The sequence below is a fragment of the Streptomyces sp. NPDC041784 genome, assembly GCF_055591025.1.
The window spans coordinates 126,861-184,531 of sequence record NZ_JBVJAB010000008.1 but is presented as its reverse complement, the minus strand read 5'-3'; the positions used below and the strand labels follow the sequence as shown (position 1 = coordinate 184,531).

Here is a 57,671-nt window from a genome sequence, read left to right as displayed (position 1 = left end):
GCCCGTGCACCGCCCACCCCACCTGCGCCTCACCCACGCCCCGCCCGCACCCTCGCGCCCCCACTCCACGCCCACGTCCCGCGCCCCGCGCCCCGCCCTCACCTCCCCACGCGCACACGACGCCCACATGCCCTCATGCGTGACCCCCTCCACCCACCTCACCCACCTGGCCTCCCCACCTCACGTCACCCCGCCTCGCCCACCTCACCCAGGCGAATTCCCGCCGCCCTCCCCACCCCCGCACCCCCCACCCTCCCGTCCGATCCCCCGAATGCACCCCTCTCACCAGCCACTTCACGCCTCTCACCCCGTCAAACCCCCTCCGCGAGCCCGCCTCCTCCCGCGCTCGCCCCACAAGAAATTCCTGTCCGAATCATTGACGCTCCCTCAACCCCCTCGTACCTTGTGCCAGCAAGCGCTTTCTTGAAACGATTCATGCAATCAGCGACGACGCTGCGGGGAGGGCCCGACTGTGGGAACCAGCAGGAATGTTGAGAGGCGAACGATCCTGAAGGTGGCCGGGGCGACGGCGGCCACGCTCGGGCTGGCCGCGACCACGGGGTGCGGGGGCGACAGCGGTTCCGGGGACGGGACGGTGACGATCCGTTACGCCTGGTGGGGAGCCGAGGAGCGGGCGAAGCGGATCAACGAGTCCATCGCGCTCTTCGAGAAGAAGTACCCGAAGATCAAGGTGAAGACGGACTTTCAGGACTACGTCGCATTCTGGGAGAAGTTCCAGACGCAGGCGGCCGGCGGAAATCCCCCGGACGTATTCCAGAACGCCGTCGGATTTCTTCGGAAGTACGACAGGAGGGGCATCCTCCTCGACCTCAAGTCCCAGGTGGACGCGGGCAATCTGAGCCTGGACAACTTCCGCGAGGGCGTCACCAAGGTCGGCGAGGTCGACGGCAAGCAGCTCGGCATCCCGGTCGGCTCCAACACCATGGCGCTGGTCATCGACAAGAAGGCCTTCGCGAAGGCCGGCGTCGAGGCCGCCCCGGGCTGGACCTGGGACGACTACTTCAAGGCGCTCAAGACCATCCACGACAAGACGAAGGTCCCGGGGGACACCGGCTACTTCAGCATCATGTACCTCTACGACCTGTACCTCCGCCAGAACGGAAAGGCGTTCTTCACCGAGGAGGGACTCGGCTTCGACAAGGCCGATCTGACGGAGTGGTGGCAGGACGGGTACAACCTCACCAAGGCCGGGGTCATCACCGACCCGAAGATCGTCGCCCAGGACCGCCCCAAGTCCTCGCTCTCCGCCGGCCACGCCGCCGCGGAGTTCACCTGGGACAACTTCACCGTCCGCTACACCGCCGAGGGCGACAGCGAGTACGGCCTCGCCCCGATCCCCACCATGGACGGCAAGGACACCGGTCAGTACCTCGCCTCCCTGATGCTCAGCGCCTCCGCGCGCACCTCGCACCCCAAGGAGGTCGCCCAGTTCATCGACTTCATGGTCCACGACCCCGAGGTCGGCAAGATCATGGGCTACGACCGGGGCATCCTCGCCAGCACCGAGCAGTACGAGGCGTTCACGCCGACCGACGCGGTGGCCAAGGAGATCGCCCAGTACGAGGAGGACACCGCGAAGTCCGGCGTCCTCGGCGCGATCACCCCGCACCCGTCCGGCGCCGACACCGTCGAGGCCGCCTTCCTGCGCATCGGCGGTGACATGAGCCTGGGCAAGGTCAAGGTCTCCGACGCGGTGAAGCAGTTCTTCGACGAGTCCGACGCCGCTTTCCAGGCGTGATGCCTGACGTCTGATGCCTGATGGGGAACCAACTGTGACGCTCGTCAAGGAATCTCCGCCCGCCACCCGCAAGGCCCGTTCCGCAGCCCCCGCCGCCGGTCGGCGGCGGGGGCGCCGGGAGAACCTCGCCGGTTATCTCTTCATGTCCCCGTGGATCGCCGGCTTCGTGCTGCTGACCGCGGGCCCCATGGCCGCCTCCCTCTATTTCGCCTTCACCGACTACAACCTCTTCAACAGCCCCCGCTGGATCGGCCTCGACAACTTCACCAAGATGTTCGACGATCCCCGCTGGCAGAAGTCGGTGGAGGTGACGGCGAAGTACGTCGTCATCGGCACCCCGCTGAAACTGCTGCTGGCCTTCGGCGTCGCCCTGCTGCTCGCCCAGAGCCGCCGCGGCCAGGCCTTCTACCGGGCCGCCTTCTACGCCCCCTCGCTGATCGGCGCGAGCGTCTCGGTCGCCTTCGTCTGGCGGTCGCTGTTCTCCGACGACGCCGTCGTCGATCGCACGCTGTCGGTCTTCGGTGTCCATGTCGGCGGCTGGGTCGGCAACCCCGACTGGATCCTCTACTGCCTGGTAGCGCTCACCGTCTGGCAGTTCGGCGCGCCCATGGTCATCTTCCTGGCCGGCCTCAAACAAGTGCCGAGGGAGCTGTACGAGGCGGCCGAGATGGACGGCGCCGGGCCGCTGCGCCGGTTCTGGAGCATCACGCTCCCGATGATTTCCCCGGTGCTCTTCTTCAACGTACTGCTGGAGACCATCCACTCCTTCCAGATCTTCGGCTCGGCCTACGTCGTCTCCAACACCTACTGCGGCCCGGCCGACGCCACGCTCGTCTACACCTGCTACCTGTACCAGCAGGGCTTCAAGAACGCGCAGATGGGCTTCGCCTCGGCGATGGCCTGGATGCTGCTGCTGGCCGTGGCCCTGGTGACGGCCGTCCTCTTCTGGTCGCAGAAGAAGTGGGTGCACTACGAGGAGGACGCCCGATGAGCGCCACCACGTCCACCACCGTCACCCCCGCGGACCGCAAGGCGCTCGGCGGCCTCGGGCGCAAGCGCGCCGGCTCGCTCGCCTGGCACCTCGGCTCGCTGCTGGTCCTCGCGGTCGTGCTCTACCCGGTCCTGTGGGTCATCGGCGCCTCGTTCAAGCCGAGCAAGGACATCATCAACAGCCTCGACCTGTTTCCGACCAGCCCCATCCTCGACAACTTCAAGGGCCTGGCCGACGGCATCGCCGACATCACGATCTGGACGTTCTTCCAGAACTCCCTGTTCTACGCGCTCGGCTCGGTCGCCGGCATCCTGGTCTCCTGCTCGCTGACCGCGTACGCCTTCGCCAAGATCAGGTTCGCGGGCCGGAACCTGCTCTTCTCGCTGATGATCGGCACCCTGCTGCTGCCGTACCACGTGCTGCTCATCCCGCAGTACGTGATGTTCCAGAAGCTGGAGCTGATCAACACCTACATCCCGCTGCTGATCGGGAAGTACCTCGCCACCGAGGCGTTCTTCGTCTTCCTCATGGTGCAGTTCATGCGCAACCTGCCCCGGGAACTGGACGAGGCGGCGCGCATCGACGGGTGCGGCCATCTGCGGATCTACTGGTCGATCGTGCTGCCGCTGTGCCGGCCGGCGCTCATCACCAGCGCGATCTTCACCTTCATCAACGCCTGGAACGACTTCATGGGCCCGCTGATCTACCTCAACGAGCCCGGCAAGTACACCGTCTCCCTGGGCCTGACGATGTTCCGTGACTCCGACGGCGTAGCCGCCAACTACGGCGGACTGATCGCCATGTCGCTGGTGGCGCTGCTTCCGGTGCTGCTGTTCTTCCTCGCCTTCCAGCGGTACCTCATCGACGGTATGGCGACCTCCGGACTGAAGGGCTGAGGCGGTTCCTCCATGGCCGACGTGCGTGTGAAACCCCGGACCCGTAAGGAATCCGTCCTCGCCGAACGCTTCGGGGTGTTCGCCGAGTGTCTGCTCACCGGGGTCTGGATCGCGGTGGCCTCGCTCGGCGTGGTCACTTATCCGGCCGCCTTCGCCGCCGGCGCCCGGCATCTGCGCCGACGCACGGGGCATGAGGGCGGGGGATGGCGGGAGTTCGTCGCCGACTTCCGCCGCGCCGTGCGCGGCGGGTGGGTCGTCGGGCTCGCCGGGTGGGCGGCGCTGGCCGCGGTCTGGGTGGACGTCCAGGCCGCGCGGGCCGGGATCCCCGGCGGGCCGCTGGTCGGGGCCGTCGGACTCCTCACGCTGATCGGTCTCGCGGTCGCCGGGCTGCGCGCGGCGGCGGTCTGGACGCCCGGCGACTCCTGGCGCTCCCTGCTCGCGCAGGCGGGCCGCCGTACCGTGCTCGACCCTGCCGGATCGTTCCTGCTCATCGCCGGGCCGGCCGTGGTGGTCCTGTCCGGCTGGGTGATCGCACCGCTCGCGGTCCCCGTGCTCGGCGCCGTCGCGGCGGCGGCCGTGGCCGTGGAGGAGCGCCACCGGCACCGCTGAGCCGCGGTGCCCGCACCCGAGGTCGGCGCCCCGGGCGCCGCACCTCACTCTGTCATGCCCCTGCCCATCCCGGACCACCATCCCGGACCACCACCCCCTCCGTATCCCGCACGGAAAGGACAAGGCCATGTCCCCCATTCCTCGCAGGTCCCTCCTCAAGGCGGCCGCCGTCGCCGGTGCCGCCGCCCAGTTCAGCTGGGCGCTGGGCGCGAAGAACGCCGAAGCCGCGCCGAGAGCCGGGGCGGCGGACGCCGATCCGGTGACCCTGGACTGGCTGGAGGACGGCGGTCTGGGCGCCGCCCCCGGCTCCACCCTCGGCGTGCCCTGGCCCATGGGCACCTACCAGGAGGACCAGACCTTCGCGCTGACGGACGCCGACGGCACGGACGTGCCCGTGCAGTCCTGGCCGATCGCCTACTGGCCGGACGGCTCGCTGAAGTGGACCGCCCACGCGGTCAGCTCGGGGACCGGCAAGCTGACCCTCGCCGCCGGCACCCCCGCCGCCCCCTCCCGGAAGGTCACCGTCCACAAGAGCGGCGGCACCGTCGACGTCTCCACCGGAGTCATCACGGTGAAGATCGGCAAGGACGGCGCCTCGCTCATCAAGTCGGTCGAGCGCGGTGCGACGGAGATCGCCAGGAACGGCCGGCTCGTCCTGATCCGCCAGCCCGAGATCGAGGACGAGGACCAGGGCACGGTCAAGACGGAACGTTTCGAGGGCGCCATCGGCGAGGTCACCGTCGAGCAGGAGGGACCCGTCCGCGCGGTCGTCCGCATCGACGGCAAGCACCGCAAGGGCAGCCGCAGCTGGCTCCCCTTCTCGATCCGCCTCTACTTCTACGCGGGCGCCGACTCCTTCCGCATGGTCCACACGATCACCTACGACGGCACGCAGGAGCCCGGCAAGGCGAGCGGCGACTTCGTCCGCGGCCTCGGCGTCCGCTTCACCGTCCCGATGCGCGACGAGTCCTACGACCGCCACGTCCGTATCGGCGGCGAGGGTACCGGTCTGCTGCGCGAGGCGGTCAAGGGCATCACCGGACTGCGCCGTGACCCGGGCGCGGCGGTGCAGGCCGCCCAGTACGCGGGCCGCAAGTTGCCCGACCCGTCCACCTGGGACCAGCGGGTCACCACCCGCCTGCAGTACATCCCCGAGTGGGGCGACTACACCCTCTCCCAGCTCTCCGCCGACGGCTTCACCCTCCGCAAACGCACCAAGAGGGGCTACGGCTGGATCGGCGCGGGCGGCGGCAAGCGGGCCTCCGGCTTCGGGTACGTCGGCGGCGTGAGCGGCGGATTCTCCTTCGGCCTCAGGGACTTCTGGGAGAAGCACCCCTCCCAGCTCGACATCCGCGACGCGCACACCGACGCGGCCGAGGTCACCCTCTGGCTCTGGTCGCCCGAGGCCCAGCCCATGGACCTGCGCTTCTACCACGACGGCATGGGCCAGGACACGTTCCCCGAGCAGCTCGAAGGCCTCAACATCACCTACGAGGACTACGAGCCCGGCTTCGGCACCCCCTACGGCATCGCCCGGACCTCCGAACTCCTCTTCTGGGCCAACGAGTCGACGCCCACGCCGGAGACGCTCGCCGAACAGGTCGAGGCCGTCCGGGTGCTGCCGCAGCTCGCCGCCCCGCCCAAGCAGCTCATCAAGGCGAAGGTGTTCGGCCCGGGGCTGTACGCCGAGCCGGACCGCTCCACCCCCGCCAAGGCGAAGATCGAGGACCACCTCGACTTCCTCTTCACCTACTACAAGGACCAGGTGGAGCAGCGCCGCTGGTACGGCTTCTGGGACTACGGCGACATCATGCACACCTACGACACCGTCCGGCACCAGTGGCGGTACGACATCGGCGGCTACGCCTGGGACAACTCCGAGCTGTCCCCGGACCTCTGGCTCTGGTTCGCCTACCTGCGCTCCGGCCGCGCGGACATCTTCCGCTTCGCCGAGGCGATGACCCGCCACACCGGCGAGGTGGACGTCTACCACATCGGGCAGTGGGCGGGCCTGGGCACGCGGCACGGCGTCCAGCACTACGCCGACAGCGCCAAGCAGCAGCGCATCGCCAACACCACCTACCGCCGCTACTACTACTTCCTCACCGCCGACGAACGCGTCGGCGACCTCATGCACGCCAACGTCGACTCCGACGAGACGTTCCTCGTCCTCGACCCGATCCGCAAGATCCGCACCGAGCCGTACACCCCCGACCGGCACGCCCTGTCGATCGGCTTCGGCACCGACTGGAGCGGCCTGGTGTCGGCCTGGCTGACGGAGTGGGAGCGCAAGGGCCCCAAGTGGGAGAAGGCCAAGGCGCGCGTGCTGTCGACCATGGAGACGATCGCCGCCCAGCCGAACGGCTTCGTGCAGGGCAGCGGTCTGTACGACCTGGACACCGGCAGGTTCGCCGTCGCCACGACACCCGTCGTCGGCGTCTCCCATCTGTCCGCCGTCTTCGGCCTCAACGAACTGTGCGCCGAACTCATCCACCTGGTGGACATGCCGGCCTTCGACGAGGCGTACTACGACTACTGCCGTTACTTCAACGCCACCAAGGCCGAGCAGGCCGCACGCTACGGATCCAACTTCGGCACCCTGCTGCTCTTCCAGGGCCACTCCCGCCTCGACGCCTACGCCGCCGTACAGACCGGCGACGCGGCGCTCGCCAAGCGGGCGTGGACGAAGTTCTACAGCTCCGACGGCTACCTGGAGTCCTCGCCGTGGCGGACGGAGCCGCTGAGCGGCCCCGCCACCCTGGTCGCGGGCAGCGAGGCCACCTGGGTGTCCACCAACGACACCGCGCTCTACGGCCTCGCCGCCATCGAGAACCTGGCCCTCCTCGGCGACAGGATGCCGTCGTAGCCCCGCCCAGCGGTTAGCCCATCCTCCCCAGGACCTCCCGCACCCGCCGGACGTCCCGCAGCCGCTGCTCGTACGTCGCCCCGAGGGCGAGCAGCAGCAGTCCGGCGAGGGCGGGAGGCACCCAGCGGGGGAGCGCGTCGGCCACCTGGACGAGATACGGGGCGAGTTCGTGCAGCGCGTCCAGGACCAGCACCGAGCCGCCCAGCACCAGCGGCGCCCGGAGCCGGTGCCGGGCGCCCAGCAGGGTGACCAGCAGCGCCGCCGCGCCGAGCAGCAGGGGACGGGTCCACTCCGGGTCGTACCAGGCGGCGGCGAGGCTCGGCAGCAGGGTGGCGGCGAGTCCGGGGCCGTACGCCGTCCACGACGACGCCTGTGGGTCGCGGCGCCGGCGCAGGGCTCCGACGAGCAGCGCCGGGACCGTGACCGGCAGGGTGTACGCCTCCGGGACGCCGACCCGCCAGTCCGCCAGCCGCACCCATGTGGCCAGCACGAAGAGCACGGCGGCCGCGTACCCGACGGCACGGCGGTCCGGTCGTACGGCCGTGCCCGCCGCGATCACCCCGCACAGGGCCAGCACCAGCGCGAGCAGCTGCGGGTCGAGGACGGCCAGGCCGATGGCGACGAGGCCCGCGACGGCGCCCGCCGCCTCCACCGCGAGGGTGGCGGCGGGGTCGGTGATCCGGGGCGCGAGCAGGGCGGCGGCCGCGGGGACCACGAGCACCAGCAGCGCGATGTGCTCCGGCCGCCAGCCGGCGGCGGCGCCGACGGCGCAGGCCAGGGCGGTGGCATAGCCGAGCGAGGCGGCCGCCGTCACCGGGGTGTGGCGGCCCAGCCGGGCGGCCGCCGCGAACAGGGCCGTCAGCGACGCGAGGACCGCGAGGGTCGCGGGCTCGGCGGCCAGGGAGACGAAGGCCAGGCTGAGCGAGGTCGCCAGAGCCAGCCCCAGGGCCGTCCGGGTCGTGAACGCCAGCAGCCCCAGCACCGCCAGACCGTGCACCGACAGGCCCACCGCGTACGGCAGTTCCAGCGCGGTGGGCAGCACGACGACCGCCGCCCACGCCAGGGGCAGCGCGTGCCGCCGCCATTCCGTGGCACCGACCGCCAGGACGGCGGCGACCACGACGAGGACCAGCGGAGCGGTGCCCGCGTACGGCGGCCAGAAGGCGTCGAGCGTCGCCGCGGCGCGGGCGTCCGCCGGCGCTCCCGACCACACCGAGCCCACCCGGGCCGACGGACCGAGCAGGGTGACGCCCACGGCGGGCAGCGTCCACACCACGGCCCCCGCCTGTACGGCGGCGGAGGCCACGGCCAGACCCCGGCGCACCGGATCCGGGCCGCGGGCCGCGGCGAGCAGCGCGATCCCGCAGGCCAGACACGCCGGCACGAGCCACGCGCCGGGCACCGTCACCCGCAGGACACCACCGGCTCCGGCGACCACGAGGAGGCCGCCGGCCGCCGCCGTCCCCAGAGCGAGCCCGGGGCGCGGGCCGTACCGGGCCGCGGCCACGGCGATCGCCGCCGCGAGGGCGAAGAGCCCCGCCGCGCGGGCGGCGGCGCCCGGACCGGACGCGTCCAGGGCGAGCACACCCGCCGCCAGGACACCCCAGGCGCCCGCGCCGAACGCGCACACCACGGCGACCAGTCGGACGGGCCGCGCGGACACCCGCAGCGCGACCGCCACGTCGAACGCGGCCGTCAGCAGCACCCCGACCGCGGTCACGTGCAACCCGCCGCCGGCCGCCGCCACCCAGAGCGGCATCGGGAGTTGGGCGACCAGCAGGGCGGCCGGCCGGGGCAGCCGCAGCGCGCCGAGCGCCGTGCCGTACGCCGTCCAGAGCACCGCCAGCACGGTCGCGCACCCGGCCAGGTACGTCGTGCCGTCCGCCGCCCGGAATGCCGCCTCGTGCAGCGCGAACGCGTCCAGCACGGTCAGCGCGAGGCCGAGGCCCGCGACCGCCTCGGCGGTCGAGCGCAGCTCGCGCCGCAGCAGCGCCACGGGCGCGCCGAGCACGGCCAGGGTGACCGCGCCCAGCACCACCGAGCGGCCCACGATGCCCAGGTGACCCCAGCTGACCAGCGTGAACACCATCGCCGCGACGGTGAGCAGGATGCCGCCGAGCAGCAGCAGAACGTTCTGCACGCCGGGCGCGGTGGCCTCGGGCCGGGGCGCCGCGGGCGGCGGTGGAGCGGCCGCGGCCAGGGGCCGTACCGGCTGCAGCGTGGTGACCAGCCAGGCGCGGCGGGCCAGCAACTGGGCCCGGCGGGCGTCCAGTCGGCGCAGCTCGGTGTCGAGGAGCCGCAGCTCCTCGGCCGGGGGCGGAAAGTGCGTCATGCCTGAAGTGTGGTCCGCGTCACGCCGTATGCCATGGGTACGGGTACTCAGTACGTACTCAAATGCCGCTCGGCGCACCCCCGTACGGGCACACTCTGCGCATGGACTGGACCCATTACCGCTTCCGCAGCCTGTGGGCCCTGCCCGCGCCGCCCTCTGCCGTGTACCCGGTCCTGGAGCGGGCCGAGGACTATCCGCGCTGGTGGCGCCAGGTGCGCGAGGTGACGCGGATCGACGGCACGACCGGCGTCGTCCGCATCCGCTCGCTCCTGCCGTACGACATCACGTTCACCGCCCGTGAGGTGTGGCGCGATCCGGTGGCCGGGGTGCTGGAGATCCGGATGTCCGGCGACGTCGACGGCTGGGCGCGCTGGACGCTCACCGCCGGCGGCCCCGGCACGCTCGCCCGCTACGAGCAGGTCGTCGACGTGAACAAGCCGCTGCTCAGGAGGTTCGCCGTGCCCGGGCGGCCGGTGTTTCGCGCGAACCACCGGCTGATGATGCGGTCCGGACGGCGCGGACTGGCCGCCTACCTGCAAGCGGTTTGAAGGAAGCGTGCGGGGACCTGTATTGTTCAGTGCGTTCCCGGGCGATTAGCTCAGTGGAAGAGCGCTTCGTTCACACCGAAGAGGTCACTGGTTCGAACCCAGTATCGCCCACCGGGAGAGAACCGGTCCGCGTCACGCGGGCCGGTTCTTCTGTGTTGTCCGGGCGCGTTCTCCGTTCAGGCGGCCTCCGACAGCTCCGGCCGCAGCGGCCATGACGTGTCCACCGTCTCCGGGTTGCCGCTGTGCGCGAACCACGCCTGGAGCCCCCGGGCCTGCGCCGCGTGCCATGCCGCCTGGAGGGTGTGCAGTTCGGCGGGGGACAGCCGCTCCAGACGGGCCGCGAACCGCCGGCCCACCGCGCGCACGACCTCCAGGGCGGCCAGCGCGTCCGCCGCCGCGTCATGCGCGTCGGACAGCGCAACGCCGTAGTGCGCGCACAGGTCGGTGAGCGTGCGACGGCCCTTGCGGTAGCGGTCCAGATGCTTGTCCAGCACCCGCGGGTCCAGCACCCGCAGCGGGGCCGGCTCCAGCCAGTGGCCCAGCGACGAGGCGCGGTGGCGGCGCAGCTCGCGGTCGAGCAGCGTCAGGTCGAACGGCGCGTTCATCACCACCAACGGCCGTCCCGCCGCCGCCTGTTCGGCCAGCAGCTCGGCTATCTCGAACATCACCGGCGACGGCCAGCGGCCGTTGCGCTGAAGATGCTCCTCCGTCAGCCCGTGCACCGCCGTCGCCTCGGCGGGCACCGGCACGCCCGGGTTCACCAGCCAGCGGCTCACCCTGGGTCGGACGCCCGGGGCGTCCTGGACGACGAGCGCGGCCGACACGATCCGGTCGGCCTCCACGTCGACGCCCGTCGTCTCCGTGTCGAAGGCGGCCAGCGGGCCCTCGTACCAGTTCGACATACCAACACAACCCCTCGTTCACCCACGGCAGCTGACGCACCGTCTTCTGCCCGTTTGGTGATACCCGGGCTGTTTGCGCCGTACGCCGACAGGACACAACAGGAGTACGGGTCTTTGCAGTTCAGCGGCCCGCAGCGGGATTCACTCGGTATTCACTCGGCCCGGTTCTGGGCATCTCTCTTGGCTGGGAAGGCTGTTCGTCATGGCGATAGCGCAGCCCGAGCGGGGCGGGCTGCTGCCCGAGCGCACGGGCCCCCATCGCGGCACACTCGCCACCACCGCCTGCATGGAGACCTTGCAGGTGGGCTACTTGCACGCGGTGGCGGCGGCGGCCGGCTGCTCGTTGTCCCAGCCGTTCCCGGACAACGGCATCGACTGGCACGTCAGCCACAGCGCCCCCGGGCACACCGTGGACGACGAGGTCACCATCAAGGTGCAGCTCAAGGCGACCTACCAGATCCCGCCCGACCCGCCGGGCCGGTCCTTCTCCTTCACGCTCGACAACGACCACCTGCGCAAGCTCGCCCGCACCCCGGTCTCGGTGCACAAGATCCTGGTGGTGATGATCGTCCCCCGGTCGCAGGACCAGTGGCTGCGGGCCGGCCACGACCGCCTCGACCTGCGGCACTGCTGTTACTGGGTCAATCTCGCGGGCCACCCCGTCACCGGGCGGACCCGGACCACCGTGCGGATACCGACCGCGCGCATCTTCGACGACCGGGCGCTGTGCGAGATCATGACGCGGGTCGGGACGGGAGGCAGACCATGACCCACCGCCCCCTCGACGGGTCCGTTCGGCCGGTACGGCCGCACCCCGAGGCTCACTGGAACCGTCCCCCCGAGGCCGGCGAGGTCGACCCCGCCGTGCTCGGCGCCCTGCTGCGCCGCCACGGCTGGCAGCGGCGCGGCGGCGCCCCCGGACGCTACGGCCGCTGGACCCCGCCCGGACCGGGCGCCGTCGGCACCAGCCTGCTCGTCCCGGAGAGCCGGGCCTTCCCCGACAGCGACGACCTGCTCGGCGAGGCGCTCCAGGCCCTGGCCCGCAGCGCCGCGCCGTCCGCGCGCGAGGTGCTGGTCGGGCTCGCCGTGCCCAGCGACGAGATCCGCTGGTGGCGGGACGTGCCGGACGGGCCCGCCGGCGCCGCGCCCTGGACCGTCGAGGAACAGCTGCGCGGCGCCGCCCGCCAGATGCTCCTCGCCGGCGCCCTCGCCACCCGCGCGCGGGCCGGCTACTACGGCGCCCGGCACCGCCGCGCGGCCACCGCGCTCCTCGACCACGTCCTCGTCGGCCCCGAGGCCGACGGCCGCCGCCTCACCGCCTTTGTGCCCGCCGACCCGGGCCGTGCCCTCGCCGTACGCCTCCACCAGGCCCTCTACGCGGTCCGCGAGGCCATCGACTACCAGCGGGCCACCGGCGGCATGGACGCCTTCGACGGCGCCGTGGAGGCGGGCGCCAGCCGCGAGCTGACCGAGGCGCTCGTCGCCCTCGTCCGGGGCACCGAGGGCGCCCGGATCGCCGTCGAGTGGGCCCCCGCGGCCGGTGTCCCGGCGGACTGCGCGGCGGACGCCGAGCCCATCGAGTTCTCGCCCGGCGACCTGCCCGCGCTGCGCGAGGCCGGCGCCCGCTATCTGCGCGAGGAACCCTCCGTGTCCGTGCGGATCACCGGCGCGGTGGTCCGGCTGCGCAGGCCAGGACCGCGCGGCGAGGGGAGCGTACGGCTGCGGGTGCTGGCCGGCGCCGACATCCCGTACGTCCGGGTCACCCTCGACGAGGAGGACTACCGCATCGCCGGACAGGCCCACCTGGTCGGGCTGCCGGTGCGGGTGCAGGGGCGGCTGGAGAGCCGGGGCGGTTTCCGCAGGCTCGGCGGCGCCTGTGGGGTCGCCCCCGTGCAGGTGGACGACGCGGAGCGGGACCGGCTGATGAAGTCGTTGCAGGAGAACCTCGACTTCTTCGAGGAGGCCTGCGGCGGGGAGGAGCGCGGGGACTGATTTCGCGGTCGGCGGGTGCGGGTCGGTACGATCCCCTATTGCGCGCGCTCACAGTACGGCGCCGCACCCACCAGCAGTCAGGAGAGACCGGTGTCAGACGTCCGTGTGATCATCCAACGCGATTCCGAGCGGGAAGAGCGCACGGTGACGACGGGCACTACGGCCGCCGACCTCTTCGCCGGCGAGCGCTCGGTCATCGCCGCGCGCGTCGGCGGCGAGCTTCGGGACCTGTCGTACGTGCTCTCCGACGGCGAGGAGGTCGAGGGCGTCGACATCACGTCGGAGGACGGCCTCAACATCCTGCGCCACTCCACCGCGCACGTGATGGCCCAGGCCGTGCAGGAGCTCTTCCCCGAGGCCAAGCTGGGCATCGGCCCGCCGGTCAAGGACGGCTTCTACTACGACTTCGACGTCGAGAAGCCGTTCACGCCCGAGGATCTCAAGGCCGTCGAGAAGAAGATGCAGGAGATCCAGAAGCGGGGGCAGAAGTTCGCCCGCCGTGTGGTGACGGACGAGGACGCCCGCGAGGAGTTGGCCGACGAGCCCTACAAGCTGGAACTGATCGGCATCAAGGGCTCCGCGTCCTCCGACGACGGCGCGGACGTCGAGGTCGGCGCCGGCGAGCTGACGATCTACGACAACCTCGACGCCAAGACCGGCGAGCTGTGCTGGAAGGACCTCTGCCGCGGTCCCCACCTGCCCTCCACCCGCCTGATCCCGGCGTTCAAGCTGATGCGCAACGCGGCCGCCTACTGGCGCGGCAGCGAGAAGAACCCCATGCTCCAGCGCATCTACGGCACCGCCTGGCCGTCCAAGGACGAGCTGAAGGCGTACCTCGACTTCCTCGCCGAGGCCGAGAAGCGCGACCACCGCAAGCTGGGCTCCGAGCTGGACCTGTTCTCCATCCCCGAGCAGATCGGCTCCGGCCTCGCCGTCTTCCACCCCAAGGGCGGCATCGTCCGCCGCGTGATGGAGGACTACTCGCGCCGCCGCCACGAGGAGGAGGGCTACGAGTTCGTCTACACCCCGCACGCGACGAAGGGGAAGCTCTTCGAGACGTCCGGGCACCTGGACTGGTACGCCGACGGCATGTACCCGCCCATGCAGCTCGACGAGGGCGTGGACTACTACCTCAAGCCCATGAACTGCCCGATGCACAACCTGATCTTCGACGCGCGCGGCCGCTCCTACCGCGAACTGCCGCTGCGCCTCTTCGAGTTCGGGACCGTGTACCGGTACGAGAAGTCGGGCGTCGTGCACGGCCTCACCCGCGCGCGGGGCTTCACGCAGGACGACGCGCACATCTACTGCACCCGTGAGCAGATGTCGGAGGAGCTCGACAAGACGCTCACCTTCGTTCTCGGCCTGCTGCGGGACTACGGTCTGACCGACTTCTACCTGGAGCTGTCGACCAAGGACCCGGAGAAGTTCGTCGGCTCCGACGAGGTCTGGGAGGAGGCGACGGAGACCCTGCGGCAGGTCGCCGAGAAGCAGGGCCTCCCGCTCGTGCCCGACCCGGGCGGCGCCGCGTTCTACGGTCCGAAGATCTCCGTCCAGACCAAGGACGCCATCGGCCGCACCTGGCAGATGTCGACCATCCAGCTCGACTTCAACCTGCCCGAGCGCTTCGACCTGGAGTACACCGGCCCGGACGGCGCCAAGCAGCGCCCGGTCATGATCCACCGCGCGCTGTTCGGCTCCATCGAGCGGTTCTTCGCGGTGCTCTTGGAGCACTACGCGGGCGCCTTCCCGGCGTGGCTGGCCCCGGTCCAGGCGATCGGCATCCCGATCGGCGACGGGCACGTGGAGTACCTGGAGAAGTTCGCCGCGGCGGCGAAGAAGCAGGGGCTGCGGGTCGAGGTGGACTCCTCCTCCGACCGGATGCAGAAGAAGATCCGCAACGCCCAGAAGCAGAAGGTGCCCTTCATGGTCATCGCGGGCGACGAGGACATGTCGAACGGCTCGGTGTCCTTCCGCTACCGCGACGGCTCGCAGGAGAACGGCATCCCGTTCGACGAGGCCATCGCGAAGATCGCGAAGGTGGTCGAGGAGCGGTCGCAGGTCTGAGGCCGTGCGGTGACAGGTCTGACGTCGTGAGGTGAAGGGCCCCGGGGGACTCACATCCCCCGGGGCCCTTCCTTTTCGTCGCTCTCCAGGGCGAACACCTGGATCAGCCACGACGAGAACGAGCCGGTGACCGCACCCAGCAGCGCCACCCCGCACGCCATCATGCCGACCGCGATCAGCCGGCCCCCCGTGGTGACCGGGGTGACATCGCCGTAGCCGACCGTGGTGAGCGTCTCGCAGGTCCACCACAGGGCGTCCCCGAACGTCGTGATCGTCGCGCCCGGCGCCCCGCGCTCCTGGCTGAAGACGGCGAGCGCGCCCGCGAAGCCGAGCAGCCCCGTCGACACCCCGGCGTACGTGATCACGCGCGCGTGCAGGGACAGCCGGGGCTGTCCGTGCCGGCGCTGTACGGCCTCGTAGAGCTTGACGATCCGCAACGGGCGCAGCAGGGGCAGCAGCACGACCAGGCCGTCCAGCCAGTGGCTGGGCACGAAGCGCAGCCGCTGTCCGCTGAGCCGCCAGCGGACCGCGTAGTCCACGGCGAACAGCACCCACGCCGTGAGCATCACGGAGAAGAAGAAGTCCTGCCAGGCGTCAGGGGCGTCCTGGGCGAGGATGCGCAGGGCGTACCCCGCGAGGAAGGCGAGCGAGGCCACGGCGAGGGGGATCTCGGTGCGATCCTCCCAGCGGGCCTGACGGCTGTCTTCGTGCATCGGTCCAGCTTGGACCGCGCGACTTCGGGCGCAACCCCGGCGACACGCCGCGAACGGGCGAAGCCATATGCTGCCTTGCATGACGAGTGAGCCGGAGCAGCAGATCGGAGTGGGGACGCAGGACGCGTTCCAGCGCCTGTGGACGCCCCACCGGATGGCCTACATCCAGGGTGAGAACAAGCCGACCGGCCCGGGGGCCGACGACGGATGCCCGTTCTGCTCGATCCCGGCGAAATCCGACGAGGACGGGCTGATCGTCCGGCGCGGGGAGCATGTGTACGCGGTGCTGAACCTGTACCCGTACAACGGCGGCCACCTGATGACCGTCCCCTACCGGCACGTCGCCGACTACACCGACCTGACCGGGCCGGAGACCGTCGAGCTGGCCGAGCTGACCAAGCAGGCGATGACGGCCCTGCGCGGCGCGTCCGGTGCGCACGGCTTCAACATCGGCATGAACCAGGGCAGCGTGGCCGGCGCCGGCATCGCCGCCCACCTCCACCAGCACATCGTGCCCCGCTGGGGCGGCGACACGAACTTCATGCCGGTGGTGGGCCACACGCGCGTGCTGCCGCAGCTCCTGGCGGACACCCGCAAGATGCTGGCGGAGGCCTGGCCGACGACCGCCTGAAGGCTGTCCGACGGCTCTTCTGTGGCCGGGTCCGGCACCACCAGCCCGTCCGGCGTCCGAGGACGAGGCCCGTTCAGGGCCGAAGCGGGGGTCTGGGGGCGGCAGCCCCCAGGGAGAGGCCACCCCAGACCCACCCGCACGACAATCCGCCCGACCGCCGGAGGCCTACGCGTCGTAGGAGTCGGCCTTCTTCGGCGATACGTCCTGCACCGCCCCGCTCAGCGCGGACGCGCGGGAGCTGAACTTGTCGACGTCTACGTCGTGCTCCTTGAGCACCCTGATCGCGGCCCGGTGCACCGCCCGCAGCACCGGCGTGGCCGCGCGCAGCGCGTCGTCGGCCATGAAGCGGTGCCGCCAGGGCTGGTCGGCCCAGGCGTGCCGCAGGCCGAAGGGCTCGGGCAGCCCGATGGAGCCGCCGAGCCACTTCAGCACCGGCGGGTACCAGCTGATCGTGGCCCGCGCTGCGAGCCGGACCACCTCGTCGGTGGTGACCAGCGGAAGCTTGATCGTCCGGGTCTCCCAGAAGCGGACGGTCTTGGCGACCTCCTTGGTGGGGGCCTCGGGCTTGCTGCTGAACAGGCCGTTGACCGGGCCCAGGGCGTGTCCGGTGACCTCGATGCGCAGGGTCTCCTTCAGCACGGTCACGGTGATCATCAGGGTGAGGATCAGATCGCCGTTCCACAGGTGCGGCCACTGCACGCCCAGGTAGTGCCGGTCGCCGCCGTCGAACTGCTGGTTGTTGCAGATGTCCTCGACGGCCCTGGGCTTGACCTGGTACGCCTCCACGTCGGTGCCCTCGGGCCTGGCCACCGCCTTGGCGTTCTCGCCCACGTGCGTGACGACCCAGTGCCGTACCGACGGGGCGGGGAAGCCGCCGGTCTTCAGCCGCTGCCGGTGCAGCACGCTCAGCTCGTCGTGGATCGCCCGGATGACCGTCCAGCTGCGGAACTCGTGAATGCCCTTGACCGGGTCGAGCGGCACCAGCTCCTCCGCGAGGTGCCAGGAGCCCCAGCGCGTGCCCATGCCGAGGACGCCCTTGGGGCCGGCGTAGAAGACCGAGTTGGACTGCTGCTCGGCGCTGAGCCGGGCCAGGGACTGGCGCAGCTGCTCGGCCGCGGCCTGGTCGGGGCTGGTCGGCACCGCCTCGGGGACCTTCGCGCCGACACTGCCGCCGGACAGCAGACCGTCCCAGCGCTCGCGCAGGTCCTTCGCGGTGCTCTCGCAGACCCGCTTGGCCAGGAACCAGCCGGCCACGGGGGCGACGATGCAGCCGCGCGCGTACCACCCCGCCAGACCGGTGAACGGCATCTTGACCAGGAAGAGCACGGCGAGCGCGCCCACGGCGACCAGCAGACCGGTGCCCAGCCCGGAGATCCGCTTGTTGTCCGTCTTCCCCATGGTGGCCCGGAGCTGGAAGACGAGCAACCAGACCAGCAGACCCGGCAGGAAGAGCACGCCGCACAGCAGCATGAGGCCGGTCAGCTTCTTGTCGCGCTCGCGGCGGATGCGGCTGGCCGCGAGGCAGTGCTCGACGACCACCTGCGGCTCGCTGCCGAAGGACTGGATGAGCGGCTTGCGGCCGACGCCCAGCATGCGGTCGATCACCGCCTGCGAGTACGCCTCACCGAAGTTGGGCCGGAAGATCTTCGCCCACTTGCGGCCCTCGGAGACCGTCGACTGATGCCACTCGTTGTCCGCCTTCTTGATCTCCTCCATCGGGGTGTCCCGGTAGGCCGCAGAGGCCAGGGCGAACGTCGGTGCCTGTCCCTCGCCGCCCGTCCGGGGCACCTGTGGCCCGAAGAAGTCCTCCACGGTCATTCCCGCCCCCACTCGCCGCAGTCTCGCTCCTGCGGCCTTCCCGACTTCCGTACTCCGCACACCTGTTGATCAGGTCATCAGCGTATCTCCAGCCACCGACATCCGTCGGCGGACGGCCGCAGCCGCCCGCCGATGCGGAGGATCATCGTCCCCACAGGCCACTTGAGTGCGGCCCAGTCCCAACTGCTATCCGTCCTGCGCCTGTTGGCGCACCTTGTCGGCCACCTGGGGCGGCATCGGCTCGTGCCGGGCGTACGCGCGGTGGAAGCGGGCCGTGCCGTGGGAGAGGGACCGCAGGTCGACCGCGTACCGGCCGATCTCGATCTCGGGCACCTCGGCCCGTACGAGCGTGCGCCCGCCGGGCGTCTGCTCGGTGCCCAGCACCCGGCCGCGCCGCCCCGACAGATCGCTCATCACGGCGCCCACGTAGTCGTCGCCGGTCAGCACGGTCACCTCGGCCACCGGCTCGAGGAGATGGATCCGCGCGTCGGCCGCCGCCTCCCGCAGCGCGAGCGCGCCCGCCGTCTGGAACGCGGCGTCGGAGGAGTCCACCGAGTGCGCCTTGCCGTCGAGCAGCGTGACCCGCACGTCGACCAGCGGATGCCCGCCCACGATGCCCTTGGCCGCCTGCGCCCGGACACCCTTCTCGACGGACGGGATGAACTGCCGCGGCACCGCGCCGCCGACGACCTTGTCCACGAACTCGATGCCCGAACCGCCCGGCAGCGGCTCCACCTCGATCTCGCAGATCGCGTACTGCCCGTGCCCGCCGGACTGTTTGACGTGCCGCCCGCGCCCGGCCGACCGGTCCGCGAACGTCTCCCGCAGGGACACCTTGTGGGGCACGACGTCGACCTGGACGCCGTACCGGGAGCGCAGCCGCTCCAGGGCGACGTCCGCGTGCGCCTCGCCCAGGCACCACAGGACCACCTGGTGGGTCTGCTGGTTCTGCTCCAGGCGCATGGTCGGGTCCTCGGCGACCAGTCGGGACAGCCCCTGCGAGAGCTTGTCCTCGTCGGCCTTGCTGTGCGCCTGGATGGCCAGCGGCAGCAGCGGGTCCGGCATCTGCCAGGGCTCCATCAGCAGCGGGTCGTCCTTGGCGGAGAGCGTGTCGCCGGTCTCCGCGCGGCCGAGTTTCGCCACGCACGCGAGGTCGCCCGCGATGCAGTGCGTCAGCGCCCGCTGCTGCTTGCCGAAGGGCGCGGTCAGGGCGCCGACGCGCTCGTCCACGTCGTGGTCCTCGTGCCCGCGGTCGGCCAGGCCGTGTCCGGAGACATGGACGGTCTCGTCGGGGCGCAGGGTGCCGGAGAAGACGCGGACCAGCGAGACGCGGCCGACGTAGGGGTCGGAGGAGGTCTTCACGACCTCCGCGACCAGCGGACCGTCCGGATCGCACGGCTTCAGCTCGCGCGCCCTGCCATCGACCGTGGTCACCAGGGGCGCCTCGCGCTCCAGGGGCGTCGGGAAGCCCCGTGTGACCAGTTCCAGCAGCTCGACCGTGCCGATGCCCTGCCGGGCGCCGTCGGTCGCGGGCGCGGCCGCGAGGACGGGGAAGAACGAGCCGCGGGCGACCGCCCGCTCCAGGTCCTCGATCAGCGTCTTGACGTCGATCTGCTCGCCGCCGAGATAGCGGTCCATGAGGGTCTCGTCCTCGCTCTCGGCGATGATCCCCTCGATCAGCCGGTTGCGGGCCTCCTCGATGGCCGGCAACTGGTCCTCGTTCGGCTCGGACTCCTCGCGCGTGCCGGAGGAGTAGTCGAACAGCCGCTGCGACAGCAGCCCGGTCAGACCGGTCACGGGCGCGTGCCCGTCGGGCGCCTGCGGGCCGCGCAGCGGCAGGTACAGCGGGAGGACCGCGTCCGGATCGTCGCCGCCGAACGTCTCCGCGCAGACGCGGGTCATCTCCTCGAAGTCCGCGCGCGCGGACTCCAGGTGCGTGACCACGATCGCGCGCGGCATGCCGACCGCCGCGCACTCCTCCCACACCATGCGGGTCGAGCCGTCCACGCCGTCCGACGCCGAGACGACGAAGAGGGCCGCGTCCGCCGCACGCAGACCGGCCCTGAGTTCCCCGACGAAGTCGGCGTATCCGGGGGTGTCCAGAAGATTGACCTTGATGCCGTCCCAGTCGACCGGCACCAGGGAGAGCTGTACCGAGCGCTGCTGCCGGTGCTCGATCTCGTCGTAGTCCGAGACGGTGCCGCCGTCCTCCACACGGCCCGCCCGGTTCACCGCTCCCGCTGTCAGCGCGAGAGCCTCCACCAATGTCGTCTTGCCCGATCCGCAGTGGCCGACCAGCACCACATTCCGTACGGACGCGGGGTGGTCGGCCGCCGTAGCCCTGCCGGCGGCTCCGGGGTGTGTGTTCGCCTTGTCGCCCATTTCCTTGCCTCCCGTGCACGGTGAGGTCATTGGGGGCGCGGGCACGACGGCCCCGCGTGCGATGGCGGCTCCGGCGACGCCCGCGGTCCTTCGAGCTTTCCACTCCCGTCACCCCGCGTCCATACGACGGACGCGACGGGGCCTCGCGCCCCTGGTGAGGGCGGTGCGCGACCGGGCCGTGACCTGGATGCCGCGCCCCCGTGACACGTGCTGCGGGTGCCCGCCCGTCGCACACACGCGCGCGTGGCTACGATGGGCCAGCCGGTGGCCAGCAGGGGCCGCGGCCACACCGACCCTCGGGAAGGCCATGCTGAACAAGTACGCGCGTGCTTTCTTCACGCGTGTTCTCACGCCGTTCGCCTCGTTTCTGATCAGGCGGGGGGTCAGCCCCGACACGGTCACCCTGATCGGCACTGCCGGCGTGGTCGCGGGAGCGCTGGTCTTCTACCCCCGGGGCGAGTTCTTCTGGGGCACGGTCGTGATCACGCTCTTCGTGTTCTCCGACCTGGTCGACGGCAACATGGCCCGTCAGCTGGGCCGCTCCAGCCGCTGGGGCGCCTTCCTGGACTCCACGCTCGACCGCGTGGCCGACGGCGCGATCTTCGGCGGCCTCGCGCTCTGGTACGCCGGTGGCGGCGACGACATCGCGCTGTGCGCCGTCTCGATCTTCTGCCTGGCCAGCGGCCAGGTGGTGTCGTACACCAAGGCGCGCGGCGAGTCGATCGGCCTGCCGGTCGCGGTCAACGGACTCGTGGAGCGTGCCGAGCGCCTGGTGATCTCGTTGGTCGCGGCCGGCCTCGCCGGTCTGCACGCGTTCGGCGTGCCGGGCATCCAGTACCTGCTGCCGGTCGCGCTGTGGATCGTCGCCGTCGGCAGCCTGGTCACCCTGATCCAGCGGGTCGTCACGGTCCGGCGCGAGTCGGCCGAGGCGGAGGCCGCCGAGGCCGGCCAGGACGACGCCGACAGCGCCGAGAACGCCTCCCAGGGGAGTGAGGCGGCGAAGTGAGCCCCCAGGAGCGCCTGAGCGACGCGCTGTACGGCCTCGGCTGGAGCACCGTCAAAAAACTCCCCGAGCCGGTCGCCGTACGCCTCGGGCGGTCCATCGCCGACCTCGCGTGGAAGAAGCGCGGCAAGGGCGTGCGGCGGCTGGAGAGCAACTACGCGCGCGTGGTGCCCGGTGCGAGCCCCGAGCGGCTGGCCGAGCTGTCGCGCGCGGGCATGCGCTCGTACCTGCGGTACTGGATGGAGTCGTTCCGGCTGCCCGCGTGGAGCGAGGAGCGGATCCGCACGGGCTTCGAGCCCGAGGGCCTCCACCACCTGACCGACGGCATCGCCTCCGACCGGGGCGTCGTCCTCGCGCTGCCCCACATGGCGAACTGGGACCTGGCCGGCGCCTGGGTCACCACCGAGCTGAAGACCCCGTTCACCACGGTCGCCGAACGCCTCCGGCCCGAGACGCTGTACGACCGTTTCGTCGCCTATCGGGAGGGCCTCGGCATGGAGGTCCTGCCGCACAGCGGCGGCACCGCCTTCGGCACCCTGGCCCGGCGGCTGCGCGACGGCGGACTCGTCTGCCTGGTCGCCGAGCGCGACCTGTCCGCCTCGGGCGTCGAGGTGACGTTCTTCGGGGACACGGCGACCATGCCCGCGGGCCCGGCCCTGCTCGCCCAGCAGACCGGCGCCCTGCTGCTCCCCGTCACGCTCTGGTACGACGAATCGCCCGTCATGCGGGGCCGTGTCCATCCCCCGATCGAGGTACCCGACTCAGGTACCCGTGCCGAAAAGACGTCTGTGATGACACAGGCGCTGGCGGACGCCTTCGCCTCGGGCATCGCCGACCACCCGGAGGACTGGCACATGCTTCAGCGGTTGTGGCTCTCGGACCTCGATCCCACCAAGAGGTCCTCGTGAGGATCGGCATCGTCTGCCCGTACTCCTGGGACGTGCCGGGCGGCGTCCAATTCCACATCCGCGACCTCGCCGAGTACTTCATCCGGCTCGGCCACGAGGTGTCCGTGCTCGCCCCGGCGGACGACGACACCCCGCTGCCGCCGTACGTCGTCTCGGCCGGGCGCGCGGTGCCGGTGCCGTACAACGGGTCGGTGGCCCGGCTGAACTTCGGCTTCCTGAGCGCCGCGCGGGTGCGGCGCTGGCTGCACGACGGCGCCTTCGACGTCATCCACATCCACGAGCCGACCTCGCCCTCGCTCGGCCTGCTGGCCTGCTGGGCGGCGCAGGGGCCCATCGTGGCCACCTTCCACACGTCCAACCCGCGCTCGCGCGCGATGATCGCCGCGTACTCGATCCTCCAGGCCGCCCTGGAGAAGATCAGCGCGCGGATCGCCGTGAGCGAGTACGCCCGCCGCACCCTGGTCGAGCACCTCGGCGGCGACGCGGTCGTCATCCCCAACGGCGTCGACGTGGACTTCTTCGCCGAGGCCGAGCCCAAGGCCGAGTGGCAGGGCGAGACGCTCGGCTTCGTCGGCCGGATCGACGAGCCCCGCAAGGGCCTGCCGGTGCTGATGAAGGCCCTGCCGAGGATCTTCGCCGAGCGGCCGGACGCCCGGCTGCTGGTCGCCGGGCGCGGCGACGCGGAGGAGGCGGTGGCCGGTCTGCCGAAGGAATTGCGCACGCGCGTGGAGTTCCTCGGCATGGTCAGTGACGAGGACAAGGCCCGCTTCCTGCGCAGCGTCGACCTGTACGTCGCCCCCAACACCGGCGGCGAGAGCTTCGGCATCATCCTCGTCGAGGCCATGTCGGCCGGGGCGCCGGTGCTCGCCTCCGACCTCGACGCCTTCGCCCAGGTCCTCGACCAGGGCGCGGCGGGCGAACTCTTCGCCAACGAGGACGCGGACGCGCTGGCCGAGGCGGCGGTGCGGCTCCTGGGCGACCCCGCGCGACGGGCCGAACTGCGCGCGCGGGGCAGCGCCCACGTACGGCGCTTCGACTGGTCGACCGTCGGCGCGGACATCCTGTCGGTGTACGAGACGGTGACGGCGGGAGCGGCGGCGGTGGCCGCGGCCGACGACGACCGGGGCTCCCCGGGGCTGCGGGCACGGCTCGGACTGGCCCGGGACTGAGCCGGCCCCAGGTGCCTGACGGGGGCCGCCCGCACCCGCACCGGTAGCCTTGCCGCCCGTGACCGCAACCCTCATCTGGGCCCTCGTCGTCCTCGTCGCGATCGGCCTGTACCTGAGCTGGACGGCGGGGCGGCTGGACCGTCTGCACGCCCGGATCGACGCCACCCGCGCCGCGCTGGACGCCCAGCTGCTGCGCCGGGCGTCCGTGGCCCAGGAACTGGCCACCTCCGGAGTGCTCGACCCGGCCGCCTCGATCGTGCTGTACGAGGCCGCGCACGCCGCCCGGCAGACCGAGGAGGAGCAGCGGGAGGTCGCCGAGAGCGAGCTGAGCCAGGCGCTGCGGGCGGTCTTCGCGGACACGGCACAGGTGGACGCCGTACGCGAGGCGCCCGGGGGAGAGGCGACGACCCGCGAACTCACCGAGGCCGTCCGCCGCGTCCCGATGGCCCGGCGCTTCCACAACGACGCCGTCGGCGCGGCCCGCCGCCTGCGCGAACACCGCAAGGTCCGCTGGTTCCGCCTGGCGGGCCACGCCCCCTTCCCGATGGCCTTCGAAATGGACGACGAACCCCCGCCGGCCCTGTCCGAGCGGGCGGCCTGAGCCGACTCGGCGGTTCCGACCGGGGTGGGGGCCGAAATAAGGATCCACCGGGAAAAGGATCCACCGGCTTTCCATTGGCCCTTGCTGTGGACTGGTCGGCTCGCGTTTCCTCGGTGTTCGCAGAAACCCTCTTTCACTTCAGTGAGGTCAACCCGTGTCCAGCACCGAGAACCAGGCCCCCGAGATCGGCACCGCACGCGTGAAGCGCGGTATGGCCGAGCAGCTCAAGGGCGGCGTGATCATGGACGTCGTGACGCCGGAGCAGGCCAAGATCGCCGAGGACGCGGGCGCCGTCGCCGTCATGGCCCTGGAGCGGGTCCCGGCCGACATCCGCAAGGACGGCGGAGTGGCCCGGATGTCCGACCCGGACATGATCGAGGGCATCATCGAGGCCGTCTCGATCCCGGTCATGGCCAAGTCCCGTATCGGCCACTTCGTCGAGGCCCAGGTGCTCCAGTCCCTCGGCGTCGACTACATCGACGAGTCCGAGGTCCTCACCCCGGCCGACGAGGTCAACCACTCCGACAAGTGGGCCTTCACCACCCCCTTCGTCTGCGGTGCCACCAACCTGGGCGAGGCCCTGCGCCGCATCGCCGAGGGCGCCGCGATGATCCGCTCCAAGGGCGAGGCCGGCACCGGCAACGTCGTCGAGGCCGTCCGCCACCTGCGCCAGATCAAGAACGAGATCGCCCGCCTGCGCGGCTACGACAACAACGAGCTGTACGCCGCCGCCAAGGAACTGCGCGCCCCGTACGAGATCGTCAAGGAGGTCGCCGAACTCGGCAAGCTCCCGGTCGTGCTGTTCTCCGCCGGTGGCGTCGCCACCCCCGCCGACGCCGCGCTGATGCGCCAGCTCGGCGCCGAGGGCGTCTTCGTCGGCTCCGGCATCTTCAAGTCCGGCGACCCGGCCAAGCGCGCCGCCGCCATCGTGAAGGCCACCACCTTCTACGACGACCCGAAGATCATCGCGGACGCGTCCCGCAACCTGGGCGAGGCCATGGTCGGCATCAACTGCGACACCCTCCCCGAGGCCGAGCGCTACGCCAACCGCGGCTGGTAGTCACCCATGAGCACACCCGTCATAGGCGTCCTGGCCCTCCAGGGCGACGTACGGGAGCACCTCATCGCCCTGGCCGCGGCAGACGCCGTGGCCAGGCCGGTGCGGCGCCCCGAGGAGCTCGCCGAGGTGGACGGCCTGGTCATCCCGGGCGGCGAGTCCACGACCATCTCCAAGCTGGCCGTCCTGTTCGGCCTGATGGAGCCCCTCCGCGCGCGCGTGCGGGCCGGTATGCCCGTCTACGGCACCTGCGCGGGCCTGATCATGCTCGCCGACAAGATCCTCGACCCGCGCTCGGGCCAGGAGACCGTCGGCGGCATCGACATGATCGTGCGCCGCAACGCCTTCGGGCGGCAGAACGAGTCCTTCGAGGCGGCGGTCGACGTCGCGGGCGTCGAGGGCGATCCTGTGGAGGGCGTCTTCATCCGCGCCCCCTGGGTGGAGTCCGTGGGCGCCGCGGCCGAGGTGCTCGCCGAACACGACGGCCACATCGTCGCGGTCCGCCAGGGCAACGCGCTCGCCACGTCGTTCCACCCGGAGCTGACCGGCGACCACCGCGTGCACGCCCTGTTCGTGGACATGGTGCGCGCGAACCGACCGGCGGAGTCCTTGTAGGATCTCTGGCGTTCGTTAGTGGATGGGTAACGCGAAGGAGACAGGCAGATGTCCGGCCACTCTAAATGGGCTACGACGAAGCACAAGAAGGCCGTGATCGACGCCAAGCGCGGCAAGCTCTTCGCGAAGCTGATCAAGAACGTCGAAGTCGCGGCGCGCATGGGTGGCGTGGATCTCGAGGGCAACCCGACGCTGTACGACGCCGTCCAGAAGGCGAAGAAGCAGTCGGTTCCGAACAAGAACATCGACTCCGCGATCAAGCGCGGCGGCGGTCTCGAGGCCGGCGGTGCCGACTACGAGACGATCATGTACGAGGGCTACGGCCCGAACGGCGTCGCGGTGCTCATCGAGTGCCTCACCGACAACCGCAACCGCGCCGCCTCCGACGTCCGCGTCGCCATGACCCGCAACGGCGGCTCCATGGCCGACCCGGGCTCGGTGTCGTACCTCTTCAACCGCAAGGGCGTCGTCATCGTCCCCAAGGGCGAGCTGTCCGAGGACGACGTGCTGGGTGCCGTCCTGGACGCGGGTGCCGAGGAGGTCAACGACCTGGGCGAGTCCTTCGAGGTGCTCAGCGAGGCCACCGACCTGGTCGCGGTCCGCACCGCCCTCCAGGACGCCGGGATCGACTACGACTCCGCCGAGGCCAACTTCGTCCCGACCATGCAGGTCGAGCTGGACGAGGAGGGCGCCAAGAAGATCTTCAAGCTGATCGACGCGCTCGAGGACAGCGACGACGTGCAGAACGTCTTCGCCAACTTCGATGTCAGCGACGAGATCATGGAGAAGGTCGACGCGTAACGCCGCCGCGCGCCGCACAGGCCGAACGGGCCGACGGGACACACCCCGTCGGCCCGTCGCTGTGTCGGCCGCTGTCAGTGGCACCCGATAGCCTGCACGAACCGGCGATCGAAAGGGAGGGGCGCGTGCGCGTACTCGGGGTGGACCCCGGACTGACGCGATGTGGTGTCGGTGTCGTCGAGGGGGTCCCGGGCCGGCCGCTCACCATGCTCGGCGTGGGCGTCGTCCGCACACCGTCCGACGCGGAACTGGGCCTGCGCCTGGTCGCCGTCGAGCAGGGCATCGAGCACTGGCTCGACGAGTACCGGCCCGAATTCGTCGCCGTGGAGCGGGTGTTCAGCCAGCACAACGTCCGCACCGTGATGGGCACCGCCCAGGCCAGCGCCGTCGCCATGCTCTGCGCCGCCCGGCGCGGCATCCCGGTCGCCCTGCACACGCCCAGCGAGGTCAAGGCGGCCGTCACCGGCAGCGGGCGCGCCGACAAGGCCCAGGTCGGCGCCATGGTCACCCGGCTGCTCCGGCTCGACGCACCCCCCAAGCCGGCCGACGCCGCCGACGCCCTCGCCCTCGCCATCTGCCACATCTGGCGCGCCCCCGCGCAGAACCGGTTGCAGCAGGCCGTCGCCCTCCACGCGGCCACAGCACCGACCACATCGAAAGGCCGTACGGCATGATCGCCTTCGTCAGCGGCACGGTCGCCGCACTCGCTCCCGACGCCGCGGTGGTCGAGGTGGGCGGAGTCGGCATGGCCGTCCAGTGCACGCCGAACACACTGTCCGCGCTCCGGCTCGGGCAGCAGGCCAAGCTCGCCACCTCCCTCGTCGTACGCGAGGACTCCCTGACCCTGTACGGCTTCGCGGACGACGACGAACGCCAGATCTTCGAACTGCTGCAGACCGCGACCGGTGTGGGACCCCGCCTGGCCCAGGCCATGCTGGCCGTGCACACGCCGGACGCCCTGCGCCGAGCGGTGGCCGCAGGGGACGAGAAGGCGCTCATGGCCGTGCCGGGCATCGGCAAGAAGGGCGCGCAGAAGCTGCTGCTGGAGTTCAAGGACCGGCTGGGCGAGCCGATCGGCGCTCCCGCGGTCGGCACCCCGGTCACCAGCGGCTGGCGCGAGCAGCTGCACGCCGCCCTGATCGGCCTCGGCTACGCCACCCGCGAGGCCGACGAGGCGATCGCCGCCGTGACACCCCAGGCCGAGGCCGCGCAGGGCGCGCCCCAGGTGGGCCAGCTGCTCAAGGCCGCCCTGCAGACCCTGAACCGCGCCCGCTAGGAGAACGTCAGTGAACTGGGACGACACGACCGACACCGACGCCGCCGGCGAGCGGCTGGTGGGCCCTGTCGCCGACCGCGAGGACCAGGCCGTCGAGGCCGCCCTGCGCCCCAAGGACCTGGGCGAGTTCATCGGCCAGGAGAAGGTCCGCGAACAGCTCGACCTCGTCCTGCGCGCAGCACGCGCGCGGGGCGCCACCGCCGACCACGTGCTGCTCTCCGGCGCCCCCGGCCTCGGCAAGACGACCCTCTCGATGATCATCGCCGCCGAGATGGGCGCCCCCATCCGCATCACCTCCGGCCCCGCCATCCAGCACGCCGGCGACCTCGCCGCGATCCTCTCCTCCCTCCAGGAGGGCGAGGTCCTCTTCCTCGACGAGATCCACCGCATGTCCCGGCCCGCCGAGGAGATGCTCTACATGGCGATGGAGGACTTCCGCGTCGACGTCATCGTCGGCAAGGGCCCCGGCGCCACCGCCATCCCGCTCGAACTTCCGCCCTTCACCCTGGTCGGCGCCACCACGCGCGCGGGTCTGCTGCCGCCCCCGCTGCGCGACCGCTTCGGCTTCACCGCGCACATGGAGTTCTACGAGCCCGCGGAACTCCAGCGGGTCGTCCACCGCTCCGCGCACCTCCTCGACGTCGAGATCGACACCGCCGGCGCCGCCGAGATCGCCGGCCGCTCCCGCGGCACCCCCCGCATCGCCAACCGCCTGCTGCGCCGCGTCCGCGACTACGCGCAGGTCAAGGCCGACGGCGTGATCGACCGCGAGATCGCCTCGGCGGCCCTCGCCGTCTACGAGGTCGACGCCCGGGGCCTGGACCGGCTCGACCGCGCGGTCCTGGAGGCCCTGCTCAAGCTGTTCGGCGGCGGCCCGGTCGGCCTGTCCACGCTCGCCGTCGCGGTGGGGGAGGAGCGCGAGACCGTCGAGGAGGTCGCCGAGCCGTTCCTCGTGCGCGAAGGGCTCCTCGCCCGCACCCCGCGCGGCCGCGTCGCGACCCCGGCCTCCTGGGCGCACCTCGGTCTCACCCCGCCGCGCACCGCCGCCGGAAACGGACAACCGGACCTGTTCGGGACGTGACAAGAAGGGGCGGCCGGGGCCGGCGGGGCGCCCACCAGGGCACGGCTGGGTCACAGACGGCCCATCGGCGCGCCATCGGCAGGTCATCGGCGGGGGCATTCGCGGGGCCAGGAACCCAGGTGCCATGCTGAGCGTTGTTCCATGCACGCGGACTCGCTTAGACTCCGCCGATGCCGCCCTTGTCGGCAGCGCACATACCCCCATCCATCAGGCCGCTCACCATCGCGGTCGTGTGAAGGAAGTACCGACCCGTGAGTCTCGTGACCCTCCTCCCGTTCATCGTGCTCATCGGGGCCATGTTCCTGATGACCCGGTCGGCCAAGAAGAAGCAGCAGCAGGCGGCCGACATGCGGAATCAAATGCAGCCCGGCAGTGGCGTCCGCACCATCGGGGGCATGTACGCGACGGTCAAGGAGGTCAGTGACGACACGGTCCTCCTCGACGCCGGTCCGGGCGTGGAACTGCTCTTCGCCAAGAACTCCATCGGTGCCGTCCTGACCGACGACGAGTACAACCGGATCGTCCACGGCATCGAGCACGATCTGAAGTCCGACTCCCACGTCGTCCCGGACGACGCCTCCTCCCTCACCGAGTCCGCCGACACCGACGGCTCCGCCGACGAAGCTGCCGCCGCCTCCGACGACAAGTCCGTCGACCTCGGCAAGAAGGACGGGCCCGACGAGGTCAAGGAGAAGGCCGCCGAGCCCGAGGCCCAGCAGGCCGAGGCCGACGAGGAGCCGGAGAAGACCGACGGCGACTCCGACGCGAAGAAGTAGTCACGACCCCGGGGCACACGGATCACCCGTGTGCCCCGGGGCGTGCGCATCTCGCCGGAGATCCCGACTACATGTCATGGCCGCCGCCGCGCTGACCCGGCGCGAGGCGGCCCGAGAGGGAGTACGAGAAGGTGGCAGCACCTAAGAAGGGCCGGAGCGCGAGCGCCCAGAGCAAGCCAGGGCGCTCGCTGGCCTTGATCCTGATCGCCATCGTGGCGCTGACCGGAGGCATGTTCGCCACCGGGCACACCACACCGCGTCTGGGCATCGACCTCGCCGGCGGTACCAGCATCACGCTGGAGGCGAAGGCCGACCAGGGCTCCGCGATCAACAAGGCCAACATGGACACCGCGGTCGAGATCATGAACCGCCGTGTCAACGGCCTGGGCGTCTCCGAGGCGGAGGTGCAGACCCAGGGCGATCGCAACATCATCGTGAACATCCCCAAGGGCACGAACTCCGAGGAAGCCCGGGAGCAGGTCGGCACCACCGCCAAGCTGTACTTCCGTCCGGTCCTGGCGCAGGAGGCCACCGGCTCCGCCGCCGCCCCCTCGCCCAGCGCGTCCGCGAGCGGCACGTCCAGCGCCTCGCCGAGCGCGTCACCCAGCGCCACCGGGTCCACCGGCGAGAAGGCGACCTCCTCGACGTCCCCGTCGGCCGACGCCACCTCGCAGGGCCGCGCCGTCACCGACGCGCTGAAGGCCGACGCCACCCCGTCGGCGTCCGCCAGTGACTCCGCCAAGGCATCCGCCACCCCGTCCGCGTCGGCGAGCGACGCGGCCGTCACCGCCGACGACGCCGCCCTCCAGGCGAAGTACGCGGCCCTGGACTGCTCCAAGGAGTCCGTCCGCGCCAAGGCCGGCGACGGCGTCAAGCCCGGCGACGCGACCGTCGCCTGCGGCGAGATCGACAAGGTCTGGTACAAGTACCTGCTCGGCCCGGCCGCCGTCGACGGCACCGAGGTCAAGAAGGCCCAGGCGGTCTACGACACGCAGACCGCCGCCGGCTGGCAGGTCACGATGACCTTCACCTCCAAGGGCGCCGACAAGTTCGCGGACATCACGGGCCAGCTCGCGCAGAACACCCAGCCGCAGAACGAGTTCGGCATCGTCCTCGACGGCGAGGTCGTCTCCAGCCCGTACGTGAGCACCTCCATCACCGGTGGCCAGGCGCAGATCTCCGGCAGCTTCACGCAGGAGGAGGCCCAGAACCTCTCCAACATGCTGTCGTACGGCGCGCTCCCGCTCTCCTTCAAGGAGCAGAGCGTGACCACGGTGACCGCCGCGCTCGGCGGTGACCAGCTGCGCGCCGGTCTGCTCGCCGGTGCCATCGGCCTCGCCCTGGTCGTCATCTACCTGGTGGCCTACTACCGCGGTCTGTCGCTCATCGCGATCGCCTCGCTGCTCGTCTCCGCGGCTCTCACCTACGTGCTCATGGCGCTGCTCGGCCCGGCCATCGGCTTCGCGCTGAACCTGCCCGCCGTCTGCGGGGCCATCGTCGCCATCGGCATCACAGCGGACTCGTTCATCGTGTACTTCGAACGCGTCCGCGACGAGATCCGCGAGGGCCGCACCCTGCGGCCCGCCGTCGAGCGGGCCTGGCCGCGCGCCCGGCGCACCATCCTGGTCTCCGACTTCGTGTCGTTCCTCGCCGCCGCGGTGCTCTTCATCGTCACGGTCGGCAAGGTCCAGGGCTTCGCGTTCACGCTGGGTCTCACCACCGTCCTCGACGTGGTCGTGGTCTTCTTCTTCACCAAGCCGCTGATGACGCTCATCGCCCGCCGGAAGTTCTTCGCCGACGGCCACAAGTGGTCCGGGCTCGACCCCAAGAGCCTGGGTGCCAAGCCGCCGCTGCGCCGTACCCGCCGTCCCTCCGGTCTTGGTGCCGGCCCTGTCGACACGAAGGAGGCGTGAGCGATGTCGAAACTCGGCAACCTCGGCGCCCGACTGCACCGCGGCGAGATCAGCTACGACTTCATCGGCCACCGCAAGCTCTGGTACAGCATCTCGATCCTGATCACCATCACGGCCATCGTCGGCCTGGCGGTGCGCGGCCTGAACATGGGCATCGACTTCCAGGGCGGCGCCGTCTTCACCACCGAGAAGACCAGCGTCTCCGTCTCCCAGGCCGAGGAGTACGCGCGGGACGCGTCCGGCCATGACGCGGTCGTGCAGAAGCTGGGCAACGGCACGCTGCGCATCCAGATCGCCGGCATGGACACCCAGCAGTCCGACCAGATCAAGCAGGAACTGGCCGAGGACTTCAAGGTCGACCCGGAGTCGATCGCCGCCGACCTGGTCGGTCCCAGCTGGGGCGACCAGATCGCCGACAAGGCCTGGCAGGGCCTGGCGATCTTCATGGTCCTGGTCGTGATCTATCTGGCGATCGCCTTCGAATGGCGCATGGCCATCGCGGCGCTCGTCGCCCTGATCCACGACATCACCATCACGGTCGGCATCTACGCCCTCGTCGGCTTCGAGGTCACGCCGGGAACCGTGATCGGTCTGCTGACCATCCTCGGTTACTCGCTGTACGACACGGTCGTCGTCTTCGACTCCCTCAAGGAACAGACGAAGGACCTCACCAAGCAGACCCGCTTCACCTACAGCGAGGTCGCCAACCGTTCGATCAACGGCACCCTGGTCCGCTCGATCAACACCACGGTCGTCGCGCTGCTGCCGGTGGCGGGCCTGCTCTTCATCGGTGGCGGCTTCCTCGGCGCCGGCACGCTCAACGACATCTCGCTGTCGCTGTTCGTCGGCCTCGCGGCCGGTGCCTACTCGTCGATCTTCATCGCCACGCCGCTCGTCGCCGACCTCAAGGAGCGCGAGCCGCAGATGAAGGCCCTGAGGAAGCGTGTCCTGGCCAAGCGCGCCCAGGCCGCGGCCGGCGAGGACGTTGCCGTCTCCCACGGGTACGACGACGAGGACGCCACCCCCGCAGTCGTCGGACCGCGCGACCAGTCCGCGCCGCGCAGCCGTCGTCGTCCCTCCGGGAAGCGCCGATGACCGACATCAAGGAGCTGCTGCTCAGCCGCATCCGTGATGTGGCGGACTACCCGGAGCCGGGGGTGATGTTCAAGGACATCACTCCGCTCCTGGCGGACCCGGCGGCGTTCACCGCGCTCACCGACGCCTTCGCCGAGATCGCCGAGCGCACCGGCGCCACCAAGGTCATCGGCCTGGAGGCCCGGGGATTCATCCTCGGCGCCCCGGTCGCGGTCCGCGCCGGCCTCGGCTTCATCCCCGTACGCAAGGCGGGCAAGCTCCCCGGAGCCACCCTCAGCCAGGCCTACGACCTGGAGTACGGCTCGGCCGAGATCGAGGTGCACGCGGAGGACCTCTCCGCCGACGACCGCGTCCTGGTGGTCGACGACGTGCTGGCCACCGGCGGCACCGCCGAGGCGTCGATCCAGCTCATCCACCGTGCGGGCGCCGAGGTCGCGGGCGTCGCCGTACTGATGGAACTGAGCTTCCTCGCCGGCCGCCCCCGCCTGGAGGCGGCACTGGACGGAGCCCCGCTGGAGGCGCTGCTGACGGTCTGAGAACCGTCGTACGAACCGTGGTACGAACCGTCGTACGCCCGAGGGGCGGGCCCGGAGGAATCCGGCGCCCGCCCCTCGTGTTTCCCAGGTAGACGGCCCTCACATCGGCCTGAAGGCGATCCTGGAGCCCAGGATCGCTACGATGGGTCCTCCGGAGCCTGACCGGGGGACCCGGATCGCGCACGAGGAGTCCTCTTGCCAGACGAGGCCCAGCACCTGACCGCAGCCAAGCCCGAGTCCGCCTCGGGCCCGGCGGCCACGCCCGCGGCGCACGCGCAGAGCGACAGCCGCGGGCCGGTCGAACACGACCGTTCAGCGCCCGTCGACAAGCCGGCCGAGCAGCCCCGACCCAAGCCGGCCCCGCCCGAGCGCCCCGGCGCCACGCCCGCCGCCCGCCCCGCGGCGGCGCAGCCGTCCGCCCGCTCCGGCTCCTCCAACCGCGTCCGCGCCCGTCTCGCCCGGCTCGGCGTCCAGCGCGCCAACCCCTACAACCCGGTCCTGGAACCGCTGCTGCGCATAGTCCGCAGCAACGACCCCAAGATCGAGACGGCGACCCTGCGTCAGATCGAGAAGGCCTACCAGGTCGCCGAGCGCTGGCACCGGGGCCAGAAGCGCAAGAGCGGCGACCCGTACATCACGCACCCCCTCGCGGTGACCACGATCCTCGCCGAACTCGGCATGGATCCGGCCACCCTCATGGCGGGCCTGCTGCACGACACCGTCGAGGACACCGAGTACGGCCTGGACGACCTGCGCCGTGACTTCGGCGACGTGGTCGCCCTGCTCGTCGACGGCGTCACCAAGCTGGACAAGGTCAAGTTCGGCGAGGCCGCGCAGGCCGAGACCGTCCGCAAGATGGTCGTCGCCATGGCCAAGGACCCGCGGGTCCTGGTCATCAAGCTCGCCGACCGCCTGCACAACATGCGCACCATGCGCTACCTCAAGCGTGAGAAGCAGGAGAAGAAGGCGCGCGAGACCCTCGAGATCTACGCGCCGCTCGCTCACCGCCTCGGCATGAACACCATCAAGTGGGAACTGGAGGACCTCGCGTTCGCGATCCTCTACCCCAAGATGTACGACGAGATCGTCCGGCTGGTGGCCGAAAGGGCACCGAAGCGTGACGAGTATCTGGCCATAGTGACCGACGAGGTCCAGTCCGACCTGCGTGCCGCCCGCATCAAGGCGACCGTCACCGGCCGCCCGAAGCACTACTACAGCGTCTACCAGAAGATGATCGTCCGCGGCCGTGACTTCGCGGAGATCTACGACCTGGTGGGCATTCGCGTCCTGGTGGACACCGTCCGCGACTGCTACGCGGCCCTGGGCACCGTCCACGCCCGCTGGAACCCGGTTCCGGGGCGGTTCAAGGACTACATCGCGATGCCCAAGTTCAACATGTACCAGTCGCTGCACACGACGGTCATCGGGCCCAACGGCAAGCCGGTCGAACTCCAGATCCGTACGTTCGACATGCACCGCCGCGCCGAGTACGGCATCGCCGCGCACTGGAAGTACAAGCAGGAGGCCGTGGCCGGCGCCTCCAAGGTGCGTACCGACGTGCCCAAGGCGGGCAAGGGCAAGGACGACCACCTCAACGACATGGCGTGGCTGCGCCAGCTGCTCGACTGGCAGAAGGAGACCGAGGACCCCAGCGAGTTCCTGGAGTCCCTGCGCTTCGACCTCTCCCGCAACGAGGTCTTCGTCTTCACCCCGAAGGGTGATGTCATCGCGCTGCCCGCCGGTGCCACCCCCGTGGACTTCGCTTACGCGGTCCACACGGAGGTCGGCCACCGCACCATAGGGGCCCGGGTCAACGGCAGACTCGTCCCGCTGGAGTCCACGCTGGACAACGGTGACCTGGTGGAGGTCTTCACCTCCAAGGCGGCCGGGGCCGGCCCGTCCCGCGACTGGCTGGGCTTCGTCAAGTCGCCCCGGGCCCGCAACAAGATCCGCGCCTGGTTCTCCAAGGAGCGCCGCGACGAGGCGATCGAGCAGGGCAAGGACGCCATCGCCCGCGCGATGCGCAAGCAGAACCTGCCGATCCAGCGCATCCTCACCGGCGACTCGCTGGTCACCCTCGCGCACGAGATGCGCTACCCGGACATCTCCTCGCTCTACGCGGCGATCGGCGAGGGCCATGTGGCCGCGCAGAACGTCGTACAGAAGCTGGTGCAGGCGCTCGGCGGCGAGGAGGCGGCCACCGAGGAGATGGACGAGGCGGTACCGCCGTCGCACGGCCGCAGCCGCAAGCGGCGCAGCAACCAGGACCCCGGTGTCGTGGTCAAGGGTGTCGACGACGTCTGGGTCAAGCTGGCCCGCTGCTGTACGCCCGTCCCCGGCGACCCGATCATCGGCTTCGTCACCCGCGGTAGTGGCGTATCGGTTCACCGCAGCGACTGCGTCAACGTGGAGTCACTGTCCCGGGAGCCCGAGCGCATTCTGGAGGTCGAGTGGGCGCCCACCCAGTCCTCGGTCTTCCTGGTCGCCATCCAGGTCGAGGCGCTGGACCGCTCCCGGCTGCTCTCGGACGTCACCCGCGTGCTGTCCGACCAGCACGTCAACATCCTCTCCGCCGCCGTCCAGACCTCCCGCGACCGGGTCGCGACGTCCCGCTTCACCTTCGAGATGGGCGACCCGAAGCACCTGGGCCACGTCCTGAAGGCCGTACGGGGCGTGGAGGGCGTCTACGACGTCTACCGGGTGACGTCGGCCCGCCGGCCCTAGGGAACGCCGCGAGAACGCCGAGAGGCCCCCGTACACCCGTACGGGGGCCTCTCGCTGTGTGCCTGCGTCGGGCGATGCTCAGCCGCCGAACTCGTGGAGACCCTTCAGGGCCTGGTCCAGCAGGGCCTGGCGGCCCTCCAGCTCGCGCTCCAGCTTGTCGGCGCGGGCGGAGTTGCCCTGGGCGCGGGCCTGCTCGATCTGCGCCCTCAGCTTGTCCACGGCGGCCTGGAGCTGACCGGTGAGACCCTCGGCACGCGCGCGTGCCTCCGGGTTCGTCCGGCGCCACTCGGCCTCCTCGGCCTCCTGGAGCGCCCGCTCCACGGTGTGCATCCGGCCCTCCACCTTCGGCCGCGCGTCCCGCGGGACATGGCCGATGGCCTCCCAGCGCTCGTTGATCGTGCGGAACGCGGCCCGCGCCGACTTCAGATCGCCGATCGGCAGGAGCTTCTCGGCCTCCTCGGCCAGCTCCTCCTTGAGCTTGAGGTTCTCCGACTGCTCCGCGTCCCGCTCGGCGAAGACCGAGCTGCGGGCGGCGAAGAAGACGTCCTGGGCGCCGCGGAAGCGGTTCCACAGGTCGTCCTCGTGCTCGCGCTGCGCGCGGCCCGCGGCCTTCCAGTCCGCCATCAGCTCGCGGTAGCGCGCGGCCGTCGGACCCCAGTCCGTCGAACCCGACAGCGCCTCGGCCTCCGCGACCAGCCGCTCCTTCGTCCGGCGGGCCTCCTCGCGCTGCGCGTCGAGCTGCGCGAAGTGGGCCTTGCGGCGCTTGGAGAACGCCGAGCGCGCGTGGGAGAACCGGTGCCACAGCTCGTCGTCCGACTTGCGGTCCAGCCGCGGCAGGCCCTTCCAGATGTCCACCAGGGCGCGCAGCCGCTCACCGGCCGCCCGCCACTGGTCGGACTGGGCGAGCTGCTCGGCCTCGACGACCAGGTCCTCCTTGGCCTTGCGGGCCTCGTCGGACTGCTTGGCACGCTGCTGCTTGCGCTCCTCCCGGCGGGACTCCACGGTCGCCACCAGCTTGTCCAGCCGGACCCGCAGCGCGTCCAGGTCGCCGACCGCGTGATGCGCGTCGACCTGCTCGCGGATGTGGTCGATGGCGACCTGGGCGTCCTTCGCCGACAGGTCGGTGGTCTGTACTCGCTTCTCGAGGAGGCCGATCTCGACAACCAGGCCCTCGTACTTGCGCTCGAAGTAGGCCAGGGCTTCCTCGGGGGAACCGGCCTGCCAGGAACCGACGACCTGCTCGCCGTCGGCCGTACGCACGTACACGGTCCCCGTCTCGTCGACGCGGCCCCACGGGTCGCTGCTCACAGCGCCTCCTCCACATGATGCCTGCGAGGGGCTTCAGTGCCCCTGGGCATCGTCCACAGTTTCGTCACGGCCAACATAGGCGACCGGCAGGGCGCCTGTCCGCATCCAGCGCGACCGAAATTCCGCTGCTGGCCGCCTGGATGTCAGGACTTCGTGACCGTCGCCTTGTCGATCACTACGGTCGCGTTCGGAGCACCGTCACCGGCGCCGGTGTTCTCGCCCGCGGCGGCGATCTTCTGCAGGACCTTCATGCCCTCGGCCGACACCGTACCGAACGGTGTGTAGCTGGGCGGGAGCTGACTGTCCTGGTAGACGAGGAAGAACTGGCTGCCGCCGGTGTTCGGCTGCGAGGTGTTGGCCATCGCGACCGTGCCCGCCGGGTAGACGTTGTCCTTGAGGCTCTTGTCCTTCAGGTTCTCGTCCGGAATCGTGTAGCCGGGGCCGCCGCTGCCGGTGCCCGTCGGGTCGCCGCACTGGAGCACGTAGATGCCGCTCGACGTGAGCCGGTGGCACTTGGTGTGGTCGAAGTAGCCCTTGCCCGCCAGGAAGTCGAACGAGTTGACCGTGTGCGGGGCCGCGGCCGTCTTCAGCGCGATGTCTATCTCACCGCACGTCGTCGCCAGCTTCATCGTGTAGTCGGCCGACTTGTCGATGGTCATCGCCGGCTCCTTCTTCCAGGTCAGTTCCTCGACCTTCCCGGAAGCGGCCTTCTCGCACGGGTCCTTGACGGCGCCGGGCGTGGCGGACGGGGTGGTTTCCGAGCTCGCGTTCGCCTTGTCGTCGTCCTTCAGGACGCCCGTCGTGTAGAGCGCCAGGCTGCCCACCACGATCACGCCGAGCACCGACGCGATCACCGAGTTGCGCACGCGTGACTTGCGTCGCGCGGCCGTGCGGCGCTGTTGCTGCCGCAAGAACTTCTCCCGGGCGAGCTGACGCTTCCGCTGTTCCTGGGTGACCACCGGGTTCTCTCCTCGTGCGTCTCGTGCGTCTTGTCCGTCGACTGGGACGCGTGCGTCTTGTGAGCCGACCGCCCGCGTGTGCCCCGTACCGTATATGGGTTCGCTGAGGAAACGGCAGCGCCGGTAGTCTCTGACCACAGGTGAAGACCGTCGAGGCCTCCCGCGGGGCGTCGACAAGCCCTCCCGTATCGACACAACGAAGGACGATCGTGCTCATTGCCGGGTTCCCCGCCGGGGCCTGGGGGACGAACTGCTATCTCGTCGCCCCCGCCGCCGGTGAGGAGTGCGTGATCATCGACCCGGGCCACCAGGCGGCCCCCGGAGTCGAGGAAGCGATCAGGAAGCATCGGCTCAAGCCCGTCGCCGTCGTCCTCACCCACGGTCACATCGACCATGTGGCCTCGGTCGTCCCGGTGTGCGGCGCGCACGACGTGCCGGCCTGGATCCACCCCGAGGACCGGTACATGATGAGCGACCCCGAGAAGGCGCTCGGCCGGTCCATCGGGATGCCGCTGATGGGCGAGCTGACCGTGGGGGAGCCGGACGACGTCCGTGAACTGACCGACGGCGCGCGGCTGGAACTGGCCGGGCTGGAGCTCTCGGTCGCGCACGCACCGGGCCATACCAAGGGGTCGGTGACGTTCCGGATGCCCGAGACGACCGAGATCCCGTCGGTCTTCTTCTCCGGGGATCTGCTCTTCGCCGGCTCCATCGGACGCACCGACCTGCCCGGCGGTGACATGGCCGAGATGCTCGACTCGCTGGCCCGCGTGTGCCTGCCGCTCGACGACTCGACCGTGGTGCTGTCCGGCCACGGCCCCCAGACGACCATCGGCCAGGAGCGCGCCGCCAACCCGTACCTGCGACAGGTGGCGGCCGCCGGCCAGGGAGCGGGCCCTTCGGCCCCTCCCCGACGAGGAATGTGACGAGAGACCTTCCGTGAGCACCTTCAAGGCCCCCAAGGGCACCTACGACCTGCTGCCGCCCGACTCCGCCAAGTACCTCGCCGTCCGCGAGGCGATCGCCGCGCCGCTGCGCAACTCCGGCTACGGCTACGTCGAGACGCCCGGCTTCGAGAGCGTGGAGCTCTTCGCGCGCGGTGTGGGCGAGTCGACGGACATCGTGACGAAGGAGATGTACGCCTTCGAGACCAAGGGCGGCGACCAGCTGGCCCTGCGCCCCGAGGGGACCGCGTCCGTGCTGCGCGCCGCCCTCGAGGCCAACCTGCACAAGGCGGGCAACCTGCCCGTCAAGCTCTGGTACTCCGGCTCGTACTACCGCTACGAGCGCCCGCAGAAGGGCCGTTACCGCCACTTCTCGCAGGTGGGCGCCGAGGCGATCGGGGCGGAGGACCCGGCGCTGGACGCCGAGCTGATCATCCTGGCCGACCAGTCGTACCGCTCGCTGGGGCTCAGGAACTTCCGCATCCTGCTGAACTCGCTGGGCGACCAGGAGTGCCGGCCGGTCTACCGGGCCGCGCTCCAGGACTTCCTGCGCGGGCTCGACCTCGACGAGGACACGCTCCGGCGCTCGGAGATCAACCCGCTGCGCGTCCTGGACGACAAGCGCGAGTCGGTCCAGAAGCAGCTCGGGGACGCGCCGCTGCTGCGCGACTACCTCTGCGACGCCTGCAAGGCGTACCACGAGGAGGTCCGTGAGCTGATCACGGCCGCGGGCGTCGCCTTCGAGGACGACCCGAAGCTGGTCCGCGGCCTCGACTACTACACCCGGACGACCTTCGAGTTCGTCCACGACGGGCTGGGCTCGCAGTCCGCGGTGGGCGGCGGCGGCCGCTACGACGGGCTGTCGGAGATGATCGGCGGTCCCTCGCTGCCGTCCGTGGGCTGGGCCCTGGGCGTCGACCGTACGGTGCTCGCGCTGGAGGCGGAGGGGGTCGAGCTGGACCTGCCGTCCTCGACCGCCGTCTTCGCGGTGCCGCTCAGCGAGGACGCGCGGCGGCTGCTGTTCGCGAAGGTCACGGAGCTGCGCAAGCTCGGGGTCGCGGCGGACTTCTCCTTCGGGGCGAAGGGGCTCAAGAGCGCGATGAAGAACGCCAACCGGAGCGGGGCGCGCTACGCGCTCATCGCCGGCGAACGCGATCTCGCCGACGGTGTCGTCCAGCTCAAGGACATGGAGTCCGGCGAGCAGACGGCGATCGGCGTGAACGAGATCGTGGCGGAGCTGGAGTCGAGGCTGGGCTGACGGCGGGGGCGGCGAGGGGGTTTCGGCCCCCGCGCCGCCCTTGTCCGTCCCGTCGCCGGGGCAGCCGCCACGTCGCTGCCCTGGCGGACCGTCAACTCCGCGGGCACCGATTCGTCCTGACGGACGATTCCGACACCTGCGCGCCCCGCGCGGGCGCCGTGGAGGATCTCCGCGCCGACGCGGATCCCCAGGTCGGCGCTGTTCACCGCGCGTGCGCGCGCGTACGGGTTCACGCGCGCGTGCGGGTTCCTGCTTGTGGGGCGGCGGCCGGAATCGTGCGCCCCGGGACGGCCGGGCGTGCTTCCTTATGTCCACCGAACGGTGGAGACCCGGCCCGGTGCGGCACAATGGCCCTGCCCGAAGGTGGTCCAACTCTCAAGCGACGGATCGGCGTGATGAGCAAGACGACAGTCAAAGACGTCTCCACGGAGTCCGAGCCCGAGCGCGCCACCGCGTCCGCGCCCGGGTCGGTGGGCGGCAGCCGCGCGTTCGCGATCCTGCTGCTGATCACCGGCGCGGCCGGTCTGCTCGCCGCGTGGGTCATCACGATCGACAAGTTCAAGCTCCTCGAGGCCAAGGTCGACGGCAAGACCTTCGTCCCCGGGTGCAGCCTGAACCCCATCGTCTCCTGCGGCAGCGTCATGGAGTCCAAGCAGGCCGCCGCCTTCGGCTTCCCCAACCCGATGCTCGGCCTCGTCGCCTACGGCATCGTCATCGGCGTCGGCATGAGCCTGCTTGCCCGCGCCCGCTTCCCGCGCTGGTACTGGCTCACCTTCAACTTCGGCACGCTCTTCGGCGTGGCCTTCTGCACCTGGCTCCAGTTCCAGTCGCTGTACCGGATCAACGCCCTGTGCCTGTGGTGCTGCCTCGCCTGGGTCGCCACGATCATCATGTTCTGGTACGTGACCTCCTTCAACGTCCGCAACGGCTTCCTGCCGGCCCCGGGCTGGCTGAAGAGCTTCTTCGGCGAGTTCACCTGGGTCGTGCCCGTGCTGCACATCGGCATCATCGGCATGCTGATCCTGACCCGCTGGTGGGAGTTCTGGACCAGCTGACAGCGCGGGCCGCGTTGTCAGTGCGGTGATTTAGGGTTTCAGCGTGGAGCCCGACCTGTTCACCGCCGCAGCAGAAGAACGCCAGGAGAAGGACCCCGCGGGGAGTCCCCTGGCGGTCCGGATGCGCCCGCGCGTCCTCGACGAGGTCGTGGGCCAGCAGCACCTGCTGAAACCGGGTTCCCCCCTGCGCCGCCTGGTCGGCGAGGGCGCCAAGGGCCCGGCCGGCCCCTCCTCCGTGATCCTCTGGGGACCGCCCGGCACCGGCAAGACGACCCTGGCGTACGTCGTGTCGAAGGCGACGAACAAGCGGTTCGTGGAGCTGTCCGCGATCACCGCCGGCGTCAAGGAGGTCCGGGCGGTCATCGAGGGCGCCCGCCGCGCCACCGGGGGCTACGGCAAGGAGACCGTCCTCTTCCTGGACGAGATCCACCGCTTCAGCAAGGCCCAGCAGGACTCCCTCCTCCCAGCAGTCGAGAACCGCTGGGTGACGCTGATCGCCGCCACCACCGAGAACCCGTACTTCTCGGTGATCTCCCCGCTGCTCTCCCGCTCCCTCCTGCTGACGCTCGAACCCCTCACCGACGACGACCTGCGCGGTCTGCTGCGCCGGGCCCTCACCGACGACCGCGGTCTCAAGGGCGCCGTCACCCTCCCCGAGGACACCGAGGCCCATCTGCTGCGCATCGCCGGCGGTGACGCCCGCCGCGCTCTCACCGCCCTCGAGGCCGCCGCCGGAGCAGCCCTCGACCAGGACGAGAGCGAGATCACCCTCCGGACGCTGGAGCAGACGGTCGACCGCGCGGCCGTGAAGTACGACCGCGACGGCGACCAGCACTACGACGTGGCCAGCGCCCTCATCAAGTCCATCCGCGGCTCCGACGTCGACGCCGCCCTGCACTACCTGGCCCGCATGATCGAGGCGGGCGAGGACCCCCGCTTCATCGCCCGCCGGCTGATGATCTCCGCCAGCGAGGACATCGGCCTGGCCGACCCCAACGCCCTCCCCATAGCGGTCGCCGCCGCCCAGGCCGTCGCCATGATCGGCTTCCCCGAGGCCGCCCTCACCCTGAGCCACGTCACCATCGCCCTCGCCCTGGCCCCCAAGTCCAACGCCGCGACGACCGCGATCGGCGCCGCCCTGGACGACGTACGCAAGGGACTGGCCGGGCCCGTGCCGCCGCATCTGCGGGACGGGCACTACAAGGGCGCCGCCAAGCTCGGGCACGCGCAGGGGTACGTGTACCCGCACGACGTGCCGGAGGGCATCGCCGAGCAGCAGTACGCGCCGGACGCGCTCAAGGACCGCGCGTACTACACCCCCACCCGGCACGGCGCGGAGGCGCGGTACGCGGACGCCGTGGAGTGGACCAGGAAGCACCTCGGTCGCAAGCGGTCCTGAGCACCCTGTAGAATCGCCCGAAGTGCTGTGTCCCGTGCCGTCAGAGCGGGACGGTCAGCCGGAGCCCCGGCCCTCGTGGCCGGACTCCAGGAGCGTCGCGCACCGTCGAACGGTGTCGCGGGCAGCCCACCACCACCCAAGTTCCGGGAACGGTCGGTGGGCCACTCGCGTGCTGCACGTATGTGCCCAGACCAGGGGAGCGGCTGCCCACCAGGCCCACAAGCGGGCCGGGAGGGTTTCCCCGGCTGCGGATGCGACCTCCCTCAACCCTGGCAAGCCGAATCAAGGAAAGAGAAGAAGGACAGTGGCGAACCAGTCCCGCCCCAAGGTCAAGAAGTCGCGTGCCCTCGGCATCGCGCTGACCCCGAAGGCCGTCAAGTACTTCGAGGCCCGCCCCTACCCGCCGGGTGAGCACGGCCGTGGCCGCAAGCAGAACTCGGACTACAAGGTCCGTCTGCTCGAGAAGCAGCGTCTGCGCGCGCAGTACGACGTGTCCGAGCGCCAGCTCGTCCGCGCCTACGAGCGTGCCTCCAAGGTCCAGGGCAAGACCGGTGAGGCCCTGATCATCGAGCTCGAGCGCCGTCTCGACGCCCTGGTCCTGCGTTCGGGCATCGCCCGCACCATCTACCAGGCCCGTCAGATGGTCGTGCACGGCCACATCGAGGTCAACGGCCAGAAGGTCGACAAGCCGTCGTTCCGCGTCCGTCCCGACGACGTCGTGATGGTCCGCGAGCGCAGCCGCGAGAAGACCCTCTTCTCCATCGCCCGTGAGGGCGGCTTCGCCCCCGAGGGCGAGACCCCGCGCTACCTCCAGGTGAACCTCAAGGCCCTGGCGTTCCGCCTGGACCGTGAGCCGAACCGCAAGGAGATCCCGGTGATCTGCGACGAGCAGCTCGTCGTCGAGTACTACGCCCGCTGATCCTTCGGCGGCCGTAGCACCTGCGCTCCCAGGCCCGTCGTCCGTCCGCCCCTCGGGGCGGGGGGCGGCGGGTCTTCGCGTACTCCGGGGAACCCGCTGTCCACGGGCCCTAATCCGGTACGGAACGGTTGCGTCGGCGCGATAGGCTCGCCTTCAGAGAGAGGCGTTCACACAAACAGGGAGCGGGTGCGCAGTGTCCGGTGGAGAGGTGGCCGGCATCCTGGTGGCCGTCTTCTGGGCGATCCTGGTCTCCTTCCTCGCCGTCGCACTGGCGAGGCTGGCCCAGACGCTCAGGGCGACCACCAAACTGGTCGCGGACGTGACCGATCAGGCCGTTCCGCTGCTCGCCGACGCCTCCGCGACGGTGCGCTCCGCGCAGACCCAGATCGACCGGGTCGACGCGATCGCCTCCGACGTCCAGGAGGTCACGTCGAACGCCTCCGCGCTCTCGTCGACCGTCGCCTCCACCTTCGGCGGCCCCTTGGTGAAGGTCGCCGCCTTCGGCTACGGCGTCCGCCGGGCCCTCGGCGGCCGCCGGGACGACGTGCCCGCCAAGGAGCCCCGGCGTACCGTGATCGTGGGCCGCGCGGTCTCCCGGCGGGAGAAGCGGAACGCCCGTGGAAAGAGGGACTGAGACCTAGCGATGTTCCGCCGTACCTTCTGGTTCACCACCGGTGTCGCCGCCGGCGTCTGGGCCACCACCAAGGTCAACCGCAAGCTGAAGCAGCTGACCCCCGAGAGCCTCGCCGCCACCGCGGCCAACAAGGCGCTCGAGACGGGAGCGCGCCTCAAGGACCGCGCGGTGGGCTTCGCGCTCGACGTCCGCGACAACATGGCCCAGCGGGAGGCCGAACTCGAGGACGCTCTCGGCATCCACGAGGACCCCGAACTCCCCGCGCCCCGGCGGTACGCCGCCATCGAGAACCGCACCAACCCGAAGTACCTCGACACCACGACGTACTCGTACAACCGGAATGAGGACCACTGATGGAGTCGGCCGAGATTCGCCGCCGCTGGCTGAGCTTCTTCGAGGAGCGCGGGCACACCGTCGTCCCTTCGGCGTCGCTCATCGCGGACGACCCGACTCTGCTGCTCGTCCCCGCCGGCATGGTGCCCTTCAAGCCCTACTTCCTGGGTGAGGTCAAGCCGCCCTTCGCGCGCGCCACCAGTGTGCAGAAGTGCGTGCGCACGCCCGACATCGAAGAGGTCGGCAAGACCACCCGCCACGGCACGTTCTTCCAGATGTGCGGCAACTTCTCCTTCGGCGACTACTTCAAGGAAGGCGCCATCAAGCACGCCTGGGAGCTGCTCACCAGCCCCCAGGACAAGGGTGGTTACGGCCTGGAGCCGGAGAAGCTCTGGATCACCGTCTACAAGGACGACGACGAGGCTGAGCGCATCTGGCACGAGGTCGTCGGGGTGCCGAAGGAGCGCATCCAGCGCCTCGGCATGAAGGACAACTACTGGTCCATGGGCGTCCCCGGCCCCTGCGGCCCCTGCTCCGAGATCAACTACGACCGCGGCCCCGAGTTCGGCGTCGAGGGCGGCCCCGCCGTCAACGACGAGCGGTACGTGGAGATCTGGAACCTCGTCTTCATGCAGTACGAGCGCGGCGAGGGCATCGGCAAGGACAACTTCGAGATCCTCGGTGAGCTGCCGAGCAAGAACATCGACACGGGCCTCGGCCTGGAGCGCCTCGCCATGATTCTGCAGGGCGTGCAGAACATGTACGAGATCGACACCTCGATGGCCGTCATCAAGAAGGCCACCGAGCTGACCGGTGTCGAGTACGGCGACGCCCACGACTCCGACGTCTCCCTGCGCGTGGTCACCGACCACATGCGGACGTCCGTGATGCTCATCGGCGACGGCGTCACCCCGGGCAACGAGGGCCGCGGCTATGTGCTGCGCCGCATCATGCGCCGCGCCGTCCGCAACATGCGCCTGCTCGGCGCCACCGGCCCGGTCGTCAAGGCCCTCGTCGACACCGTCATCCAGATGATGGGCCAGCAGTACCCCGAGCTGGTCACCGACCGCGAGCGCATCGAGAACGTCGCCCTCGCCGAGGAGAACGCCTTCCTCAAGACGCTCAAGGCCGGCACCAACATCCTCGACACCGCCATCACCGAGACCAAGGCCTCCGGCGGCGCGGTCCTCGCCGGCGACAAGGCCTTCCTGCTCCACGACACCTGGGGCTTCCCGATCGACCTCACCCTGGAGATGGCCGCCGAGCAGGGGCTGTCCGTGGACGAGGACGGCTTCCGCCGCCTGATGAAGGAGCAGCGGGACAAGGCCAAGGCCGACGCCCAGGCCAAGAAGACCGGCCACGCCGGCGCCGGTGCCTACCGTGAGATCGCCGACAAGGCCGGTGAGACCGACTTCATCGGCTACGCGGACACCGAGGGCGAGACCACCGTCGTCGGCATCCTCGTCGACGGCGTCTCCTCCCCGGCCGCCAGCGAGGGCGACGAGGTCGAGATCGTCCTGGACCGCACCCCGTTCTACGCCGAGGGCGGCGGCCAGATCGGCGACACCGGCCGGATCAAGGTCGACACGGGTGCCGTCATCGAGATCCGCGACACCCAGAAGCCGGTCCCGGGCGTCTACGTCCACAAGGGCGTCGTCCAGGTCGGCGAGGTGACCGTCGGCGCCAAGGCCCACGCCTCGATCGACCACCGCCGCCGTACGGCCATCGCCCGCGCCCACTCGGCCACCCACCTCACCCACCAGGCCCTGCGCGACGCGCTCGGCCCGACGGCCGCCCAGGCCGGTTCCGAGAACCAGCCCGGCCGCTTCCGCTTCGACTTCGGCTCCCCGTCCGCCGTTCCGACGGCCGTGATGACCGACGTCGAGCAGAAGATCAACGAGGTGCTCGCCCGCGACCTCGACGTGCGCGCCGAGGTCATGGGCATCGACGAGGCCAAGAAGCAGGGCGCCATCGCCGAGTTCGGCGAGAAGTACGGCGAGCGCGTCCGCGTGGTGACCATCGGCGACTTCTCCAAGGAGCTGTGCGGCGGCACGCACGTGCACAACACCGCCCAGCTGGGCCTGGTGAAGCTGCTCGGCGAGTCGTCGATCGGCTCCGGTGTGCGCCGTATCGAGGCCCTCGTCGGCGTCGACGCCTACAACTTCCTCGCCCGGGAGCACACGGTCGTCGCCCAGCTCCAGGAGCTGATCAAGGGCCGCCCGGAGGAGCTTCCGGAGAAGGTCTCCGCCATGCTCGGCAAGCTGAAGGACGCCGAGAAGGAGATCGAGAAGTTCCGCGCCGAGAAGGTCCTCCAGGCCGCCGCCGGCCTCGTGGAGTCCGCCAAGGACGTCCGCGGGATCGCCGTCGTCACCGGCCGGGTCCCGGACGGCACGACCCCCGACGACCTGCGCAGGCTGGTTCTCGACGTGCGCGGCCGCATCCAGGGCGGCCGGGCCGCCGTGGTCGCCCTGTTCACGGTCAACAACGGCAAGCCGCTCACGGTCATCGCCACCAACGAGGCCGCCCGTGAGCGCGGCCTGAAGGCCGGCGAGCTGGTCCGTACGGCCGCCAAGACCCTCGGCGGCGGCGGTGGCGGCAAGCCGGACGTCGCCCAGGGCGGCGGCCAGAACCCGGCCGCCGTCGGCGAGGCCGTCGACGCTGTCGAGCGGCTCGTGGCCGAGACGGCCAAGTGAGCCAGTCCATGCGCAAGGGCCGTCGCCTCGCGATCGACGTCGGGGACGCCCGGATCGGGGTCGCCTCGTGCGACCCCGACGGGATCCTCGCCACTCCGGTGGAGACGGTCCCCGGCCGGGACGTCCCGGCGGCCCACCGCCGGCTGCGGCAACTCGTCGAGGAGTACGAGCCGATCGAGGTCGTCGTCGGTCTCCCTCGCTCCCTCAAGGGGGGCGAGGGCCCCGCCGCGGCCAAGGTGCGCGGTTTCGCCCAGGAGCTGGCCAAGGGCATCGCACCCGTGCCCGTACGGCTGGTGGACGAGCGGATGACGACCGTGACGGCCAGTCAGGGACTGCGGGCCTCGGGCGTGAAGTCCAAGAAGGGCCGTGCGGTCATCGACCAGGCAGCCGCTGTGATCATCCTTCAGCAGGCCCTGGAATCCGAACGAGTGTCAGGTAAAGCACCGGGCGAGGGCGTCGAAGTGGTCATCTGATCGCGATACGGTAACGTTCCGCGCGATGCGGTGGTGTTCGAACAGTCACCGCACAGAGAGAGGCGGAACGGTGACCGGCCCGTGCAGGCCGCATGATCGCCGCCTCGCGGCTCTAGGGGATCGATGACTGAGTATGGCCGGGGCCCAGGCTCCGAACCGTGGCATCCGGAGGACCCGTTGTACGGGGACGGCGGATGGGAAGGGCAGCAGGCCCCCACGGGGCAACAGCCTGCCTACGGCGGCCAGCCGCAGCACCACCACTACCCGCAACACCCGCAGCAGCAGCCGCAGCAGCCGAACTACGGCGACTGGGGCCAGGGACAGGCGCAGCAGTACGACCAGCAGCAGTACGGCGAGCAGCAGTACCCGCAGTCCTACGATCAGCAGCAGTACGCCCATCAGGGCCAGCAGCAGGGTCAGCAACAGGGCTATCACGAGGGGTACCACGAGGGCGGCTGGGACGGCACCGGGACGCACGCACACGTGCCGTACGCCGCCGACCCGGGTGATCCGTACGGCCAGCAGGCCGCCGCGTACGGCGCCGAGCAGCCCGACTTCTACGGCACCCCGGACGCCTACCCGCCGCCGGAGCCGCCCGCCCGCCGCCATCCCGAAGCGGCGCCGGAGCCTGAGGTGGAGCCCGAGCAGAAGCCCGACTGGGACCCGGGCCCCGAAGAGCAGGACGAGCACCCCTTTTTCGCGGGCGGCGGAGCCGACGAGGACGACGAGGCGGACGGGCGCGGTGCCCGCGGCGACCGGCGGGGCCGTGGCGGCAAGGGCGCCAAGGGCGGCAAAGGCCCCCAGGGCAAGAAGAGCCGCAACGGCTGCGCCTGCCTGGTCGTCGCACTGGTGTTCGTCGGCGGTCTGGGCGGGGTCGCGTACTTCGGCTACAGCTACTACCAGAATCGTTACGGCGCGGCTCCGGACTACGCGGGCGACGGCACCGGGCAGAGCGTGAGCGTGCAGGTGCCCGAGGGGTCGGGCGGCGCTGTGATCGGCCGGCTGCTGAAGGAAGCCGGTGTCGTGAAGAGCGTCGACGCCTTCGTGTCCGCGTTCACGAGCAATCCCGAGGGCGACAGAATTCAGGCGGGCGCGTACATCCTGGAAAAGGGAATGTCCGCAGAAAGCGCTGTCGAGATGATGCTCGACCCGACCAGCCAGGCGAATGTGATGGTCACCCCCGGCCTGCGCAACATCCAGGTCTACAAGGTCATCGACGAGAAACTCGAGCTTGCCGACGGGACCACGCGGAAGGTCGCGGAAAAGAGTTACGAGGAACTCGGGCTGCCCGACTGGGCGAACGACGACGAGGACATCAAGGACCCGCTGGAGGGCTTCCTCTTCCCGGGTACCTACGCCGCGGCCAAGGGCATGAAGCCCGAGGCGGTCCTGAAGTCGATGGTCGCCGAGGCCAACGAGGTGTACGAGAAGTACGACCTCGCGGACAAGGCCGAGGCGCTCAAGCTCGACGGGCCGCTCCAGGTCGTCACGGTCGCCAGCCTGGTCCAGGCCGAGGGCAAGACGCACGACGACTACCGCAAGATGGCGGAGGTCGTCTACAACCGGCTCAAGCCCACGAACACCGAGACCAACCAGTTGCTCCAGTTCGACTCGACCTTCAACTACCTGAAGAACGAGAGCAACATCAACATCAGCGAGTCCGAGATCAACAGCAACAAGGACCCGTACAACACCTACACCAACAAGGGCCTGCCGCCCGGTCCGATCGGAAATCCCGGCGAGGACGCGCTGAAGGCCACGCTGAAACCCACCAGCAGCGGCTGGATCTATTTCGTGGCGACCGACGGTAAGAGCAACACCGAATTCGCCAAGACCTACGCCGAATTCCAGAGGCTCAAGGACAAGTTCGATGCCAGCACCGGCAACTGACGGCCGCCGGGCCGCCGTCCTCGGCAGCCCGATCGCCCACTCGCTCTCTCCGGCGCTGCACCGCGCCGCGTACGAGGCGCTGGAGCTGACCGGCTGGACCTACGACCGCTTCGAGGTCGACGAGGCGGCCCTGCCCGCCTTCGTCGAGAAGCTCGGCCCCGAGTGGGCCGGGCTCTCGCTGACCATGCCGCTCAAGCGCGCCGTCATCCCGCTGCTCGACGAGATCAGCGAGACGGCGGCCGCCGTGGACGCGGTCAACACCCTCGTCTTCGGCGCGGACGGCCGTCGCGTCGGCGACAACACCGACATCCCCGGCATGGTCGCCGCCCTGCGCGAGCACGGCGTCGAGCAGGTCGACTCGGCCGCGATCCTCGGCGCCGGCGCCACCGCCTCCTCGGCGCTGGCCGCGCTGGCCCGGGTCTGCACCGGCGAGATCGTCGCGTACGTGCGCAGCGAGGCCCGCGCCGCCGAGATGCGGCAGTGGGGCGAGCGCCTGCAGGTCGAGGTGCGGATCGCCGACTGGGCGGACGCGGCCCGGGCCCTGCGGTTCCCGCTGGTCGTCGCGACCACCCCGGCAGGGACGACCGACGCCCTCGCCACCGCCGTACCGGAGCGGCCCGCCACCCTCTTCGACGTGCTCTACGACCCCTGGCCCACCGAACTGGCCGCCCGCTGGTCCATGTTCGGCGGGGCCGTCGTCAGCGGGCTCGACCTGCTCGTGCACCAGGCGGTGCTCCAGGTGGAGCAGATGACCGGCCTGGCCCCGGCGCCCGTGGAGGCCATGCGCAAGGCGGGCGAGCACGCCCTCGCCGCACGCCGCGGTCCCCAGCCGTGACGCTGGCGGAGGGCGGCAAGGGTGCGATCGTCGGGGCCGTCGTCAAGCTGCTCCCGGAGTGGCTCCAGTACACGCTGCTCGGGCTGGTCCTGCTGGCCGTCGTCGGGTCCTGGGCCCTGGCCCTGAGGCGCCGGGCCGCCGGCCGGAGGGCGGGCGACCCGGGCGCGGGGCAGCCGCAGGCGTCGGACGGGCGCAGCGGCGCCGACTTCCTCGGGGTCGGCGCGCCAGGGCGGGCGCCGGACCGCCCGGAGTGAGCCGTACCCCTCCCGGCGCGCGAGCCCGGTGCCGCCCGGAGCGACTCGCGACCTGACATCCTCGCGTCCGCTGGGTGGACCGGCACCGGTCCGGGGCCCGGGACGTGGGAGGATCGGAGACGGCGGACCGGGGCCGCGCACCCGGTCGACGCCGAGCCGTACGCGAGGACACGCGTGCGCAGGGCAGTACCGGGGCGCGAGACTGAGGAGCATCGTTGAGCAGGCTGCGTTGGCTGACCGCGGGGGAGTCCCACGGTCCCGCACTTGTCGCGACGCTGGAGGGCCTTCCCGCCGGCGTGCCGATCACCACGGAGATGGTGGCCGACCATCTCGCGCGGCGTCGGCTCGGCTATGGACGCGGCGCGCGGATGAAGTTCGAGCGCGACGAGGTCACCTTCCTCGGCGGCGTCCGGCACGGACTCACCATGGGCTCGCCGGTCGCGGTCATGGTCGGCAACACCGAGTGGCCCAAGTGGGAACAGGTCATGGCGGCCGACCCGGTCGACCCGGAGATCCTCGCGGGCCTCGCCCGCAACGCGCCCCTGACCCGCCCCCGCCCCGGCCACGCCGACCTGGCCGGTATGCAGAAGTACGGTTTCGACGAGGCCCGCCCGATCCTGGAGCGCGCCTCCGCCCGCGAGACGGCGGCCCGGGTCGCCCTCGGCGCGGTCGCCCGGTCGTACCTGAAGGAGACGGCCGGCATCGAGATCGTCTCCCACGTGATCGAGCTCGCCGCCGCCAAGGCGCCCTACGGCGTCTACCCGACCCCCGCCGACGTCGAGAAGCTCGACGCCGACCCGGTGCGCTGCCTGGACGCGGACGCGTCGAAGGCGATGGTCGCGGAGATCGACCAGGCCCACAAGGACGGCGACACCCTCGGCGGCGTCGTCGAGGTGCTGGCGTACGACGTGCCGGTGGGCCTCGGCTCGCACGTGCACTGGGACCGCCGGCTGGACGCCCGGCTCGCCGCCGCCCTCATGGGCATCCAGGCCATCAAGGGCGTCGAGGTCGGCGACGGCTTCGACCTCGCGCGCGTGCCGGGTTCGAAGGCCCATGACGAGATCCTCACCACGCCCGAGGGCATCCGGCGTTCCTCCGGCCGCTCCGGCGGCACCGAGGGCGGCCTGAGCACCGGTGAGCTGCTGCGCGTGCGCGCCGCCATGAAGCCGATCGCGACCGTGCCGCGCGCCCTGCAGACGGTGGACGTCGCCACCGGCGAGGCCGCCCAGGCGCACCACCAGCGCTCCGACGTCTGCGCGGTGCCGGCCGCCGGCATCGTCGCCGAGGCCATGGTGGCGCTGGTGCTCGCGGACGCGGTGGCCGAGAAGTTCGGCGGCGACAGCGTGCCCGAGACCCGTCGCAACGTCCGGTCGTACCTCGACAACCTGCACATCCGATGAGCGGGCCGCTGGTCGTCCTCGTCGGGCCCATGGGCGTCGGCAAGTCCACCGTCGGGCAGCTGCTGGCCGAGCGGCTCGGCGTCGGCTACCGGGACACCGACGACGACATCGTCGCCGGACAGGGCCGCAGCATCGCGGAGATCTTCGTCGACGAGGGCGAGGAGACCTTCCGCGCCATCGAGAAGCGGGCCGTGCTCCGGGCGCTCGACGAGCACACGGGCATCCTCTCGCTCGGCGGCGGCTCGGTCCTGGACGCGGACACCCGCGCCCTGCTGGCCGGGCAGCGGGTGCTCTACCTGTCGATGGACGTCGAGGAGGCCGTCAAGCGCACCGGCCTCAACGCGGCCCGCCCGCTGCTCGCGGTCAACCCGCGCAAGCAGTGGCGCGAGCTGATGGAGGCCCGCCGCCACCTGTACGAGGGCGTCGCCACGGCGGTGGTGGCCACCGACGGCCGCACGGCCGAAGAGGTCGCCCAAGTCGCCCTGGACGCACTGGAGTTGAAGGACGCATGAGCAGCGAGTCGGTAACACGGATCAGGGTCGGCGGCAGCGCGGGCTCCGATCCGTACGAGGTCCTGGTCGGCCGTCAGCTCCTCGGTGAACTCGGCGGACTGATCGGCGACCGGGTCAAGCGCGTCGCCGTGATCCACCCCGAGGCGCTCGCCGAGACCGGTGACGCGCTCCGCGCCGACCTGGCCGGGCAGGGCTACGAGGCCGTCGCCATCCAGGTGCCCAACGCGGAGGAGGCCAAGACCGCCGAGGTCGCCGCCTACTGCTGGAAGGCGCTCGGCCAGTCCGGTTTCACCCGCACCGACGTCGTGGTGGGCGTCGGCGGCGGCGCCACCACCGACCTCGCCGGGTTCGTGGCCGCCACCTGGCTGCGCGGGGTGCGCTGGATCGCCGTCCCGACCACCGTGCTCGCCATGGTGGACGCGGCCGTCGGCGGCAAGACCGGCATCAACACCGCCGAGGGCAAGAACCTCGTCGGCGCCTTCCACCCGCCGACCGGCGTCCTGTGCGACCTGGCCGCGCTGGATTCCCTCCCGGTCAACGACTACGTCTCCGGGCTCGCCGAGATCATCAAGGCCGGTTTCATCGCCGACCCGGCGATCCTCGACCTCATCGAGTCCGACCCCGAGGCCGCCCGCACCCCGGCCGGTCCGCACACCGCCGAGCTGATCGAGCGCTCCATCAAGGTCAAGGCGGACGTCGTCTCCTCCGACCTCAAGGAGTCCGGCCTGCGGGAGATCCTCAACTACGGGCACACCCTCGCGCACGCCATCGAGAAGAACGAGCGCTACAAGTGGCGGCACGGCGCGGCGGTCTCCGTCGGCATGCACTTCGCCGCCGAACTGGGCCGCCTCGCGGGCCGCCTCGACGACGCCACGGCCGACCGCCACCGCACGGTCCTGGAGTCGGTGGGCCTGCCGCTGTACTACCGCCACGACCAGTGGCCCAAGCTGCTGGAGACCATGAAGGTCGACAAGAAGTCCCGCGGGGACCTGCTGCGGTTCATCGTGCTCGACGGGCTGGCCAAGCCGACCGTCCTGGAAGGCCCCGACCCGGCGGTGCTGCTCGCCGCGTACGGCGAAGTGGGCCAGTAAGTCCCCCGGGTTCCCTTCCGCCCGATTCGCTTTCCACACCGGGCACTTCGGACCGCCCCCGGCCGTTCACCAAACGACGGCCGGGGGCGGTACCGTTCAGAATCGAAAACGGGGGCACACGCTCCCGTCGTCAGCGCCCATCGCCTGTACGAGACGGAGTGGCACCGGATGCAGCACGCAGTGGGTTCTCCGCTGCCGCCGCCCCACCAGCCGGGGCACGGTCCGGCCGCCGGCTGGTCGCCGGCCGCACACCATCCGGGCCCGCACCGGCCCGGCGGCGCCCCGCCGCACCAGCCGGGCTACGTCGGCGCCCCCGCCGGGCCGGTCCCGCCCGCGCCGCAGCCCCCGGTTCCCCCCGTGCCGCCCCCTCCGGCTCCGCAGCACGCGCCCGCGCCCGTCCCGCCCGGCAGCGAGGTCACCGGCCATGTCCCGCTGCCGCCCGGCGGCCCCGTCGCCATGCCCAGCGCCCCGCCCACCGCCACCGCCCCCGACCCGGGGGCCACGACCCTCGCGGTGCTGCTCATCGGCCCCGCGGGCGCCGGGAAGACCAGCGTCGCCAAGTTCTGGGCCGACCACCGCCGGGTGCCCACCGCGCACATCAGCCTCGACGACGTCCGCGAATGGGTCCGCTCCGGCTTCGCCGACCCGCAGCGCGGGTGGAACGACCACTCCGAGGCCCAGTACCGGCTGGCCCGCCGCACCTGCGGCTTCGCCGCGCGCAACTTCCTGGCCAACGGCATCTCGTGCATCCTCGACGACGCGATCTTCCCGGACCGCCCGGCCGTCGGCCTCGGCGGCTGGAAGCGCCACGTCGGCCCCGGCCTGCTCCCGGTCGTCCTCCTCCCCGGACTGGAGGTCGTCCTGGAGCGCAACGCCGAACGCTCCGGCAACCGCCGCCTCACCGACGAGGAGGTCGCCCGCATCCACGGCCGGATGGCGGGGTGGTACGGCTCGGGCCTGCCGATCATCGACAACTCCGCGCTGGACGTCCCGACCACGGCGCGGGTGCTGGACGAGGTGCTGGCGAGGGCGATCGCGAGCCCGCCGAAGTGGTGACCGAGGCCGAAGGGTGGCCGGAAGCGGTGGGGGACACCCCCTAGAGACCCCCTAGAGACTCCCTAGAGGCCCCCGAGAGGCCCTCTAGAGGTCCCCTGGACACCGGCAACAGCCCCAGTCGGCCCTCCCGACCGGCACAATCCGGCCACCGCTCCTACGCTCGACTCATGTCAGACCTGTACGCGTCCCGCCGAACCCGCCTACGGGAACGCTGCACCGCGGCCGGCAACGCGGCAGCGCTCGTCTCCAGTCCGGCCAATGTGAGGTACCTCGCGGGCGCCGCCCCGCGTGGTGCCGTCCTGCTCCTGGGCAGACCGGAGGACGTCCTCGTCTGCCCGGACCCGATCGACGACCGCCCCGGTGCGGAGCGGCCGGACGACACCCTCCGCGTCCACACCCTGGCCCGCGCCGGCGGTGATCCGGCCGTCGCGGCGGCCGACCTCCTCACGGCCGGGACCGGCGGCGACTCCCTCGCCGTCGAGGAACACCACCTCACCGTCGCCCGCCACCGCGAACTCCGCTCGGTCGCCCCCCGGCTGCGCCTGGCCGACCTGGGCACCGCCGTCGAGCAGCTCAGGGTCGTCAAGGACGAGGAGGAGATCTCCTGCCTCCGCATCGGCGCCGAGATCGCCGACCAGGCCCTCGGCGAGCTGCTGGAGTCCATCCTGGTGGGCCGTACCGAGCGCCATCTCGCCCTCGAACTGGAGCGGCGGCTCGTCGACCACGGCGCCGACGGCCCCGCCTTCCCCACCTCCGTCGCCACCGGCCCGAACTCCGGCCGGCGCGGACACCGGCCCACGGACCGGCGGGTTGAGGAGGGCGATTTCCTGTCCGTGTGCCTGGGCGCGACCTATCGCGGCTACCGGTGCGAGATCGGCCGTACCTTCGTCATCGGCACGTCCCCCGCCGACTGGCAGATCGAGTTGTACGACCTCGTCTTCGCCGCCCAGCGGGCCGGACGGGAGAGCCTGGTACCCGGCGCCGCCTACCGTGACGTGGACCGCGCGGCCCGCCAGGTACTGGACTGCGCCGGGTACCACGAAGGCCTTCCGGCGCTCATCGGGCACGGGGTCGGACTCGAAATCGACGAGGACCCGCAGCTCGCTCCCGCGGCCATGGGTAAACTGGACGCTTGCGTGCCGGTCACCGTCGAACCGGGGGTCCACCTCCCGGGCCGGGGCGGTGTCCGGATCGATGACACGCTCGTCGTACGCCCCGAGGCGGACGGCGGACCCGAGCTACTCACCATCACGACCAAGGAGCTGCTCGCACTCTAGGCAAGGTGCGTGCCCCCGTGGTCGTCCACGTCAGTCCAGGAGATTCCGCAACCGTGGCTTCCACGAACGACCTCAAGAACGGCCTGGTGCTCAAGCTCGAAGGCGGCCAGCTCTGGTCCGTCGTCGAGTTCCAGCACGTCAAGCCCGGCAAGGGCCCGGCCTTCGTGCGCACCAAGCTCAAGAACGTGCTGTCCGGCAAGGTGGTCGACAAGACCTTCAACGCCGGCGTCAAGGTCGAGACGGCCACTGTCGACAAGCGCGACATGCAGTTCTCGTACATGGACGGCGAGTACTTCGTCTTCATGGACATGGACACGTACGACCAGCTGATGATCGACCGCAAGACGGTCGGCGACGCGGCCAACTTCCTCATCGAGGGCTTCACGGCCACCGTCGCGCAGCACGAGGGCGAGGTGCTCTTCGTCGAGCTGCCGGCCGCCGTCGAGCTCGTCATCCAGGAGACCGAGCCGGGCCTGCAGGGCGACCGCTCCACCGGTGGCACCAAGCCCGCCACCCTGGAGACCGGTCACCAGATCCAGGTCCCGCTCTTCATCACCACCGGTGAGAAGATCAAGGTCGACACCCGCACCAGCGACTACCTCGGCCGGGTGAACAGCTAACCGTGGCTGCTCGCAACACGGCCCGCAAGCGCGCCTTCCAGATCCTCTTCGAGGGCGACCAGCGTGGAGCCGATGTCCTGACGGTCCTCGCGGACTGGATCCGGCTCTCCCGGGCCGACACCCGGCAGCCGCCGGTGAGCGAGTACACGATGCAGCTGGTCGAGGGCTACGCGGGACACGCGCGGCGCATCGACGAGCTGATCGCCCAGTACTCCGTCGGCTGGACGCTCGACCGGATGCCGGTCGTCGACCGCAACATCCTGCGTCTGGGCGCCTACGAGCTGATCTGGGTCGACGAGACCCCGGACGCGGTCGTCCTCGACGAGATGGTGCAGCTGGCGAAGGAGTTCTCCACGGACGAGTCGCCCTCGTTCGTCAACGGCCTGCTCGGCCGGTTGAAGGAGCTCAAGCCGTCGCTGCGCCGGGACGAGGCGTAGGCGGTACCAAGCGGTACGACGGCCGGAGGGCCCGCAGCGGTGACGCTGCGGGCCCTCCGGCCGTTCCCGTGCCCCCGGGGCGCTGCCGGGGCCCCGGACATGCCCCAGGCCCTCGGCACACCGCCAGGCCCGCAGAACGCCGCCGGGGGGGGGGGGGGGGGGGGGGGGGGGGGTGCGCCCTGGCGCAATCGACGTGCGCCTGGAGTCCGTCCGGCTTCTTCCCCTTTTCGTCGACGGCCATCCCGCGCGGCTGGTCGCAAAAC

The 57,671-nt window shown here is 71.0% G+C and carries 51 protein-coding genes and 1 tRNA gene; 45 read left to right on the top strand and 7 right to left on the bottom strand.

Annotation, left to right across the window (positions count from 1 at the left end; genetic code table 11):
• Positions 1-472 precede the first annotated feature (472 nt).
• From ACZ6D7_RS19410 to ACZ6D7_RS19390, 5 genes are all read left to right on the top strand, one after another.
• A complete protein-coding gene (locus ACZ6D7_RS19410) occupies positions 473-1,759 on the top strand; it encodes an ABC transporter substrate-binding protein (RefSeq protein ID WP_469491857.1) in 1,287 nt (428 codons plus the stop codon).
• A 34-nt stretch (positions 1,760-1,793) separates the two neighbouring features.
• Positions 1,794-2,750, top strand: coding sequence for a carbohydrate ABC transporter permease (locus ACZ6D7_RS19405; protein WP_469491855.1), 957 nt, complete (start codon positions 1,794-1,796; stop codon positions 2,748-2,750).
• A complete protein-coding gene (locus ACZ6D7_RS19400; protein ID WP_469491853.1) occupies positions 2,747-3,646 on the top strand; it encodes a carbohydrate ABC transporter permease in 900 nt (299 codons plus the stop codon). Before ACZ6D7_RS19405 ends, ACZ6D7_RS19400 begins: the two co-directional genes overlap by 4 nt.
• Before the next feature lie 12 nt (positions 3,647-3,658).
• Positions 3,659-4,255: a hypothetical protein gene (locus ACZ6D7_RS19395; RefSeq protein WP_469491851.1), complete on the top strand. Its 597-nt coding sequence runs from the start codon at positions 3,659-3,661 to the stop codon at positions 4,253-4,255.
• A 127-nt stretch (positions 4,256-4,382) separates the two neighbouring features.
• A complete protein-coding gene (locus tag ACZ6D7_RS19390) occupies positions 4,383-7,121 on the top strand; it encodes an exo-rhamnogalacturonan lyase family protein (protein ID WP_469491849.1) in 2,739 nt (912 codons plus the stop codon).
• Positions 7,122-7,134: 13 nt separating this feature from the next.
• Here ACZ6D7_RS19390 and ACZ6D7_RS19385 read toward each other — a convergent pair whose 3' ends face one another.
• Positions 7,135-9,453: an SCO7613 C-terminal domain-containing membrane protein gene (locus ACZ6D7_RS19385; protein WP_469491847.1), complete on the bottom strand. Its 2,319-nt coding sequence runs from the start codon at positions 9,451-9,453 to the stop codon at positions 7,135-7,137.
• A gap of 101 nt (positions 9,454-9,554) precedes the next feature.
• On the opposite strand from ACZ6D7_RS19385, the gene ACZ6D7_RS19380 reads away from it, so the two are divergent.
• Together ACZ6D7_RS19380 and ACZ6D7_RS19375 are read left to right on the top strand one after the other, a co-directional pair.
• Positions 9,555-10,001, top strand: a complete 447-nt coding sequence (locus ACZ6D7_RS19380; protein WP_469491845.1) for an SRPBCC family protein — start codon at positions 9,555-9,557, stop codon at positions 9,999-10,001.
• Between the two features lie 39 nt (positions 10,002-10,040).
• Positions 10,041-10,112 (top strand) — tRNA-Val (locus ACZ6D7_RS19375).
• A 65-nt stretch (positions 10,113-10,177) separates the two neighbouring features.
• Here ACZ6D7_RS19375 and ACZ6D7_RS19370 read toward each other — a convergent pair.
• Positions 10,178-10,903, bottom strand: a complete 726-nt coding sequence (locus tag ACZ6D7_RS19370; protein ID WP_469491843.1) for an exonuclease domain-containing protein — start codon at positions 10,901-10,903, stop codon at positions 10,178-10,180.
• 202 nt (positions 10,904-11,105) lie between these two features.
• Here ACZ6D7_RS19370 and ACZ6D7_RS19365 point away from each other — a divergent pair, with 202 nt between their 5' ends.
• The 3 genes from ACZ6D7_RS19365 to thrS all read left to right on the top strand — a co-directional run bounded on the left by ACZ6D7_RS19365 (position 11,106) and on the right by thrS (position 14,962).
• Positions 11,106-11,672, top strand: coding sequence for a DUF4365 domain-containing protein (locus ACZ6D7_RS19365; RefSeq protein WP_469491841.1), 567 nt, complete (start codon positions 11,106-11,108; stop codon positions 11,670-11,672).
• Positions 11,669-12,895, top strand: a complete 1,227-nt coding sequence (locus ACZ6D7_RS19360) for a hypothetical protein (RefSeq protein WP_469491839.1) — start codon at positions 11,669-11,671, stop codon at positions 12,893-12,895. The genes ACZ6D7_RS19365 and ACZ6D7_RS19360 overlap by 4 nt, the downstream gene beginning before the upstream one ends.
• A gap of 90 nt (positions 12,896-12,985) precedes the next feature.
• Positions 12,986-14,962: a threonine--tRNA ligase gene (gene thrS, locus ACZ6D7_RS19355; RefSeq protein WP_469491838.1), complete on the top strand. Its 1,977-nt coding sequence runs from the start codon at positions 12,986-12,988 to the stop codon at positions 14,960-14,962.
• 50 nt (positions 14,963-15,012) lie between these two features.
• Here thrS and ACZ6D7_RS19350 read toward each other — a convergent pair whose 3' ends face one another.
• Positions 15,013-15,675 (bottom strand): potassium channel family protein, encoded by a 663-nt coding sequence (locus ACZ6D7_RS19350; RefSeq protein WP_469491836.1) that lies wholly within the window; start codon positions 15,673-15,675, stop codon positions 15,013-15,015.
• A gap of 67 nt (positions 15,676-15,742) precedes the next feature.
• On the opposite strand from ACZ6D7_RS19350, the gene ACZ6D7_RS19345 reads away from it, so the two are divergent.
• Positions 15,743-16,306, top strand: a complete 564-nt coding sequence (locus ACZ6D7_RS19345; RefSeq protein ID WP_469491834.1) for an HIT family protein — start codon at positions 15,743-15,745, stop codon at positions 16,304-16,306.
• 165 nt (positions 16,307-16,471) lie between these two features.
• Here the strand turns inward: ACZ6D7_RS19345 and ACZ6D7_RS19340 are convergent, their stop codons facing one another.
• Positions 16,472-18,124 carry a hypothetical protein gene (locus tag ACZ6D7_RS19340; RefSeq protein WP_469491832.1) on the bottom strand — a complete coding sequence of 551 codons (1,653 nt, stop codon included), beginning with the start codon at positions 18,122-18,124 and terminating at the stop codon, positions 16,472-16,474.
• A 186-nt stretch (positions 18,125-18,310) separates the two neighbouring features.
• Entirely contained in the window at positions 18,311-20,506 is a 2,196-nt protein-coding gene (locus tag ACZ6D7_RS19335; protein ID WP_469491831.1) for an elongation factor G-like protein EF-G2, read from the bottom strand.
• Positions 20,507-20,813: 307 nt separating this feature from the next.
• Between ACZ6D7_RS19335 and pgsA the strand changes: the two genes are divergently transcribed.
• The 15 genes from pgsA to ACZ6D7_RS19260 all read left to right on the top strand — a co-directional run bounded on the left by pgsA (position 20,814) and on the right by ACZ6D7_RS19260 (position 36,061).
• Entirely contained in the window at positions 20,814-21,512 is a 699-nt protein-coding gene (gene pgsA, locus ACZ6D7_RS19330) for a phosphatidylinositol phosphate synthase (RefSeq protein ID WP_469491829.1), read from the top strand.
• A complete protein-coding gene (locus ACZ6D7_RS19325; protein ID WP_469491827.1) occupies positions 21,509-22,417 on the top strand; it encodes a phosphatidylinositol mannoside acyltransferase in 909 nt (302 codons plus the stop codon). The genes pgsA and ACZ6D7_RS19325 overlap by 4 nt, the downstream gene beginning before the upstream one ends.
• On the top strand, positions 22,414-23,586 hold the full coding sequence (locus ACZ6D7_RS19320) for a glycosyltransferase family 4 protein (RefSeq protein ID WP_469491825.1): 1,173 nt from the start codon (positions 22,414-22,416) through the stop codon (positions 23,584-23,586). The genes ACZ6D7_RS19325 and ACZ6D7_RS19320 overlap by 4 nt, the downstream gene beginning before the upstream one ends.
• Before the next feature lie 58 nt (positions 23,587-23,644).
• Entirely contained in the window at positions 23,645-24,187 is a 543-nt protein-coding gene (locus ACZ6D7_RS19315; RefSeq protein WP_469491822.1) for a LemA family protein, read from the top strand.
• Positions 24,188-24,341: 154 nt separating this feature from the next.
• Complete coding sequence (gene pdxS, locus ACZ6D7_RS19310; protein WP_469491820.1) at positions 24,342-25,247, top strand: pyridoxal 5'-phosphate synthase lyase subunit PdxS; 906 nt, start codon at positions 24,342-24,344, stop codon at positions 25,245-25,247.
• A 6-nt stretch (positions 25,248-25,253) separates the two neighbouring features.
• Entirely contained in the window at positions 25,254-25,859 is a 606-nt protein-coding gene (gene pdxT / locus ACZ6D7_RS19305; RefSeq protein WP_469491818.1) for a pyridoxal 5'-phosphate synthase glutaminase subunit PdxT, read from the top strand.
• A 48-nt stretch (positions 25,860-25,907) separates the two neighbouring features.
• Positions 25,908-26,660, top strand: coding sequence for a YebC/PmpR family DNA-binding transcriptional regulator (locus ACZ6D7_RS19300; protein WP_469491816.1), 753 nt, complete (start codon positions 25,908-25,910; stop codon positions 26,658-26,660).
• 125 nt (positions 26,661-26,785) lie between these two features.
• Positions 26,786-27,334 (top strand): crossover junction endodeoxyribonuclease RuvC, encoded by a 549-nt coding sequence (ruvC, locus tag ACZ6D7_RS19295; RefSeq protein WP_469491814.1) that lies wholly within the window; start codon positions 26,786-26,788, stop codon positions 27,332-27,334.
• Positions 27,331-27,936, top strand: coding sequence for a Holliday junction branch migration protein RuvA (gene ruvA, locus ACZ6D7_RS19290; protein ID WP_469491812.1), 606 nt, complete (start codon positions 27,331-27,333; stop codon positions 27,934-27,936). The genes ruvC and ruvA overlap by 4 nt, the downstream gene beginning before the upstream one ends.
• Before the next feature lie 10 nt (positions 27,937-27,946).
• On the top strand, positions 27,947-29,017 hold the full coding sequence (gene ruvB / locus ACZ6D7_RS19285) for a Holliday junction branch migration DNA helicase RuvB (RefSeq protein ID WP_469491810.1): 1,071 nt from the start codon (positions 27,947-27,949) through the stop codon (positions 29,015-29,017).
• Between the two features lie 251 nt (positions 29,018-29,268).
• Positions 29,269-29,793: a preprotein translocase subunit YajC gene (gene yajC, locus ACZ6D7_RS19280; RefSeq protein WP_469491808.1), complete on the top strand. Its 525-nt coding sequence runs from the start codon at positions 29,269-29,271 to the stop codon at positions 29,791-29,793.
• A gap of 131 nt (positions 29,794-29,924) precedes the next feature.
• A complete protein-coding gene (gene secD / locus ACZ6D7_RS19275; RefSeq protein ID WP_469491805.1) occupies positions 29,925-31,706 on the top strand; it encodes a protein translocase subunit SecD in 1,782 nt (593 codons plus the stop codon).
• 3 nt (positions 31,707-31,709) lie between these two features.
• Positions 31,710-32,801 carry a protein translocase subunit SecF gene (gene secF, locus ACZ6D7_RS19270; protein WP_469491803.1) on the top strand — a complete coding sequence of 364 codons (1,092 nt, stop codon included), beginning with the start codon at positions 31,710-31,712 and terminating at the stop codon, positions 32,799-32,801.
• Complete coding sequence (locus ACZ6D7_RS19265; protein WP_469491801.1) at positions 32,798-33,337, top strand: adenine phosphoribosyltransferase; 540 nt, start codon at positions 32,798-32,800, stop codon at positions 33,335-33,337. Before secF ends, ACZ6D7_RS19265 begins: the two co-directional genes overlap by 4 nt.
• Positions 33,338-33,532: 195 nt before the next feature.
• Positions 33,533-36,061, top strand: coding sequence for a RelA/SpoT family protein (locus ACZ6D7_RS19260; protein WP_469491799.1), 2,529 nt, complete (start codon positions 33,533-33,535; stop codon positions 36,059-36,061).
• Between the two features lie 78 nt (positions 36,062-36,139).
• Here ACZ6D7_RS19260 and ACZ6D7_RS19255 read toward each other — a convergent pair whose 3' ends face one another.
• Positions 36,140-37,369 (bottom strand): DUF349 domain-containing protein, encoded by a 1,230-nt coding sequence (locus ACZ6D7_RS19255; RefSeq protein WP_469491797.1) that lies wholly within the window; start codon positions 37,367-37,369, stop codon positions 36,140-36,142.
• Positions 37,370-37,512: 143 nt separating this feature from the next.
• Positions 37,513-38,328 (bottom strand): peptidylprolyl isomerase, encoded by an 816-nt coding sequence (locus tag ACZ6D7_RS19250; RefSeq protein WP_469491795.1) that lies wholly within the window; start codon positions 38,326-38,328, stop codon positions 37,513-37,515.
• A gap of 209 nt (positions 38,329-38,537) precedes the next feature.
• Between ACZ6D7_RS19250 and ACZ6D7_RS19245 the strand changes: the two genes are divergently transcribed.
• From ACZ6D7_RS19245 to nusB, 19 genes are all read left to right on the top strand, one after another.
• On the top strand, positions 38,538-39,254 hold the full coding sequence (locus ACZ6D7_RS19245; RefSeq protein ID WP_469491793.1) for an MBL fold metallo-hydrolase: 717 nt from the start codon (positions 38,538-38,540) through the stop codon (positions 39,252-39,254).
• 13 nt (positions 39,255-39,267) lie between these two features.
• Complete coding sequence (gene hisS / locus ACZ6D7_RS19240) at positions 39,268-40,530, top strand: histidine--tRNA ligase (protein WP_469491790.1); 1,263 nt, start codon at positions 39,268-39,270, stop codon at positions 40,528-40,530.
• Positions 40,531-40,925: 395 nt separating this feature from the next.
• Complete coding sequence (locus ACZ6D7_RS19235; RefSeq protein ID WP_469491788.1) at positions 40,926-41,585, top strand: vitamin K epoxide reductase family protein; 660 nt, start codon at positions 40,926-40,928, stop codon at positions 41,583-41,585.
• 43 nt (positions 41,586-41,628) lie between these two features.
• Positions 41,629-42,984: a replication-associated recombination protein A gene (locus ACZ6D7_RS19230; protein ID WP_469491786.1), complete on the top strand. Its 1,356-nt coding sequence runs from the start codon at positions 41,629-41,631 to the stop codon at positions 42,982-42,984.
• A gap of 304 nt (positions 42,985-43,288) precedes the next feature.
• On the top strand, positions 43,289-43,903 hold the full coding sequence (gene rpsD, locus ACZ6D7_RS19225; RefSeq protein ID WP_015661793.1) for a 30S ribosomal protein S4: 615 nt from the start codon (positions 43,289-43,291) through the stop codon (positions 43,901-43,903).
• A gap of 193 nt (positions 43,904-44,096) precedes the next feature.
• Positions 44,097-44,537, top strand: coding sequence for a DUF948 domain-containing protein (locus ACZ6D7_RS19220; protein ID WP_469491784.1), 441 nt, complete (start codon positions 44,097-44,099; stop codon positions 44,535-44,537).
• Positions 44,538-44,546: 9 nt separating this feature from the next.
• Positions 44,547-44,891, top strand: coding sequence for a hypothetical protein (locus ACZ6D7_RS19215; protein WP_469491782.1), 345 nt, complete (start codon positions 44,547-44,549; stop codon positions 44,889-44,891).
• Positions 44,891-47,563, top strand: a complete 2,673-nt coding sequence (gene alaS / locus ACZ6D7_RS19210; RefSeq protein WP_469491780.1) for an alanine--tRNA ligase — start codon at positions 44,891-44,893, stop codon at positions 47,561-47,563. The genes ACZ6D7_RS19215 and alaS overlap by 1 nt, the downstream gene beginning before the upstream one ends.
• 8 nt (positions 47,564-47,571) lie before the next feature.
• Positions 47,572-48,036, top strand: coding sequence for a Holliday junction resolvase RuvX (ruvX, locus tag ACZ6D7_RS19205; RefSeq protein ID WP_469491778.1), 465 nt, complete (start codon positions 47,572-47,574; stop codon positions 48,034-48,036).
• A 123-nt stretch (positions 48,037-48,159) separates the two neighbouring features.
• Entirely contained in the window at positions 48,160-49,926 is a 1,767-nt protein-coding gene (gene mltG / locus ACZ6D7_RS19200; RefSeq protein ID WP_469491776.1) for an endolytic transglycosylase MltG, read from the top strand.
• Positions 49,907-50,761: a shikimate dehydrogenase gene (locus ACZ6D7_RS19195; protein ID WP_469491774.1), complete on the top strand. Its 855-nt coding sequence runs from the start codon at positions 49,907-49,909 to the stop codon at positions 50,759-50,761. The genes mltG and ACZ6D7_RS19195 overlap by 20 nt, the downstream gene beginning before the upstream one ends.
• Complete coding sequence (locus ACZ6D7_RS19190) at positions 50,758-51,015, top strand: hypothetical protein (RefSeq protein ID WP_469491772.1); 258 nt, start codon at positions 50,758-50,760, stop codon at positions 51,013-51,015. The genes ACZ6D7_RS19195 and ACZ6D7_RS19190 overlap by 4 nt, the downstream gene beginning before the upstream one ends.
• 215 nt (positions 51,016-51,230) lie before the next feature.
• Complete coding sequence (gene aroC, locus ACZ6D7_RS19185) at positions 51,231-52,415, top strand: chorismate synthase (protein ID WP_469491770.1); 1,185 nt, start codon at positions 51,231-51,233, stop codon at positions 52,413-52,415.
• Positions 52,412-52,927, top strand: coding sequence for a shikimate kinase (locus ACZ6D7_RS19180; RefSeq protein WP_469491768.1), 516 nt, complete (start codon positions 52,412-52,414; stop codon positions 52,925-52,927). The genes aroC and ACZ6D7_RS19180 overlap by 4 nt, the downstream gene beginning before the upstream one ends.
• The gene (aroB, locus tag ACZ6D7_RS19175) at positions 52,924-54,018 is read left to right on the top strand and encodes a 3-dehydroquinate synthase (protein ID WP_469491766.1); all 1,095 of its coding nucleotides are present in this window, start codon (positions 52,924-52,926) and stop codon (positions 54,016-54,018) included. Before ACZ6D7_RS19180 ends, aroB begins: the two co-directional genes overlap by 4 nt.
• A 168-nt stretch (positions 54,019-54,186) precedes the next feature.
• A complete protein-coding gene (locus tag ACZ6D7_RS19170; RefSeq protein ID WP_469491764.1) occupies positions 54,187-55,074 on the top strand; it encodes a Pro-rich N-terminal domain-containing protein in 888 nt (295 codons plus the stop codon).
• A 167-nt stretch (positions 55,075-55,241) separates the two neighbouring features.
• Complete coding sequence (locus tag ACZ6D7_RS19165) at positions 55,242-56,351, top strand: aminopeptidase P family protein (RefSeq protein WP_469491763.1); 1,110 nt, start codon at positions 55,242-55,244, stop codon at positions 56,349-56,351.
• 53 nt (positions 56,352-56,404) lie between these two features.
• The gene (gene efp / locus ACZ6D7_RS19160; RefSeq protein WP_469491761.1) at positions 56,405-56,971 is read left to right on the top strand and encodes an elongation factor P; all 567 of its coding nucleotides are present in this window, start codon (positions 56,405-56,407) and stop codon (positions 56,969-56,971) included.
• A 2-nt stretch (positions 56,972-56,973) separates the two neighbouring features.
• Positions 56,974-57,408 carry a transcription antitermination factor NusB gene (gene nusB / locus ACZ6D7_RS19155; protein ID WP_469491759.1) on the top strand — a complete coding sequence of 145 codons (435 nt, stop codon included), beginning with the start codon at positions 56,974-56,976 and terminating at the stop codon, positions 57,406-57,408.
• The last annotated feature ends 263 nt before the right edge of the window (positions 57,409-57,671 follow it).

Coding starts and splice junctions, on each gene's coding strand:
- ACZ6D7_RS19265 (WP_469491801.1), top strand. CDS start 32,798: ATGACCGACATCAAGGAGCTGCTGCTCAGCCGCATCCGTGATGTGGCG.
- ACZ6D7_RS19350 (WP_469491836.1), bottom strand. CDS start 15,675: ATGCACGAAGACAGCCGTCAGGCCCGCTGGGAGGATCGCACCGAGATC.
- pgsA (WP_469491829.1), top strand. CDS start 20,814: ATGCTGAACAAGTACGCGCGTGCTTTCTTCACGCGTGTTCTCACGCCG.
- ACZ6D7_RS19380 (WP_469491845.1), top strand. CDS start 9,555: ATGGACTGGACCCATTACCGCTTCCGCAGCCTGTGGGCCCTGCCCGCG.
- ACZ6D7_RS19215 (WP_469491782.1), top strand. CDS start 44,547: ATGTTCCGCCGTACCTTCTGGTTCACCACCGGTGTCGCCGCCGGCGTC.
- pdxT (WP_469491818.1), top strand. CDS start 25,254: ATGAGCACACCCGTCATAGGCGTCCTGGCCCTCCAGGGCGACGTACGG.
- ACZ6D7_RS19235 (WP_469491788.1), top strand. CDS start 40,926: ATGAGCAAGACGACAGTCAAAGACGTCTCCACGGAGTCCGAGCCCGAG.
- secF (WP_469491803.1), top strand. CDS start 31,710: ATGTCGAAACTCGGCAACCTCGGCGCCCGACTGCACCGCGGCGAGATC.
- ACZ6D7_RS19345 (WP_469491834.1), top strand. CDS start 15,743: ATGCTGCCTTGCATGACGAGTGAGCCGGAGCAGCAGATCGGAGTGGGG.
- aroB (WP_469491766.1), top strand. CDS start 52,924: ATGAGCAGCGAGTCGGTAACACGGATCAGGGTCGGCGGCAGCGCGGGC.
- ruvX (WP_469491778.1), top strand. CDS start 47,572: ATGCGCAAGGGCCGTCGCCTCGCGATCGACGTCGGGGACGCCCGGATC.
- ACZ6D7_RS19370 (WP_469491843.1), bottom strand. CDS start 10,903: ATGTCGAACTGGTACGAGGGCCCGCTGGCCGCCTTCGACACGGAGACG.
- ACZ6D7_RS19390 (WP_469491849.1), top strand. CDS start 4,383: ATGTCCCCCATTCCTCGCAGGTCCCTCCTCAAGGCGGCCGCCGTCGCC.
- ACZ6D7_RS19335 (WP_469491831.1), bottom strand. CDS start 20,506: ATGGGCGACAAGGCGAACACACACCCCGGAGCCGCCGGCAGGGCTACG.
- ACZ6D7_RS19195 (WP_469491774.1), top strand. CDS start 49,907: ATGCCAGCACCGGCAACTGACGGCCGCCGGGCCGCCGTCCTCGGCAGC.
- mltG (WP_469491776.1), top strand. CDS start 48,160: ATGACTGAGTATGGCCGGGGCCCAGGCTCCGAACCGTGGCATCCGGAG.
- ACZ6D7_RS19400 (WP_469491853.1), top strand. CDS start 2,747: ATGAGCGCCACCACGTCCACCACCGTCACCCCCGCGGACCGCAAGGCG.
- ACZ6D7_RS19395 (WP_469491851.1), top strand. CDS start 3,659: ATGGCCGACGTGCGTGTGAAACCCCGGACCCGTAAGGAATCCGTCCTC.
- ACZ6D7_RS19340 (WP_469491832.1), bottom strand. CDS start 18,124: ATGACCGTGGAGGACTTCTTCGGGCCACAGGTGCCCCGGACGGGCGGC.
- ACZ6D7_RS19165 (WP_469491763.1), top strand. CDS start 55,242: ATGTCAGACCTGTACGCGTCCCGCCGAACCCGCCTACGGGAACGCTGC.
- ACZ6D7_RS19365 (WP_469491841.1), top strand. CDS start 11,106: ATGGCGATAGCGCAGCCCGAGCGGGGCGGGCTGCTGCCCGAGCGCACG.
- ACZ6D7_RS19180 (WP_469491768.1), top strand. CDS start 52,412: ATGAGCGGGCCGCTGGTCGTCCTCGTCGGGCCCATGGGCGTCGGCAAG.
- ACZ6D7_RS19360 (WP_469491839.1), top strand. CDS start 11,669: ATGACCCACCGCCCCCTCGACGGGTCCGTTCGGCCGGTACGGCCGCAC.
- ACZ6D7_RS19300 (WP_469491816.1), top strand. CDS start 25,908: ATGTCCGGCCACTCTAAATGGGCTACGACGAAGCACAAGAAGGCCGTG.
- ACZ6D7_RS19170 (WP_469491764.1), top strand. CDS start 54,187: ATGCAGCACGCAGTGGGTTCTCCGCTGCCGCCGCCCCACCAGCCGGGG.
- alaS (WP_469491780.1), top strand. CDS start 44,891: ATGGAGTCGGCCGAGATTCGCCGCCGCTGGCTGAGCTTCTTCGAGGAG.
- ruvA (WP_469491812.1), top strand. CDS start 27,331: ATGATCGCCTTCGTCAGCGGCACGGTCGCCGCACTCGCTCCCGACGCC.
- ACZ6D7_RS19385 (WP_469491847.1), bottom strand. CDS start 9,453: ATGACGCACTTTCCGCCCCCGGCCGAGGAGCTGCGGCTCCTCGACACC.